Source organism: Rubrivivax gelatinosus, assembly GCF_016583785.1.
In the GTDB taxonomy this organism is placed as follows: domain Bacteria; phylum Pseudomonadota; class Gammaproteobacteria; order Burkholderiales; family Burkholderiaceae_C; genus Rubrivivax; species Rubrivivax gelatinosus_B.
In genome coordinates, this window is record NZ_NRRU01000012.1 from 1 (window position 1) to 57,671 (window position 57,671).

Annotated in this window: 36 protein-coding genes (1 of these 36 running past the window's edge); 24 read left to right on the forward strand and 12 right to left on the reverse strand. The window is 71.1% G+C overall.

All coding sequences use genetic code 11. From position 1 onward, the window contains the following. Window positions 1-463 precede the first annotated feature (463 nt). Window positions 464-2,728 (forward strand): putative Ig domain-containing protein, encoded by a 2,265-nt coding sequence (locus CKO43_RS04830; protein WP_200377989.1) that lies wholly within the window; start codon window positions 464-466, stop codon window positions 2,726-2,728. On the opposite strand, the gene CKO43_RS04835 is transcribed toward CKO43_RS04830, so the two are convergent. Beyond that, a complete protein-coding gene (locus CKO43_RS04835; RefSeq protein ID WP_200230362.1) occupies window positions 2,715-3,203 on the reverse strand; it encodes a hypothetical protein in 489 nt (162 codons plus the stop codon). The genes CKO43_RS04830 and CKO43_RS04835 overlap by 14 nt on opposite strands. A gap of 425 nt (window positions 3,204-3,628) precedes the next feature. Between CKO43_RS04835 and CKO43_RS04840 the strand changes: the two genes are divergently transcribed. After that, the gene (locus CKO43_RS04840) at window positions 3,629-7,297 is read left to right on the forward strand and encodes a response regulator (RefSeq protein WP_200377990.1); all 3,669 of its coding nucleotides are present in this window, start codon (window positions 3,629-3,631) and stop codon (window positions 7,295-7,297) included. Between the two features lie 18 nt (window positions 7,298-7,315). Here CKO43_RS04840 and CKO43_RS04845 read toward each other — a convergent pair whose 3' ends face one another. From CKO43_RS04845 to CKO43_RS04855, 3 genes are all read right to left on the reverse strand, one after another. After that, a complete protein-coding gene (locus tag CKO43_RS04845) occupies window positions 7,316-8,221 on the reverse strand; it encodes a DUF2145 domain-containing protein (RefSeq protein ID WP_200377991.1) in 906 nt (301 codons plus the stop codon). After that, the gene (locus CKO43_RS04850) at window positions 8,221-8,679 is read right to left on the reverse strand and encodes a hypothetical protein (RefSeq protein WP_200377992.1); all 459 of its coding nucleotides are present in this window, start codon (window positions 8,677-8,679) and stop codon (window positions 8,221-8,223) included. The genes CKO43_RS04845 and CKO43_RS04850 overlap by 1 nt, the downstream gene beginning before the upstream one ends. 89 nt (window positions 8,680-8,768) lie before the next feature. Continuing rightward, window positions 8,769-9,377: a TetR/AcrR family transcriptional regulator gene (locus CKO43_RS04855; protein ID WP_200377993.1), complete on the reverse strand. Its 609-nt coding sequence runs from the start codon at window positions 9,375-9,377 to the stop codon at window positions 8,769-8,771. 98 nt (window positions 9,378-9,475) lie between these two features. Between CKO43_RS04855 and CKO43_RS04860 the strand changes: the two genes are divergently transcribed. From CKO43_RS04860 to CKO43_RS04875, 4 genes are read left to right on the forward strand one after another with little or no spacing between them, the layout of a single operon-like run. Then, window positions 9,476-10,936: an efflux transporter outer membrane subunit gene (locus CKO43_RS04860; RefSeq protein WP_242481054.1), complete on the forward strand. Its 1,461-nt coding sequence runs from the start codon at window positions 9,476-9,478 to the stop codon at window positions 10,934-10,936. 33 nt (window positions 10,937-10,969) lie between these two features. Continuing rightward, a complete protein-coding gene (locus CKO43_RS04865; RefSeq protein ID WP_200230370.1) occupies window positions 10,970-12,091 on the forward strand; it encodes an HlyD family secretion protein in 1,122 nt (373 codons plus the stop codon). 7 nt (window positions 12,092-12,098) lie between these two features. Beyond that, on the forward strand, window positions 12,099-13,652 hold the full coding sequence (locus CKO43_RS04870) for a DHA2 family efflux MFS transporter permease subunit (RefSeq protein ID WP_200377994.1): 1,554 nt from the start codon (window positions 12,099-12,101) through the stop codon (window positions 13,650-13,652). 22 nt (window positions 13,653-13,674) lie between these two features. Beyond that, on the forward strand, window positions 13,675-14,118 hold the full coding sequence (locus tag CKO43_RS04875) for a universal stress protein (RefSeq protein ID WP_200230372.1): 444 nt from the start codon (window positions 13,675-13,677) through the stop codon (window positions 14,116-14,118). Between the two features lie 7 nt (window positions 14,119-14,125). Here CKO43_RS04875 and CKO43_RS04880 read toward each other — a convergent pair whose 3' ends face one another. Continuing rightward, window positions 14,126-14,515, reverse strand: coding sequence for a hypothetical protein (locus CKO43_RS04880; protein ID WP_200230373.1), 390 nt, complete (start codon window positions 14,513-14,515; stop codon window positions 14,126-14,128). A gap of 206 nt (window positions 14,516-14,721) precedes the next feature. On the opposite strand from CKO43_RS04880, the gene CKO43_RS04885 reads away from it, so the two are divergent. Then, a complete protein-coding gene (locus tag CKO43_RS04885) occupies window positions 14,722-17,511 on the forward strand; it encodes a penicillin acylase family protein (RefSeq protein WP_200377995.1) in 2,790 nt (929 codons plus the stop codon). A 101-nt stretch (window positions 17,512-17,612) separates the two neighbouring features. Then, on the forward strand, window positions 17,613-18,185 hold the full coding sequence (locus CKO43_RS04890; protein WP_200377996.1) for a peroxiredoxin: 573 nt from the start codon (window positions 17,613-17,615) through the stop codon (window positions 18,183-18,185). On the opposite strand, the gene CKO43_RS04895 is transcribed toward CKO43_RS04890, so the two are convergent. From CKO43_RS04895 to cysD, 5 genes are all read right to left on the reverse strand, one after another. After that, window positions 18,159-19,196 carry a YihY/virulence factor BrkB family protein gene (locus CKO43_RS04895; RefSeq protein WP_200377997.1) on the reverse strand — a complete coding sequence of 346 codons (1,038 nt, stop codon included), beginning with the start codon at window positions 19,194-19,196 and terminating at the stop codon, window positions 18,159-18,161. The genes CKO43_RS04890 and CKO43_RS04895 overlap by 27 nt on opposite strands. 73 nt (window positions 19,197-19,269) lie before the next feature. After that, window positions 19,270-20,838 (reverse strand): alkyl hydroperoxide reductase subunit F, encoded by a 1,569-nt coding sequence (gene ahpF, locus CKO43_RS04900; protein ID WP_200377998.1) that lies wholly within the window; start codon window positions 20,836-20,838, stop codon window positions 19,270-19,272. A gap of 176 nt (window positions 20,839-21,014) precedes the next feature. After that, entirely contained in the window at window positions 21,015-21,578 is a 564-nt protein-coding gene (gene ahpC, locus CKO43_RS04905) for an alkyl hydroperoxide reductase subunit C (RefSeq protein ID WP_200377999.1), read from the reverse strand. 199 nt (window positions 21,579-21,777) lie between these two features. After that, window positions 21,778-23,682 (reverse strand): sulfate adenylyltransferase subunit CysN, encoded by a 1,905-nt coding sequence (gene cysN, locus CKO43_RS04910; RefSeq protein ID WP_200378000.1) that lies wholly within the window; start codon window positions 23,680-23,682, stop codon window positions 21,778-21,780. 150 nt (window positions 23,683-23,832) lie between these two features. Continuing rightward, window positions 23,833-24,744 (reverse strand): sulfate adenylyltransferase subunit CysD, encoded by a 912-nt coding sequence (gene cysD, locus CKO43_RS04915; protein WP_200230384.1) that lies wholly within the window; start codon window positions 24,742-24,744, stop codon window positions 23,833-23,835. Window positions 24,745-24,920: 176 nt separating this feature from the next. Here cysD and cysQ point away from each other — a divergent pair, with 176 nt between their 5' ends. The 8 genes from cysQ to CKO43_RS26200 all read left to right on the forward strand — a co-directional run bounded on the left by cysQ (window position 24,921) and on the right by CKO43_RS26200 (window position 35,197). Beyond that, window positions 24,921-25,697: a 3'(2'),5'-bisphosphate nucleotidase CysQ gene (cysQ, locus tag CKO43_RS04920; protein ID WP_200230385.1), complete on the forward strand. Its 777-nt coding sequence runs from the start codon at window positions 24,921-24,923 to the stop codon at window positions 25,695-25,697. A gap of 185 nt (window positions 25,698-25,882) precedes the next feature. Continuing rightward, window positions 25,883-27,229 (forward strand): hypothetical protein, encoded by a 1,347-nt coding sequence (locus CKO43_RS04925; RefSeq protein ID WP_242481055.1) that lies wholly within the window; start codon window positions 25,883-25,885, stop codon window positions 27,227-27,229. Window positions 27,230-27,261: 32 nt separating this feature from the next. After that, a complete protein-coding gene (locus tag CKO43_RS04930) occupies window positions 27,262-28,080 on the forward strand; it encodes a sulfatase-like hydrolase/transferase (protein WP_200230386.1) in 819 nt (272 codons plus the stop codon). Continuing rightward, window positions 28,081-28,986 carry a sulfotransferase family protein gene (locus CKO43_RS04935; RefSeq protein ID WP_200378001.1) on the forward strand — a complete coding sequence of 302 codons (906 nt, stop codon included), beginning with the start codon at window positions 28,081-28,083 and terminating at the stop codon, window positions 28,984-28,986. A 164-nt stretch (window positions 28,987-29,150) separates the two neighbouring features. Next, entirely contained in the window at window positions 29,151-29,564 is a 414-nt protein-coding gene (locus CKO43_RS04940) for a hypothetical protein (protein ID WP_200230389.1), read from the forward strand. Window positions 29,565-29,576: 12 nt separating this feature from the next. Continuing rightward, window positions 29,577-31,040, forward strand: a complete 1,464-nt coding sequence (locus CKO43_RS04945) for an efflux transporter outer membrane subunit (protein WP_200378002.1) — start codon at window positions 29,577-29,579, stop codon at window positions 31,038-31,040. Next, window positions 31,037-33,523 carry an HlyD family secretion protein gene (locus CKO43_RS04950; RefSeq protein WP_200230393.1) on the forward strand — a complete coding sequence of 829 codons (2,487 nt, stop codon included), beginning with the start codon at window positions 31,037-31,039 and terminating at the stop codon, window positions 33,521-33,523. Before CKO43_RS04945 ends, CKO43_RS04950 begins: the two co-directional genes overlap by 4 nt. A gap of 132 nt (window positions 33,524-33,655) precedes the next feature. Further along, entirely contained in the window at window positions 33,656-35,197 is a 1,542-nt protein-coding gene (locus tag CKO43_RS26200; RefSeq protein WP_200230396.1) for a methyl-accepting chemotaxis protein, read from the forward strand. A 6-nt stretch (window positions 35,198-35,203) separates the two neighbouring features. On the opposite strand, the gene CKO43_RS04960 is transcribed toward CKO43_RS26200, so the two are convergent. Then, window positions 35,204-36,484: a hypothetical protein gene (locus CKO43_RS04960; protein ID WP_242481056.1), complete on the reverse strand. Its 1,281-nt coding sequence runs from the start codon at window positions 36,482-36,484 to the stop codon at window positions 35,204-35,206. Window positions 36,485-36,728: 244 nt separating this feature from the next. Here CKO43_RS04960 and CKO43_RS04965 point away from each other — a divergent pair, with 244 nt between their 5' ends. After that, window positions 36,729-37,943, forward strand: a complete 1,215-nt coding sequence (locus tag CKO43_RS04965; RefSeq protein ID WP_200378003.1) for a hypothetical protein — start codon at window positions 36,729-36,731, stop codon at window positions 37,941-37,943. 36 nt (window positions 37,944-37,979) lie between these two features. On the opposite strand, the gene CKO43_RS04970 is transcribed toward CKO43_RS04965, so the two are convergent. Next, window positions 37,980-39,203: a hypothetical protein gene (locus CKO43_RS04970; RefSeq protein ID WP_200230400.1), complete on the reverse strand. Its 1,224-nt coding sequence runs from the start codon at window positions 39,201-39,203 to the stop codon at window positions 37,980-37,982. A gap of 543 nt (window positions 39,204-39,746) precedes the next feature. Between CKO43_RS04970 and CKO43_RS04975 the strand changes: the two genes are divergently transcribed. The 7 genes in view from CKO43_RS04975 to CKO43_RS05005 are tightly spaced (at most 18 nt apart) and all read left to right on the forward strand, a layout consistent with a single transcriptional unit that may run on beyond the window. Beyond that, a complete protein-coding gene (locus tag CKO43_RS04975; RefSeq protein WP_200378004.1) occupies window positions 39,747-47,966 on the forward strand; it encodes a type I polyketide synthase in 8,220 nt (2,739 codons plus the stop codon). Beyond that, window positions 47,963-52,747 carry a type I polyketide synthase gene (locus tag CKO43_RS04980; RefSeq protein WP_200378005.1) on the forward strand — a complete coding sequence of 1,595 codons (4,785 nt, stop codon included), beginning with the start codon at window positions 47,963-47,965 and terminating at the stop codon, window positions 52,745-52,747. The genes CKO43_RS04975 and CKO43_RS04980 overlap by 4 nt, the downstream gene beginning before the upstream one ends. 18 nt (window positions 52,748-52,765) lie before the next feature. Then, the gene (locus CKO43_RS04985; RefSeq protein ID WP_200231238.1) at window positions 52,766-53,071 is read left to right on the forward strand and encodes an acyl carrier protein; all 306 of its coding nucleotides are present in this window, start codon (window positions 52,766-52,768) and stop codon (window positions 53,069-53,071) included. Continuing rightward, window positions 53,068-54,663 carry an alkaline phosphatase family protein gene (locus tag CKO43_RS04990; RefSeq protein ID WP_200231239.1) on the forward strand — a complete coding sequence of 532 codons (1,596 nt, stop codon included), beginning with the start codon at window positions 53,068-53,070 and terminating at the stop codon, window positions 54,661-54,663. Before CKO43_RS04985 ends, CKO43_RS04990 begins: the two co-directional genes overlap by 4 nt. A 4-nt stretch (window positions 54,664-54,667) precedes the next feature. Then, window positions 54,668-55,738, forward strand: coding sequence for an alpha/beta fold hydrolase (locus CKO43_RS04995; RefSeq protein ID WP_200378006.1), 1,071 nt, complete (start codon window positions 54,668-54,670; stop codon window positions 55,736-55,738). Then, entirely contained in the window at window positions 55,738-57,201 is a 1,464-nt protein-coding gene (locus CKO43_RS05000) for a hypothetical protein (protein ID WP_200231241.1), read from the forward strand. Before CKO43_RS04995 ends, CKO43_RS05000 begins: the two co-directional genes overlap by 1 nt. Further along, window positions 57,198-57,671, forward strand: partial view of an alpha/beta hydrolase gene (locus tag CKO43_RS05005; protein WP_200378007.1) — the 5' portion only. 393 nt of this gene lie beyond the right edge of the window; the window shows 474 of its 867 coding nt (coding positions 1-474); the start codon lies at window positions 57,198-57,200; its stop codon lies beyond the right edge, outside the window. Before CKO43_RS05000 ends, CKO43_RS05005 begins: the two co-directional genes overlap by 4 nt.

Genomic DNA, 57,671 nt, shown 5'->3' on the forward strand with positions numbered 1-57,671 from the left:
ATCGAAGTGTCGTCGGGGAGCGGGCGCATTATCGGCGCAGGCCCATCGGCGGGTCGATATCGCCATGGCCGGTGCGGCTGCCGATCGCGGGGCGGACGCGCGTCACGCGCACGGCCCGGTCGTGCGCCCGAACGCGGCGGAATTCGCCTGACCACCCGAATGGGCACCGCCGCCGCCTCGTCCTCTTTGCAGGCGATGGCTCGACTCAAGCTTTCCCGGGCGCTGCCGTAGGCGGCATCCGCAGCGGCGCCAACAGCCGATGTGGCGGAAGTTTGACGTCCGGCAATTCACTGGCTGCACCGCCCCTGACCTGAGAACCCTTTCACGTTCGGGACTCGGTGACGAACCGCCGGCCTGCGTTTACACCCGGAAACAATGCGACCGAACCTCAACTCATTCGGAAAGGGCTCTTGTGGGAGGACTCAATGGACGCGATCGTGCAGGCCAACGCAGCCTGCTCGCCGTGCTCGCCGCCATCACGGCCGCCGGCCTCGGCGCTTGCGGCGGTGGTGACGAACCGGGTGCCGACGGTGCCCAGGCCACGGCTGCCGCAGCCAGCGGGGCGCAACCGGATGCGGCGCCGGCCACGGCGCAGGTGCGGCCGCTGTTCCACACCTTGCCGGTGCTGCTGCCCGAGCCGCCGCGCATCGCTTCGAGCGCGGGCCAGGCCAGCGCGATGGCGGCGGCAGGGCCGTTCCATGTCGTCGTCGACGGGATCGATGCTCGCATCGACACGACGCGGCTGAGGCCCGACCAGTTCCAGGCCCGCCGCGCCGAGGCCCGGGCCGCGTCTGCAGCGGGCGGCGTGCGCGCGATGGACACCACGGTGGCCACCGTCTACCGCCCCGACGAGATCCGCCAGGCCTACCGCCTGCCGAGCCTGGAAACGGCCGATGCGGCGGCGCAGGGTGCCGGGCAGACCATCTATGTCATCGTCGCCGGCAATCACCCGACGGCGCTGGCCGACCTGAACACCTTCTCCAGCCGCTTCGGCCTGCCCGGCTGCAGCGGCTCCAGCGTCGCGTCGAGCACCTGGCTGCCCTTGAGCACGGCGTCGACGGCCTCCGGGTGTTCGCTGCTGGTGGCCAACGTCGACGCCACCGGTCAGCTGACCGATCAGGCGCCGCCAGCCGACCGCGACTGGGGCGACTGGGGCGTGGAGACCGCACTGGACCTGCAGTGGGCGCATGCGATGGCGCCCAAGGCCCGTCTGGTGCTGATCCAGGTGCCGAGCGTCAACATCGGCGACATGATGCAGGCCATCACGCTGGCCAACCGCATGGGCTCCGGCGTGGTCAGCATGAGCTGGGGCACCGACGAGGGCAGCTGGGGCCCGTCCTACCGCTCGACCTTCGGCGGCGGCGACATGATCTACGTCGCCGCCACCGGCGACTGGGGGACACAGAGCATGTGGCCGGCGGCGAGCCCCGAGGTGCTGGCCGTCGGCGGTACGACCCTGAGCTACGACGGCGTCAACCCGCGCCAGGAGAACGTCTGGTCCAAGAGCGGCGGCGCCGCCAGCACCTACTTCTCGCGGCCCGCCTACCAGATCGCGCTGAAAGCCCAGGGCACGCCGCTGAGCACTCGCGGCACCGCCGACGTCTCGTACAACGCCGACCCCTACACCGGGCATTTCGTCTATCACGACGGCGAGTGGATGTCGTTGGGCGGCACCAGCGCCGGCGCGCCGCAGTGGGCGGGCATCCTGGCGGTGGCCAACGCCCAGCGCCGCCAGCGCGGGCTGAGCACGGTCTGGCAGGCGCACCTGAGCTTCTACCCGCTGATGGGCAGCCGCGCGTTCAGCGACATCACCTCGGGCGCCAACGGCGACTGCGCGGGGTGCACGGCCGGGGTCGGCTACGACTTCCCCACCGGCATCGGCACGCCCAACGTCGACGTGCTGATCGAGCAGATCGCGCCGGTCGACCACACGCCGCCGAACCGCGCCCCGGTCTTCGGCAACCTGGCGGTCCCGGGACGTGCCAAGTCGGCCCTGTCGTTCAAGGTGCCGGTGTCCGACCCGGACGGCGACAGCATCACGCTCACGGTCGGCAGCGGCATGCCCAAGGGCATGAGCTACGACACGAGCAGCAGGACCTTCAGCTGGCCCAAGCCGAAGGCCGGCAGCTATTCGCTGGCGCTGAAGGCGGTCGACAGCAAGGGCAAATCGAGCAGCGGGACGGTGGTGTTCACGATCGGCCCGGCGAACCGGGCGCCGTCGTTGCCGGGCGGGTCGTGGTCGGCGGTGGCGGGGCAGTCGTTCCAGATCACGGTCGGCGGCAGCGACGCGGATGGCGACACGCTGAGCTACACGCTGACCCAGGCGCCTGCCGGGATGAGCATCTCGTCTGCCGGCGTCGTCACCTGGCCGAGCCCGACCGTCGGCAAGTTCAGCGTCGTCGTCAAGGCGAGCGACGCCTACGGGGCGTCGGCGACGAAGAAGATGAGCCTGAAGGTCGTGGCGCCGCCGGTGGCACCGGTGGTGGACTCTGCCGCGCCGCTCGCCACGGCGGGCAAGAAGTGGTCGTTCAAGGTGTCGGCCCGTGACCAGAACGGCGACTCGCTGCGCTACGCGGTCTCGGGCGCACCGGCCGGGGTCGCGATCGACGCCCGCAAGGGCAAGCTGAGCTGGAGCAAGCCGGTGGCCGGCGTCTACGTCTTCACCGTCTCGGCCAGCGACCCCGGGGGCCTGACGGGCTCGGCGACGGTGACGCTCACCGTGCGCTGAAGCGCGGGGCTGCGTCCCCACCCGCCTGCCGCGGTCGTTCGGACCGGCAGGCGGGGCGCGGCCCCGGTGCCGCTAAAGCAGCCTGTTCAGCACGCAGGCCGAGCCCGGCTCGCGCTACCGGGTCGAGACCGACCCGCGTTTCGCCGACTACTGCAACTGGCTGTCCAGCGACTACCTGCTCGAGGCGCTGGCCCTGGACCCGGCGACGACGCAGAAGCGCCTGGGCGACGGCTTCTACGAGCAGCGCCTGGTGCGCGAGCAGATCTCGCAGCTGACGACCGACCTGGGCACGACGCTGAAGGCGGGGCACGAAGTGCTGCTCGACGCCGCGGCGCACACGCTGGAGGGCGGGCAGCGACATCGCCAACCGCAGCCAGTTCAGCGCCAGCGCGGTGACGGTGAGCGCTGGCACGAGCGGGGGCATGGCCGGGGCGTTCAAGGACAGCGGCGACGAGCGCAGCACGACGCGCAGCACGATCAGCGCGGGGCAGACGGTGCTGAGCGCGGCAGACGAAGCCAGCCGAGCGGTGCTGGAAGGCCTGGACCGAGGTGCGACGAACGACGCCACGACCGGCAAGCTGGCGCAAGGCTGGGACGGGCAGAAGCTGCAGCAGCAAAGCCGGCTGAACGCGCAGATCGTGGCGGACTTAGGGGCGCAGGCGTCCAAGGACTTGGGCACCTGCGCCGGCGACCAGGCCGAGGCGCTGAAGATCTCGTGCGGGACGGCGGCTTTGCGGCTCCGATCGGCGTCTCGTACCGGCGCCCGGCCGCGCAGTAGAGTTCGCGGGTCGCATCACTCCGCGCTGGCGGCCTCCCACAGGCCTGCCCGCCGATATCGGGCCGCCGGCGCCGTTCCTGCCGCCGCGTTCGACGGCGACGCATCGAGCAGAAAGGTGGCGCATGTCTCCCAGACGCTGGTTCACGAGTTACGGCGCGGCGGCGCTGGCATCCCTGGTGCTGGTGCTGATCTGCAGCCACCTCGTGTGGAGCCAGCGACGCGAGAGCTACGGCCTGGCCGAGGCCTCGATCCGCAACTCGGCGCGCCTGCTCGCGGTCCACGTCCAGAACTCCTTCGACCAGACGAACGCGCTGCTGGCCTCGGTGGGCCTGCGTTATGCGGCGGCGGCCGGGCCGCGCGACATCGAGCGCCTGACCGAGCAGGTGCGGCAGGAGGTGCCCAACTACCCGCTGGTCAAGCGCGTCGGCATCATCGACCGCGACGGCATCAACTTCTTCAACACCGGCTTCGACCGCCAGTCCAGGCAGCGCCCGAACGCGGCGACGCGGGCCTACTTCCAGCGCGCGCGCGGCGGCGAGAAGCAGCTGATGTTCGAAGGGCCGCTGCAGGCGATGCTGGGCGGCGAGTGGTCGCTGGTGCTGGCCCGGCGCGTCGAGGACGGCAACGGCGCCTTCCTGGGCGTGGTCTACGCGGTGCTGCCGGTGGCCGCGATCGCCGACGGCTTCTCGCGCGTCGACCTCGGCCCCTCGGGCATCGTCAACCTGCGCGCTGCCGACTTCACCCAGATCGCGCGCGCGCCGGTGCTTGCCGGCTCGGCCTCGGCCATCGGCAACCGCAACGTCTCCGCCACCATCCGCGAACTGATGCAGGCGCAGCCCGGCCAGGACCACTACGTCTACACCGCGGTGGCCCCGGTCGACGGCATCGAGCGGCTCTACACCTACCAGCGCTTCGACCGGGCACCGTTCTGGATGACGGTCGGCGCCTCGACCTCCGACATCGGCACCTCCTGGCGCCGCACCGCCGCCTTGCTCGGGCTGATCTGCCTGCCGATCGTGATGCTGCTGTTCTGGAGCGCGCGCCGCGTCGACCGCCAGCGGCTGCTGCTGCAGCAGGGCATCGAGCAGCGCACGCGCCGCCTGGCTGAAAGCGAACGTTTCCTGCGCGGCCTGACCGACACCGTGCCCGGCCGCATCGCCTACTGGGACGCCGAGCCTGCCTGCCGGTTCGCGAACCGGGCCTTCCAGGCGGCGGCGGTGGGCGCGGGCGACAGCGCCATCGGGGCGCGGCCGCCGGAGGTGCTGGGCGCGTCCATCTGGCAGCAGGAGCAGGCCTACTACCGCGAAGCGCTTGCCGGCAGCGCGCAGCGTTTCGAGCGCCGCCTGGAGCAGGCCGACGGCAGCGAACTGGTGCTGCTGGTGAGCCTGACCCCCGACCGGGTGGAGGATGCCGTCGCCGGCGTCTTCGAGCTGAGCACCGACATCACCTCGCTCAAGCGTGCCGAGTCGGAGATCCGGCGCCAGGCCGACGACCTCGACGACCTCTACAACCGCGCGCCCTGCGGCTACCACTCGATGGCCGCCGACGGCACGCTGCTGCGCATCAACGACACCGAGCTGAGCTGGCTCGGCTACCAGCGCGACGAGGTCGTCGGCCGCAAGCGCATCACCGACTTCCTGACGCCGGCCTCGCTGGAGGCCTTCGAACGCAGCATGCCGCCGCTGCTGGCCGGGGGCGCGCCGGCCGAACTCGAGCTGGAGTTCGTGCGCAGCGACGGCACCCTGCTGCCGGTGCTGGTCTCGACGACGGCGATCCGCGACGACGCCGGGCGTTTCGTCGCCAGCCGTTCGGTGCTGACCGACTACAGCCACCTGCGCCTGCAGCAGCAGAACCTGCGCCGCGTGCTCGCGGCCGCGCCGATGGCGGTGCGTGTCGCGCGCCTGAGCGACAACCGCGTGCTGTTCATGAACCGCGCCTTCTGCGAGCTGGTGCAGCGCAGCGAGACCGAGGCGCTGGGGATGGACATCGCTGCCGCCTATGTTGACCCGGCGGTCTTCGCCGAGATCCGGCAGGCGCTGCAGCGCGGCGAGATCGTGCTCAACCGCCTGGTGCAACTGCATCTGCCCGACCGGCCCGAGGCGGCGCCGGTCTGGGCGCTGGGCTCCTACATGGCCATCGACTACGACGGCCAGCCGGCCGTGCTGGCCTGGCTGTTCGACGTCACCGAGCTGCACGACGCGCGTGCCCGGGCCGAGGCCGCGAGCCGCGCCAAGAGTGTCTTCCTGGCCAACATGAGCCACGAGATCCGCACGCCGATGAACGCGATCCTGGGGCTGGTGCACCTGCTGCTGCGCGAGGCGCAGGACCGGCTGCAGCGCGAGCGCCTGGAGAAGGTCGACGGCGCGGCACGGCACCTGCTGGAGATCATCAACAGCGTGCTCGACCTGTCCAAGATCGAAGCCGGACGCATGGCGCTGGAGCGGCGCGAGTTCGTGCTCGACGAACTCCTGCAGCACTCGCTGGAGCTGGTGCGCGCCAAGGCCGACGAGAAGGGGCTGGAGCTGGTCGTCGACATCGAAAGCCTGCCGCGGCGGCTCGTCGGCGACGCGACGCGGCTGTCGCAGATGCTGATCAACCTGCTGGGCAATGCCGTCAAGTTCACCCGCCAGGGCTGGGTGCTGCTGCGCGGGCGGCGCGAGCAGCAGCTCGGCGACAGCTTCCTGCTGCGCTTCGAGGTGCAGGACAGCGGCCCCGGCATCACGCCCGAGGTCCAGGCGCGGCTGTTCGAGGCCTTCGAGCAGGGCGACGGCTCGACCACGCGCCTGCACGGCGGCACCGGGCTGGGCTTGCGCCTGACGCGCCACTTCGCCGAGCTGATGGGCGGTGCGGCCGGCGTGCGCAGCAGCCCCGGTGCCGGCAGCACCTTCTGGTTCACGGTGCTGCTGCAGCCGGCCGCGCACGAGCCCGGCGACGGTGCCGACGCCGCCGCGCCGCTGCGTGGCCTGAGCGTGCTGCTGGCCGACGACCTGGCCGCTGCGCGCGAGCCGGTGGCCGCCTGCCTGCGCCGCTGGGGCCTGGCCGTCGAGACCGCCGCCAGCCTCGGCGACGCACAGGAACGCGTCGCCCGGCAGGCGGCGGCCGGCTCGGGTTTCGAGCTGCTGCTGCTCGACTGGCCGCTGGCCGACGGCGACGAGCTGCAGGTGCTGCTGGCGGCCGCGAGCCGGCCCGGCGCGCCGCGTCCGCGGGTGCTGCTGCTGGCGGCGCGCGAAGACGCGGCGCTGCGGCAGGCGGCGCAGCAGGCCGGCGTCGACGCGGTGCTGCTCAAGCCGGTGACGCCGTCGGCGCTGCTGACGGCGCTGCTCGAATGCGTGGGTGCTGCCGAAGGCCGCGGGCGCGAGCCGGGCGCCGACGCGAGCGCGGAAGCCCGGCTGCGGGCGGCGCACGCCGGGCGCCGCGTGCTGCTGGCCGAAGACAACCCGATCAATCAGGAGGTCGCGATCGCGCTGCTGAACGAAGCCGGCATCGAGGTCGACACCTGCGGCGACGGCCGCCGCGCGGTCGCGATGGTGCGCCAGCACCCCTACGCGCTGGTGCTGATGGACGTGCAGATGCCGGGGCTCGACGGGCTGGAGGCCGCGCGCCGCATCCGCGCCGCGCTCGGCCCGGCGCTGCCGATCATCGCGATGACGGCCAACGCCTTCGACGGCGACGCCCAGGCCTGCCTGGATGCCGGCATGGACGACTATCTCGCCAAGCCGATCGAGCCCGAGCAGCTGTTCTCGACCCTGCTGCGCTGGCTGGAGCGGCCGCTGGGCATGGCCGCGCACTGAGGGCGCTGCCGCCGGGTCTCACTCCAGCGTGATCAGCTCGTCGCCGGGTTCGGGCCGGCAGCCGGCGGCGATCTCGCGCCAGCCGCGGCGCACGAGGACACGCGTGCCGTCGTGGCAGATCTCGAGCCGCCGCACCTGCGGCGCACGCTCGCGCACGAAGGCCTCGATCGAGCTCGGCATGCTGACCTGCATCGTCAGCGCCTGCAGGTCGGCCAGCGGATGGTCCTGCACGTGGATCAGCGGCACGAAGTGGGCGGCGAAGACGAGGGCGTGCGAGTCCAGCGCGATCGCCGCCGGCGCATAGGCCTGCTCGTGCAGCCAGCGCTGCGCCTGTTCGCGTGTCGGCGCCGGCAGGCCCGGCTGCTGCCAGGCGGCGGCCAGCAGCTCGGCGACCCACTGGTTGCAGTTCTGAAAGCGTGTGCTCCAGGCGTAGGCGTTGGCGCTGTAGTCGGCGGCCAGCAGCCGCAGCGCCGTCGGCTTGTCCAGGGCGCTGGCCTGCAGCGCGCGCGCTTCGGCGGCGGGCAGCAGCAGCAGCCAGACGTAGCCGCGCCCGGGTTCGGCCGATCCGAGCAGGAAGCCGGCGAGGCCCTGGTCGAAGAGCCGCGGCCCGGCCTCGTCGCAGGCGTAGTAGAGCTGGCGCACCGACCACGGGCCGGCGGGGTTGTGGGCGAGCGCGATGCCGGCGTGCGAGTAGCGGATGCCGAAGCGGCCGAGTTCGGTGCCCGAACGTGCGATCAGCGCGACCTCGTCGCCGCTGCGCGCCAGCTCCTGGCGGATCAGGCCGGCCAGGCGCAGCGCCCGGTCCTGCTCGGCAGGGCTGACGCTGGCGGGTTGTTCGCACAGGCCGGGCAGCCCGGCGTGTGCGCCGGCGCAGGCGCCGGCGAGCAGCAGCGCGGCCGCGAGGCGCTGTCGCGCCGCCGGCATCAGAGCGCGACGACGCGCGAGTCCAGCTCGTGCTGCCAGTCCGGGCGCAACGCCAGGAAGAAGGGCTGGCGCGTGTCGGCGCGCCTGAACTCGTAGCCGTAGATGCGCTGGCGCGTCTGCACGAGGTCGCCGACGGCGAGCGCGCGCTCGGCCAGCGCCTGCCGGGGCACGTAGAGCACGAACTCGGCGGCGGCGGGGGCGTCGGCGCGCAGCCGCAGGCGCAGCGTGTCCGGGCGGCCGGCGGCGTCGGCGAGCTCGACCACGCGGTAGTCGCCGTCGGCCACTTCCTTGTCGCGGCTGGAGCTGTCGCTCGAGTCTTCGATCGAGTCGGACACGCTGCCCGACGAGGCCGAACCCGCGCTCGATGCGGAGGAGGCGAAGCTCTCGGCGCGGGCGGGCAGGGCGGCGGCCAGCAGCAGTGCGGCGCAGAGGGCGAGCAGGGGAGACGGAGCGGGCATCGGGTTCCTTTGGGCGGGCGGCTGGGCACGCGCTGCGCCGGTGGCTCGGCGGCGCAGGCGTCGACGGGTGCAAGTATCGGTGCTGGGCGTCATGGCTCCGGCGCGTAGGCGCGCAGGAAGACCTCGACCGCACGGCGCACGGTCTCGTTCAGGCTCGCCGGGTCCAGCTCCTCGATGACGTGGAACAGGAAGCGGTCTATCCACTCGGCTTCCAGCAGCCCGGTCAGGTGGCGGGTGGCGACGCGCGGGTCGGCGCGGCGCAGGGTGCCGCGCTCCATCGCGTCGCGCAGGAACTCCGCGACCACGGCTTCGCCGCGTGCCGGCCCGGCCTCGTACAGCCGGCGGCCGAGTTCGGCACGGCCGACGTCGGCCACCACCAGCCGGCGTACCGCCTGCACGTGCGGCGAGTACAGCAGGTTCAGCAGCCCGCGGCCGAATCCTTCGAGCGCGGCGCCGAAGTCCTGCTGCTGCAGGTCCATCGAAGCCATCAGCGCGTCGAACTCGCCCAGCGTGGACTGCAGCACGACCTCGACGAACAGCGCCTCCTTCGACTCGAAGTAGCTGTAGAGCGTGGCCTTGGAGCAGCCCATGTGTTCGCAGATCTGGGCCATCGAGGTGCGCTCGAAACCGGTTTCGCGGAACACGACGGTCGCACTGTCGAGAATGGCCTGGCGGCGGGCCTCGCTTTTGGTACGCATCCGGGCTTTGAAGTCAAGTGAACTAGTTGGTTCAGTTTAGCTTGCGGCGGCACTCGGCGATAGCTAAACTGTACCGACCAGTTTAGTTAAGAACCACGATGCTCCACGCTCTTTCCGCGCCGCCGCCGCAGCCCGGCCGGCGGCCGCGTCTGGCCTGCTTGGGTCTGGCGGCGGCGGCCATGCTCGCCGGCTGCGCCCAGCTGCCGGACCCGGTGCCCATGCCCGACCCGAAGCCGGGCAGCGCCTACGCCACGGCCGAGTCCTTGCGTGCCCCCGCCGCGGCCTGGCCCGAGAACCGCTGGTGGCAGGCCTACGGCGACCGCCAGCTCGACACGCTCGTCGACGAGGCGCTGGCCGGCGCGCCCGACATGGCCGCCGCCGCCGCCCGGCTGCAGCGCGCCGCGTCCTACACGCAGGTGGCCGGTGCGGCGCTGCTGCCCCAGCTCGGCGCCGGGGCGAGCGCGACGCAAAGCCGCTTCAGCAGCAACTACCTGACGCCGGCGAACATGCTGCCCGACGGCTGGAACGACGTCGGCCAGGCGACGCTGGAGCTGCGCTGGGAGCTGGACTTCTGGGGCGCCAACCGCGCCACGCTTGCCGCCGCGACCTCCGAACTCGAAGCCGCAGGCGCCGAATTCGCCCAGGCCCGGCTGCTGCTGGCCGCCGCGGTCTCGGCCCAGTACGCCGAACTCGGCCGGCTGCAGGCCAACCGCGACACCGCGGCGCGTTCGGTCGAGATCCGCGCCCGCAGCGCCGAGCTCGTCGCCGAGCGCCATCACAACGGGCTGGAGACACGCGGCAACCTGCGCCAGGCCGACGCCGGCCGCGCCGCCGCCGAAGGCGTGCTGCTCGCGGTCGACGAACGCATCGCGCTGCAGCGCAACCGCCTGGCGGCGCTGCTCGGCGCCGGCCCGGACCGCGGGCTGGCGATCAGCGCGCCGACGCTGCGCCTGGACCGCGGCTTCGGCCTGCCGGCCGAGATCGGCGCCGAGCTGCTGGGCCGCCGTCCCGACGTCGTCGCCGCACGGCTGCAGGCCCAGGCCCAGGCCAGACGCATCGACGCCGCCGAGGCGGCCTTCTATCCCAACGTCAACCTGAGCGCGATGATCGGCCTGCAGTCGCTGGGCGTGGACAACCTGACGCGCAGCGGCTCGACGATGGGCTCGGTCGGCCCGGCGCTGTCGCTGCCGATCTTCACCGGCGGGCGCCTGCGCGGCCAGCTGCGCGGTGCCCAGGCGGCTTACGCCGAAAGCGTGGCGCGCTACGACCAGACGGTCGCGCACGCGCTGCAGGAAGTGGCCGACGCCGCCGTCAGCCTGAAGGCGCTGGGCCCGCGCCTGGCCAAGGCCGAAGAGGCGCTGCAGGCCGCGACCGAGGCCCACCGCGTCGCGCGCGAACGCTACGACGGCGGCCTCGCCAGCTACCTCGAGGTGCTGTCGGCCGAGGACGTGCTGCTGTCCAGCCTGAACACGCTGACCGACCTGCGCGCCGGCTCGCTGTCGCTGGACGTCGCGCTGCAGCGCGCACTCGGCGGCGGCTACCACGTCGCGACGCGCTGACCCGACATCCGAACGAGCACAGGAATTCCGACCATGGACCAAGAACAGACCGCCGACGCCCAGATCAAGCGCCGTCGCAACCAGCGCCTGGGCGCGCTCGCGCTGGCCGTTGCCGCCGCCGGTGTCGCCGCCGGCGCCTACTGGGTGCTGCACGCCTCGCACTTCGTCTCCACCGACAACGCCTACACCGCGGCCGAGGTGGCGCAGATCACGCCCGCCGTCGGCGGCACCGTCGCCGAGGTCAAGGCCAGCGACACCCTGCAGGTGAAGAAAGGCGACGTGCTGGTCGTCATCGACCCCAGCGACATGCGCCTGGCGCTGGCCTATGCCGAAGCCGAACTCGAGCGTGCGATCCGGCGCGTGCGCAGCTACGAAGCCAACGACCGCGCGCTCGGCGAGCAGGTCGCCGCACGCCACGCCGACGAGAAGCGTGCCGCGGCCCAGCTGGCCTCGGCCCAGGCCGACTTCGAGCGTGCAGCGATCGACCTGAAGCGGCGCGAGGCGCTGGTCGGCTCGGGCTCGGTCTCGGGCGACGAACTGACGCGGGCGCAGAACGCCCACGCCGCGGCGCGCGCCGCGCTCGACGCTGCCATGGCCGCGGCGACGCAGGTGCGCGCCAACACCGCCGCCGCGGTCGCCGCGCAGGAGGCCAACGCGACGCTGATCGCACGCAGCACCGTCGACACCAACCCCGAGGTGCTGGCCGCGCGCGCCCGCGCCGAGCAGGCGCGCATCGACTTCGAGCGCACCGTGATCCGCGCGCCGATGGACGGCGTCGTCGCCAAGCGCACGGTGCAGACCGGCCAGCGCGTGCAGGCCGGCGTGCCGTTGATGGCGGTGGTGCCGGTGGGCAGCATCTACGTCGACGCCAATTTCAAGGAGCGCCAGCTGCAGAAGGTGCGTGTCGGCCAGCCGGTCGTGCTGCACGCCGACCTGTACGGCAGCGGCATCACCTACCACGGCGTGGTCGAAGGGTTCTCCGGCGGCTCGGGCTCGGCGTTCTCGGCGATCCCGGCGCAGAACGCCACCGGCAACTGGATCAAGGTGGTGCAGCGCCTGCCGGTGCGCGTGCGGCTGGACCCGGCCGAACTCGCCGCCAACCCGCTGCGCGTGGGCCTGTCGATGACGGCCGAGATCGACACCCGGGCACCGTGAGGCGGCGATGAGCGCGTCTCCGTCTCCCGTAGCCGCCGGCGGCGAGCTGCAGCCGCTTCAGGGCGGCCAGCTCTGGCTGGCGGCGCTGATGCTGGCGTCGGCGAACTTCATCGCCGTGCTCAACATGACGATCGCCAACGTCGCCGTGCCCAACATCGCCGGCGCGCTCGGTGCCGCGTCCAGCCAGGGCACCTGGGTCATCACCTCCTATGCCGTCGGCGAGGCGATCACGGTGCCGCTCACCGGCTGGCTGGCGGCACGGTTCGGCTCGGTGCGTGTGTTCGCGGCGTCGATGATCCTGTTCGGCGTGTTCTCGGTCGTCTGCGGCCTGTCCAACTCGCTCGGCCTGCTGGTCGTCGCGCGCATCTTCCAGGGGCTGTGCGGCGGGCCGCTGATGCCGCTGTCGCAGACGCTCCTGATGCGCATCTTCCCGCGCGAGAAGGTGGCTGCGGCGATCGGCATCTGGTCGATGACGACGCTGGTGGCGCCGGTCGTCGGGCCCATCCTCGGCGGCTGGCTGTGCGACGACTACAGCTGGTCCTGGGTCTTCCTGATCAACGCCCCGATCGCGATCGGCTTCGGCCTGGGTGCCTGGCAGATGCTCAAGCGCTACCAGGAAGGCGCGCAGCGCAGCCCGATCGACCTCGTCGGCCTGGCGCTGCTGATCGTCTGGGTGGCCGCGCTGCAGCTGGTGCTGGACGAAGGCAAGAACCTGGACTGGTTCGCGTCGACGCAGATCGTCGTGCTGGCCATCGTCGCGGCGGTCAGCTTCGCCGCCTTCCTGATCTGGGAGTTGCACGACCCGCACCCCATCGTCGACCTGCGCGTGTTCCGGCACCGCGGCTTCACGGTCAGTGTGCTGACGATCTGCTTCGCCTTCGCCGCGTTCTTCGGCGTCAACGTGCTGACGCCGCTGTGGCTGCAGAGCTACATGGGCTACACCGCCACCGACGCCGGCCTGGCGACGGCCTGGACCGGCGTCACCGCGCTCTTCGTCGCGCCCTTCGTCGCCCAGGCGGCCAGCCGCCACGACCCGCGGCCGCTGGTCTTCGCCGGCATCGTGGTGCTCGGGGTGACGACCTTGTGGCGCACGGTCGCGACCACCGACATGGGGTTCTGGGACATCGCGATCCCGCTGGCGGTGATGGGCCTGGGCATGCCGCTGTTCTTCATCCCGTCCACCGGCATGGCGCTGGGCAGCGTCGAGCCCTCCGAGATGGATTCGGCCGCCGGGCTGATGAACTTCGTGCGGACCTTGTCCGGCGCGTTTGCGACCTCGCTCGTGACCACCATCTGGAGCGACCAGACGACGCGCAACCACGCCGAACTCGTCGGCCTGGCCGACCGCGACGGCAGCGTGCGCACGCTGCTGACGCAGGGCGGCATGACGGCCGACGCCCAGAATCAGGCCGTCGACCTGATGCTGAGCTCGCAGAGCGTGATGCTGTCGACGAACCAGGTGATGACCGGCATCGGCGTCATCTTCCTGATCGCCGCCGCGATCATCTGGCTGGCGCCCAAGCCCGCGCATGCGGTCGAGCCCGGCGCTGGCGGCCACTGAACCCCCACCCCGACGAGATCCCATGTACCGCCACCTGCTCGTGCCGACCGATGGTTCGGCGCTGTCGCGCCGTGCCGTCGTGCACGCCATCGCCTGGGCGCGCCGCTTCGGCTCGCGCATCACCTTCTTCCACGCGGAGCACGAGGCACCGGTGCCGTTCGACGGTGCCGGTGTCGTCATCAACCCGCACGCGCTGCAGGAAGCGCAGGACCGGCTGGACGCGGCGGCGCACGACAGCCTGGCCGAGGCCGACGCGCTGGCCTACGAGGCCGGTCTGCAGGCCGACAGCGTCGTGACGATCACGAACAAACCCTGGGAAGGCATCATCCGCTGCGCCGAGCGCCTGGGTTGCGACCTGATCGTGATGGCCTCGCACGGCCGCAGCGGTGCCGCCGCGCTGCTGCTGGGCAGCGAGACGCAGAAGGTGCTGACGCACTCGCGCATCCCGGTGCTGGTGCACCGCTGACGCAGACTCAGCTGCCGCTGCGCAGCTGCGGCGCGACCCAGGCGACGTAGCGCGCGGGGTTCAGCTTCGAGCCCTTGGGCTCCTCGCTGCCGGTGCCGATGGCGGCTTCGGCGGCCTGCAGCAGTGCTTCATGCGTCGACACGCGCACCGCGCCGGCGTCGAGCGCGGCGCCGCAGTCCAGGCAGAAGGCGTGGGCGTGCACCACCCCCGGCGGCGGCAGCCCGGGCACGGTTTCGCGTGCCAGGTGGTGGAAGTGCACCGCCTCGGCGAGTTCGCCGACGAATCGGTACCAGCCCGAGGCACGCACCAGGCGGCCGGCATGCGAGGCGACGACGTGGTCGCAGCGGCTGGCCGCGGCGCGGGCGCCGGAGCCGGGGGCAGGGTGCGATCGGTCCATGGCGGCTCTCGGTGGGTCTGGATGCCGGCTCTCCGTCCCGCGGCGCCCGGTCTTGAGCGCCGGGTCGTAAGCAGACGCGTCCGCCGCCCCCGAGGCGCGGGGGATAGGGGGCGGGAGAGCCTTCATGGACCTGGCGCCGACGGCCGCCTAGGCTGGCCCCGCTCCGGCGGCGGCAGCCGCGGGAGCGCCCCGTCCAAGGAGACCCCATGCGCCACCGTCTGCTCGTTGCGGTCCTGCCCGTTGCCGCCGCCGCCTTTCTTGCCGTCGCGCCGGCCGGCGCCGCCGACGCCGGCACCGTGTTCGTCACCGGCCTGCGCGGCCCGGCCAGCGTCGTGCGCGACGCCGACGGCGTCGCCCACGTGCAGGCGCTGACCGAACGCGACGCACTCTTCATGCAGGGCTGGCTGCATGCCGAGGACCGGCTGTTCCAGGCCGACACCCTGCGCCGCACCGCCAGCGGCACGCTGGCCGAACTGGTCGGCGCCTCGGCGCTGGCGCAGGACGTGCAGCTGCGCACGCTGGGCCTGCGCCGCGCGGCCGAGCAGTCGCTGGCGGCCGCTTCGCCCGAGCTGCGCGCCGGCCTCGAGGCCTACGCCGCCGGCATCAACGCCTGGGTGGGCGCGCACACGCTGCCGGCCGACTACGCGCGGCTGCGGCTCAGCGCTTTCGTGCCCTGGACGCCGGTGGACAGCCTGGCCGTCGCCAAGCTGGTCTCGTTCCAGCTGTCCTTCGACTTCGACACCGATCTCAGCAGCGCCTGGCTCGCCTATCGCGCCGCGCTTGGCGACGACCGGCTCGCGCAGGCGCTGTTCTTCGGCGACATCTACCGCGCCGCACCCTTCGACCCGGCGTCGACGCTGCCCGACGCCGGCGCGCCGCTGCCCTGGGTCGGCAGCGCAGCGGCCGCGAGCCCGGCCGCGCTGCCGGCGACGCTGGCGCCGCTGCTGGCGCGCCAGCTCGAGCGCACGAAACGCGTGCCGCTGCTCGAACGCGTGCTCGCGCGCCGCCAGCACCAGATCGGCAGCAACGAGTGGGCGCTGAGTGCACGCCTGACGGCCGACGGCCGGCCGCTGGTGGCCAACGACCCGCACCTGTCGCTGGGCATGCCTTCCAACCTCTACGACCAGCACCTCAAAAGCGCCGACGGGCTGGATGCGATCGGCAGCAGCTTCCCCGGCGTGCCCTGGATCGTGCTCGGCCAGAACCGGCGCGTCGCCTGGGGCTCGACGACCACCGCCTACGACGTCACCGACGCCTACGCCGAGCGCATCGTGCCGGCCGCGACCGCCAGCGGCCTGGCCTCGGTCTACCAGGGCCGCAACGAGGCCGTCGTGCCGATCCCGATCAGCTTCAAGGTCAACGCGCTCGACCCCGCGCGCAGCGACGCGCTCGACCCCGTGCCGCCGAGCGCCGAAGTGCCGCCCTATGTGCTGCTGGTGCCGCGCCACGGCCCGGTGGTGCAGCTGGACACGGCCGCTGGCAGCGCGATCACCGTCCAGTGGGTCGGCGCCGGCGCGACACGTGAACTCGACGCCTACCGCCTGCTCAACCGCGCCGCCAGCCTGGAGGACGTGCACGCCGCGCTGCAGTACTTCGACGTCGGCTCGCAGAACTTCGTCGTCGGCGACGTCGACGGCCGCATGGCCTGGTTCACCAGCGGCGAGATCCCGCTGCGCGAGGACCTGCAGGCCGGCACCGTGGCCGGCGCGCCGCCCTACCTGGTGCGCAACGGCCAGGGCGGCAACGAATGGCTGAAGAAGGCCGTGCCCGGGCCGACCGACGCCAGCGGCTACGAGACGCTGCCCTTTGCCGAGATGCCGCAGGCGACGGACCCGCCGGCCGGCTTCTTCGTCAACGCCAACAACGATCCGGCCGGGCTGACGCTGGACAACGACCCGCTGAACCAGCGCCGCGCCGGCGGCGGCCTCTACTACCTGGCGCCGGGTTTCGACTTCGGCGCGCGTGCCGGCCGCATCACCCAGCGGCTGCAGGCCGCGATTGCCGCCGGGCCGGTGGCGCGGCACGAGATGGCCCGCATCCAGGCCGACACCGTGCTCGTCGACGCCCAGGTCTTCGTGCCGCTGCTGCTGCGTGCCTACGACGCCGCGCGTGCCGCCGAAGCACCGGCCGCGCTGCAGGCGCTGGCCGTCGACGGCCGCGTCGCCGAAGCCGCCGAACGCCTGCGCCGCTGGGGTTTCGACACCCCGACCGGGATCGACACCGGTTACGACGCGGCCGACTTCGACGGCCAGCCGCGCGCGCCGACACGGCGCGAGATCGACGCCAGCGTCGCCGCGACGATCCACGCCGTCTGGCGCGGCCAGGCGATCGCGCTCGGGCTGGACCGCACGCTGGCCCAGCTCGGCCTGCCGCAGCCGGGCAGCCAGGAGGCGATGAAGGCGCTGCGGCACCTGGTCGAACACGACGGCATCGGCCTGTCCGGCGTCGACTTCTTCGCCTGGACCGGCCTGGCCCAGCCCGCCCAGCGCCGCGACTACGTGCTGCTGAAGGCGCTGCAGGACGCGCTCGAGCGGCTCGCCGGCCCGGCATTCGAGCGCGCCTTCGCGCGCTCGACGAACCAGGGCGACTGGCGCTGGGGCAAGCTGCACCGCATCAGCCTGAACGGCGTCTTCGCCGACGAGAGCATCCCGGGCGCGACGCCGGGTTTCGCGCCGTCGGTCGCGGGGCTGCCCGGGCTCGCGGTCGACGGCGGCCTGGGCACGGTCGACGTCGCCAACCACGGCGCGCGTGCCGCCGACGACGGCGCGTTCATGTTCTCGTCGGGCCCGAACCGGCGCTACGTCGGTGCGCCCGGGCCGGGCGGCATCCCGGCGCGGTCCATCCTGCCGGGTGGTGTCAGCGGCGTGCTCGGCGACGCGGCCTATGCCAGCTTCCTCGGCCGCTGGCTGACGAACGAGAGCTATGCCTTCCGCGTCGAGCCCGGGCAGATCCTGCGCGGGGCGACCGGCCGCACGCTGTATCGGCCGCAGCGCTGAGGCCTAAGGCCCGAGCGCGATCTCAGGCCGGCGGGCGGAGCCCCGCCGCCGGCACGGTGTCGCCGTCGCTGGCAGACTGCGGCTGCAGCTGGAGCCGCCCGATGACCCGACACACTTTTCTTTCGTTTGCCGTCGCCGCCACGCTGGCAGCAGCCGCCCCGGCGGCGCTGGCCGCGCTGGACCTCGGCGCCAAGGCGCCCGACTTCAGCACCGACGCCGCGCTCGCCGGCAAGCCCTTCAAGTTCGCGCTCGCCGAGGCGCTGGCGCGCGGGCCCGTGGTGCTGTTCTTCTTCCCCAAGGCCTTCACCTCGGGCTGCACCGTCGAGGCGCACCAGTTCGCCGAGGCAACGCCGCGTTTCCAGCAGTTCGGTGCCACCGTCGTCGGCATCTCCAACGACGACCTGCCAACGCTGCAGCGCTTCTCGGTCGAGGCCTGCCGCGACAAGTTCGCGGTCGCCTCCGACGCCGACGCCCGCATCATCCGCGCCTACGACGCCAAGATCGCCTTCCTGCCCGGCACGGCCAAACGTGTGTCCTACGTCATCGGCCGCGACGGCCGTGTGGCCTACGTCTACGAGAGCATGGACCCCGACCAGCACGTGGCGAACACGCTGAAGGTCGTCGAGCGCCTGGCGGCGCCGCGCGCTTCAACCGCCGCCGCGCCCCAGCGCTGAAGCCGAGGCGCCGACGCGGCCGTCGAAGGGCGGCAGCGCGGCGCCGGGGGCATCGACCCGTGTTTCGGCCGGCACCGCCACCGGCGCCTGCGGGCGTGTCGGGCTCGGGGTGGCCGGCGGCGTCGCCAGCCCGCGCATCGAACCCCAGGTCTTGGCGTAGATCCAGGTGAACTCGGCGCCGAGCAGGAAGACCTGCGCCGCCCAGTAGACCCAGACGAAGACGATGACGATCGAGCCCGCCGCGCCCCAGCCCGAGGCGACGCCGGTCTTGCCGATGTACAGCCCGATCAGCACCTGGCCCAGGCTGAACAGCAGCGCGGTGAAGGCCGCGCCCAGCCAGACGTCGTGCCAGCGCACCTTCACCCGCGGCATCAGCTTGTAGATCAGCGCGAAGACGAAGGTCGTGATGACGAAGCCCAGCAGCAGGTTGATGCCCTGGGCCAGCACTTCCCAGGCGCCGAACCACACGCCCCACCAGGCGCCGAGCGCCGAGACCGCCGCGCTCAGCACCAGCGAGACCATCAGCAGGAAGGCGATGCCCAGGATCATGCCGAAGGACAGAAAGCGCGCGCGCAGCAGCGCCCAGGGGCCGGAGGGCCGGCCGCGTGTCGGCGCGCGCCAGATGCGGTCGAGTGCGTCCTGCAGTTCGGCGAAGACGGTGGTGGCGCCGACCAGCAGCACGACCAGGCCGACCACGGTGCCGGTGCCGGCGCGGCCGCCGCGGAAGGTGGCGAGCACGCCCTGCACGGCCTCGGCGGCATCGCGGCCCATCATGCGCTGCAGTTCGCCGAAGAGCGCGCGCTGCGCCGCCTCCTCGCCGAAGACCAGGCCGGCGATCGAGATCACCAGCAGCATCACCGGCCCGAGCGAGAACACGGTGTAGTAGGCGAGCGCCGCGCCCATGCTGGGCGCGTAGTCCTCGAGCCAGGCGTAGAAGGCGCGGCGCGCGAGCACCAGCCAGTCGCGTGGGCGCGGGCCGGGGAGTTTCGAGTCGGAGTCGGAGTGGGTCATGGCGGCGCCGCCGGCACAGAGCCGGGCAGCGCCGCGATGGCAAGTGATGTTCCCGCGGTGCGGGAACGGGGTCTCAGGCCTGGACGGCCGGGGTGCGGATCAGGTGGTCGAAGGCCGACAACGCCGCCTTCGCACCTTCGCCGGTGGCGATGATGATCTGCTTGTACGGCACCGTCGTCACGTCGCCGGCGGCGAAGATGCCGGGCACGCTGGTGGCGCACTTCGGGTCGATGACGATCTCGCCGAAACGGCTCAGTTCGACCGTGCCCTTCAGGAACTCGGTGTTTGGCACCAGGCCGATCTGCACGAAGACGCCGGCGAGTTCGACGTGGTGCTGCTCGCCGCTGACGCGGTCCTTGAAGCTCAGGCCGTTGACCTTCTGGCCGTCGCCGGTGATCTCGGTCGTCTGCGCGTTGGTGTGGATCGTGACGTTGGGCAGGCTCTTCAGCTTGTTCACCAGCACCGCGTCGGCCTTCAGCTGGTCGAGGAACTCGATCAGCGTGACGTGCGCGACGACGCCGGCGAGGTCGATAGCGGCTTCGACGCCCGAGTTGCCGCCGCCGATGACGGCGACCTTCTTGCCCTTGAACAGCGGGCCGTCGCAGTGCGGGCAGTAGGCCACGCCCTTGGTGCGGTACTCCTGCTCGCCGGGCACGTTGACGTTGCGCCAGCGCGCGCCGGTGGCCAGGATGATCGTGCGGCCCTTCAGCTCGGCGCCGTTGGCGAGCTTGACGGTGGCGTAGGCGCCCGGCTGCGGCGCCGGCTCGACCGCCGTGACCTGCTGGCCGGCGTTGACCTCCACGTCGTAGGCGCGCACATGGGCTTCGAGCGCGGCGGCGAACTTCGGCCCTTCGGTCTCCATCACCGAGACGAAGTTCTCGATCGCCAGCGTGTCCAGCGTCTGGCCGCCGAAACGCTCGGCAACGATGCCGGTGCGGATGCCCTTGCGCGCGGCGTAGATCGCCGCCGCGGCGCCGGCCGGGCCGCCGCCGACGATCAGCACCTCGTAGGGCTCCTTCTTGGCGAGCTTGGCGGCGTCGCGCGCGGCGGCGCCGGTGTCGACCTTGGCCAGGATCTCGGCAATCTCCATGCGGCCCGAGCCGAAGGGCTGGCCGTTCAGGAACACGGTGGGCACGGCCATGATCTGGCGCGCGTCGACCTCGGCCTTGAACAGGCCACCGTCGACCGCGACGTGGCGCACGCGCGGGTTCAGCACCGCCATCAGGTTCAGCGCCTGCACCACGTCGGGGCAGTTGTGGCAGGTCAGGGACATGTAGGTCTCGAAGACGAAGTCGCCTTCGAGGCCCTGGATCTGCGCGATCGTGTCGGCATCGATCTTGGGCGGGTGGCCGCCAGCCTGCAGCAGCGCCAGCACCAGCGAGGTGAACTCGTGGCCCATCGGGATCGCGGCAAAGCGCACGCCCATGTCGGCGCCGGCGCGGCTGATCGAGAACGAAGGCCGGCGCTCGTCTGCGCCGTCGTAGCGCACGCTGATCAGCGGCGACAGCGGCGCGATGTCCGCGAGCAGTTCGCGCATCTCGGTCGAGGCCGGGCGCTCGTCGAGCGAGGCGACGAGTTCGATCGGCTGCTGCAGGCGCTCGAGATAGGTCTTCAGCTGGGTCTTGAGGTTGGCGTCGAGCATGGCGGTCTTCCTGGTGACGATGCGGGGAGGGCGGTGGTCTTGCCCTGTCGTCAGCACCCGTCCCGCGAGGGGGCTGGCGACAGGGGCCCGGGCGGGCCCTGGCGGCAGAACGCCCGGCCGGGCCGGGCGTCCGTGGGGCACGGCCGCGTACGGCGTGCCGGGGTGCCGTGCGGCGCTTAGATCTTGCCGACGAGGTCCAGCGACGGGGTCAGCGTCGCGGCGCCTTCCTGCCACTTGGCGGGGCAGACCTGGCCCGGGTGCGAGGCCACGTACTGGGCCGCCTTGACCTTGCGCAGCAGTTCGCTGGCGTCACGGCCGATGCCGTTGTCGTGGATTTCGCAGAGCTTGATCTGGCCGTCGGGGTTGATGACGAAGGTGCCGCGCAGCGCCAGGCCTTCTTCTTCGATCATGACGTCGAAGTTGCGCGTCAGCGTGCCGGTCGGGTCGCCGATCAGCGGGTACTTGACCTTCTGGATCGCCGGCGAGGTTTCGGCCCAGGCCTTGTGCGCGAAGTGGGTGTCGGTGGACACGCCGTAGACCTCGACGCCCAGCTTCTGGAACTCGGCGTAGTGGTCGGCCAGGTCTTCGAGTTCGGTCGGGCAGACGAAGGTGAAGTCGGCCGGGTAGAAGACCACGACGCTCCACTTGCCCTTCAGCGATTCTTCGGTGACGTCGAAGAACTTGCCGGTCTGGTACGCGGCGGCCTTGAACGGCTTGACTTGGGTGTTGATCAGCGACATGGGCAAAAACTCCTCTGTTTGGTGGTCGGTGAGAGAGACGCGGTGTGAAGGAGAACGCGACCAGGAAACTGTAGCGGCCGGCGGCGATGTTGGCAGTCGATTGATTCAATCAAGGCCATTGAACCCGGCTATTGCGGCCCCGGAATGAAAAAGCCGCGCGGGCCCGGGAGGCGCGCGCGGCTGGCCCCGAAGGGGAACTTCAGCCTATGAGACCGCGCGAACGCAGCAGTTCGATGACACGGTCGGCCGCACGTTCCGCAGTCAGCTCGGTGGTGTCGATGCGAAGTTCGGGATTCTCGGGCGGCTCGTAGGGCGAATCGATGCCGGTGAAGTTGCGCAGCTCGCCGCGGCGCGCCTTCTTGTACAGGCCTTTGACGTCGCGGCCTTCGGCCACGTCCAGCGGCGTGTCGATGTGGACCTCGATGAACTCGCCCTCGGCGACCAGCGAGCGCGCCAGGCGGCGTTCGGCGCGGAACGGCGAGATGAAGGCCGTCAGCACGATCAGGCCGGCGTCGACCATCAGGCGCGCGACCTCGCCGACACGGCGCACGTTCTCGACCCGGTCGGCCTCGGTGAAGCCCAGGTCCTTGTTCAGGCCGTGGCGCACGTTGTCGCCGTCGAGCAGGTAGGAGTGGCGGCCCATCGCGTGCAGGCGCTTCTCGACCAGGTTGGCGATCGTCGACTTGCCCGCGCCCGACAGCCCGGTGAACCACAGCACCGCGGGCTTCTGGCCCTTCTGCAGCGAGCGTGCGGCCTTGTCGATGTCGACATGCTGCAGGTGGATGTTGTGCGCGCGGCGCAGCGCGAAGTGCAGCGTGCCGGCGCCGACGGTGTTGTTCGTCAGCCGGTCGATCAGGATGAAGCCGCCGGTGTCGCGGTTCGCCTGGTAGGCGTCGAAGGGCACGGCGCGGTCGAGCGCGATGTTGCAGACGCCGATCTCGTTCAGCTCCAGCTGCTTGGCAGCCAGATGCTCCATCGTGTTGACGTTGACCTTGTACTTGGGCTCGGTGACGGTGGCGCTGACGGTGCGTGTGCCCAGCTTGAGCAGGTAGGGGCGGCCGGGCAGCAGCGGCTCGTCGGCCATCCAGACGATCGAGCACTCGAACTGGTCGGCGACCTCGGCCGGAGCTTCGGCCGACGAGATCACGTCGCCGCGCGAGATGTCCACCTCGTCGGCCAGCGTCAGCGTCACCGACTGGCCGGCGACGGCGACGGCCAAGTCGCCGCCGTAGGCGACGATGCGTGCGACCGTGCTCTCGCGGCCCGAGGGCTGCACGCGCACGCGGTCGCCGGGGCGCACGCTGCCGCTGGTGACCAGGCCGCAGAAGCCGCGGAAGTCGAGGTTGGGGCGGTTGACCCACTGCACCGGCAGGCGCAGCGGGCCGGCCTGCAGCCGCGTCTCGTCGATCTCGCAGGTCTCGAGGAAACCCATCAGCGTCGGGCCGTGGTACCAGGCGGTCTGCGCGCTGGCCTCGGTCATGTTGTCGCCGCGCAGCGCCGACAGCGGGATCGTCGTGATGTCGGACAGGCCGATCTGCTTGGCGAAGGCGCGGTATTCCTCGTCGATGCGGTTGTAGACCTGCTGCGAGTAGTCCACCAGATCCATCTTGTTGATCGCCAGCACCACCTTGCGGATGCCGATCAGCGAGACCAGGAAGCTGTGGCGGCGCGTCTGCGTCAGCACGCCCTTGCGAGCGTCGATCAGGATCACCGCGACGTCGGCGGTGGACGCGCCGGTGATCATGTTGCGCGTGTACTGCTCGTGCCCCGGCGTGTCGGCGACGATGAACTTGCGCCGGTCGGTGCTGAAGAAGCGGTAGGCGACGTCGATCGTGATGCCTTGTTCACGCTCGGCGGCCAGGCCGTCGACGAGCAGCGCGAAGTCGATGTCGCCGCCTTGCGTGCCCCACTTCTTGGAGTCGGCTTCGATCGCCGCGAGCTGGTCCTCGAACAGCATCTTCGACTCGTACAGCAGGCGGCCGATGACGGTGCTCTTGCCGTCGTCGACCGAGCCGCAGGTGATGAAGCGCAGCAGGCTCTTCTTCTCGTGCAGCGCGAGGTATTGCTCGATGTCGCTGGCGATCAGGTCGGAAACGTGGGCCATCGAAAACTTCCGTTTGAGGCAGTGCGCCCGCAGTCAGCGAGCGCTTGGAAACGTGGCGAGGCGGGCAATCAAGCCGCTGGCGCGGATCCGGCTCTGCCGGGCCGCTGCCAGAGCCCCCTCGGGGGGTGGCGACCGGAGGGAGCCTGGGGGCTAAAAGTACCCCTCTTGCTTCTTCTTTTCCATCGACGCGGCGCTGTCGTGGTCGATCATGCGGCCCTGGCGTTCGCTGGTGCGCGTGAGCAGCATCTCCTGAATGATGTCGACCAGCGTCTCGGCCTCGGACTCGACCGCACCCGACAGCGGGTAGCAGCCCAGCGTGCGAAAGCGCACCTTCTTCATCATCGGCTGCTCGCCGGGCTTCAGGCGCATGCGCTCGTCGTCGACCATGATCAGCGTGCCGTCGCGTTCGACCACCGGGCGCTCCGCGGCGAAGTACAGCGGCACGATCGGGATGTTCTCGAGCTGGATGTACTGCCAGATGTCGAGCTCGGTCCAGTTCGAGATCGGGAACACGCGGATCGACTCGCCCTTGTGCTTGCGGCCGTTGTAGAGGTGCCAGAGTTCGGGGCGCTGGTTCTTCGGGTCCCAGCGGTGCTGCGCGGTGCGGAACGAGAAGATGCGTTCCTTGGCGCGGCTCTTCTCCTCGTCGCGGCGGGCGCCGCCGAACGCGGCGTCGAAGCCGTGCAGGTCCAGCGCCTGCTTCAAACCCTGCGTCTTCCACATGTCGGTGTGGATCTGCGAGCCGTGGTCGAACGGGTTGATGCCGCGCTCCATCGCCTCGGGGTTGTGATAGACGATGAGCTCCATGCCGAGTTCGCGCGCCATGCGTTCGCGCAGCGTGTACATGTCGCGGAACTTCCAGGTCGTGTCCACGTGCAGCAGCGGAAACGGCGGCGGCGCGGGATAAAACGCCTTGCGCGCCAGGTGCAGCATCACCGCGCTGTCCTTGCCGATCGAATACAGCATCACCGGCTTGTCGGCCTCGGCAACGACTTCGCGCAGGATGTGGATGCTCTCGGCCTCCAGGCGCTGCAAATGGGTGAGGCTGATCGGTGCTGGCATAGGCGTCTTCGTGGGTGTTCGCGTGCTGCGTCGCAGCAAGGTATGTGCCGCGGGCCGTGAGTATCCCCCAATGATCCGGGGCCTGCCCGCCCCACCGCTCGCGGGGGGTGTGGGGCCTGCGGCGTCAGCCGTAATCGGTTATTGCAAAGCTAAAGTCGGCGGCAGGAGGACCTGAAATGACCGAAGACCGAGTGGCCGACGACAGCTTTCTGAACGACGTGGTGGCCATTGCGCGCCGTGCTGGTGCATTGATCATGGAGATTTACGCGACCGATTTTTCGGTGCGCGACAAAAGCGATTCGTCGCCTGTGACCGAGGCCGACGAGCGTGCCGAGAAGCTGATCGTGCCGGCGCTGGCCGCGCTTGCGCCCGAGGTGCCGGTGGTCGCCGAGGAGGCCGTCGCCGGTGGCGCGGTGCCCCAGGTCGGTGACTGGTTCTGGCTCGTCGACCCGCTCGACGGCACCAAGGAGTTCATCAGCCGCAACGGCGAGTTCACCGTGAATATCGCCTTGGTGCACCGCGGCGAGCCGGTGCTGGGCGTGGTCTTCGCACCCGCGCTGGACCGCCTGTTCGCCGGTGCCCGCGGGCAGGGCGCGCGCGTCGAGCAGGCCGGCGTGGTGCGCGCCATCCGCTGCCGCGAGGTGCCGACTGAGGGCCTGACCGTCGTCGCCAGCCGCTCGCACGGCGACGCCGCAGCGCTCGACGCCTTCCTCGCCGGGCGCAAGGTCGCGGCGCTGGCCAACGCCGGCTCCTCGCTCAAGCTGTGCCTGGTGGCGGCCGGTGAGGCCGACCTCTATCCGCGCCTCGGACGCACGATGGAGTGGGACATCGCCGCGGGCCATGCGGTGCTGGCCGCTGCCGGGGGTGCCGTCCACACGGTTGCCGGCGCGCCATTGCGTTACGGCAAGCCCGGTTTCGACAACCCGCACTTCTTCGCTTCGGCGCAGGCCTGAAAAACCCCCGTGGTCGCGGGGGATGGTCCCGCACTTGCATGAGGTTTGCGTGCAGTTGGTCTGTTTCCGCAATGCGTGTGGTCGCTAACAATGCGTTCACGGTTGTCATAAGAGTCTTACGAATGCGTATGAGCGTTGGGAAAATCGCGGCCTGGTCCGCGAGAGGGCTGGTCTTTGCCGTCGCCATGGCGCTCGCTGCCTGCGGCGGTGGTCGCAGCGCGAGCGAAACGCGCGAGCAGGCCAACATCACGATCACCCAAACGGTGCAGGCGAGCTCGCCGGCGGGCGAGGCGGTCACATTCACCGTCGTCGTGCTGAACAGCGCGCAGGTCGCATCCAAGGCCTTCACGCTCGCCTGGGCGCTGAGCGGCGCCGAGACCGGCGACCCGACGGTCACCTGCACCACGGCCAGTTCCGCGGTCTGCCCGACGACGCTGGCCGCGACCTCGACGATCGACAGCCTGCCGGCGCAGCGCCAGCTGATCTTCAAGTACACGGTGACGATCCCGGCGGCCACGCGCGGCGCCGTCGTCGCCACGGCCGTCGCGACCAACCCGGACGAAGCCGACTCGAGCGACAACAGCGCCAGCGCGACGACCACCGCGGTCAGCGCCGACACCGCCACCTACCAGGTCTACGCCGCCGACGGCCGTGGCTACGAGATGGTGGTCGACTTCGACGCCGGCAGCTACACGATGACCGGCACCGGTGTCACCGACAGCCGCACGTTCACGCTCGATGCCGACAGCGGCAACTACCTCGTCGGCAGCGGCAGCGAGCGCCTGCGCACCGCCGACGGGATCGTCGTCGGCTCGCACGCCTTCAACGGCACGCTCACGCCCTATATCGCGGCGCGCAGCTTCCTGACCTCGACCACGGGTGCCGCCGGCAACTACAACCTGATGTTCCGCCGCGTCGCCAGCGACGGCAGCGGCGCGACCACGCACCCGGCGACGGCACGCGTGTCCGGCAACACGCTGCAGATCTGCGAGAACGACAACGAGGTGCTGTACGCGACGTCCTGCGGCAGCGGCTACCTGAAGAGCTACACGCTGACGGTCAGCGACGGCGTCTTCACCGCGGTGGCGACGACCGCCGGTGCCCCGGGCTTCGTCTTCCGCATCGCCTATGCGGGCGAATCGAAAGTGCTGCTGTCCGTGGGCGCCAGCACGCTGGCCGACAGCCGGCTGCAGTGGTTGGCCGGCCTGCAGGATGGCCAGGCGAGCTTCATCTCCGGTAGCTACCAGGGCACTGGGCTGCTGTCCGGCAGCACCGACTGGGTGGCGATCACGCTGGACTCCGACGCCGGCACCTACACCGTCAACAGCACCTCGCTCACCGACCAGGGCGTGCTGAGCTCCTCCGCCACGCAGCAGCCCAACGCCTTTTTCTACACCGAACTGACGACCCAGTACGTCGGCTCGCCCGTCTGGGTGCTCCAGAACTACCCGCTGCTGATCGTCGGTGGTGCACCGCTGGTCTCCGGCAGCGTGACCAACCTCAGCGGCCTGCTGCAGATCGCGCTGCCCTGAGCGCGCGCACCAACGCAAGCCAAGGAACCAGGATGAGCCTGAACCACATCGTCTTCATCGTGCTCGACAGCTGCCGCTACGACAGTTTCGTCGCCGCGAAAACGCCCAACGCCGACCGCCTCGGCGCGGCGCAGAAACGTTATTCCTACGCGTCCTGGACGGCGCCCTCGCACCACACCTTCGCGATGGGCATGCTGCCGCACACCAGCCCGAAGGAGATCTTCGCGTCCGAGGTCTACAAGGACGAGTTCGCGCAGTGGCGCGAGCGCACCGGCTGCGCCGACATCGCGTTCAAGGAGTTCCTGCCCGACCTGTCGCTGCCCAAGGTGCTGCGCAAGCTCGGCTACCGCACCGTGGCCAAGGTCTCGATGCCGGTGCTCAACAAGAGCACGCTGCTCAGCCGCGACTTCGACGAGTACAAGCTCATGCCCAATCACAACGACTTCAAGGGCATGGTCGCGGAGATGGAGTTCCCCGAGGACGAGCCGCACTACTACTTCATGAACGTCGGCGAGACGCACTACCCGTACATGCTGTCGGGCGCCGACCTGCCGCATATCTCGGGGCTGCACGGCGCGTTGAAGGGCATGGACGCGGTCGCCGAGGCGACCCAGGGCCAGCGCGGCTTCGAGCCCGGCCAGATGGAGATGCTGCGGCTGCAGCAGATCAAGTGCATCGAGTACTGCGACGCGCTGATCGGCCGCATCATGGACATGGCCCCGGCCAACACCCACTTCATCGTCACCGCCGACCACGGCGAGCTCTTCGGCGAAGACGGCTACTTCGGCCACGGGCCGATCATGCACGAGAAGTGCTTCGAGGTTCCGTTCGTCGAGGGACGGCTGGGCTGAATGGCCGCACCCCTGTTCCTGCTGGCGCCGCCGCGGTCCTACACCTCGCTGATGAACGCGATGCTGGGCCAGCATCCGCAGTGCTTCGGCCTGCCCGAGCTGTGCCTGTTCAACGTCGAGCGGCTCGTCGACCTGTGGGTGCGCACCACCGACGAGATGGGCAGCGAGGCCAAGACACGCCACGGCCTGCTGCGTGCCGTCGCCGAGATCTACGGCGGCGAGCAGACGATGGACAGCGTGCGCATGGCCACCCACTGGTGCGCGGCGCGCCAGAACCTGACCTCGGGCGAGATCTACCGCGAACTGGTCGACAAGATCGACCCGCTGATCGCGGTCGAGAAGAGCCCGGCCTACACGGTGGACATCCAGCGCCTGCTGCGCATCCGCGAAGCCTTCCCCGACGCGCGCTACCTGCACCTGACGCGCCATCCGGTGGGGCAGTGCAAGTCGGTGATGAGCTTGTACGAGGGCACCTTCGCGCTCTTCGTCAACTCGATCGACTTCCTCGAGGACCGCGCCATCGTCGAGCCGCAGTTCGCCTGGTACGACCTGAACATCAACATCCTGAACTTCCTCGACACCATTCCCGCCGAGCGCCAGATGCGCATCCGCGGCGAGGACGTGATGAACGACCCGCCGAAGTTCCTCGGCATGATCTGCCGCTGGCTGGGCATACGCGACGACGCCGATGCGCTGGGCGAGATGATGCATCCCGAGCGCTCGCCCTTCGCCTGCTTCGGGCCGCTGGACGCGATGTTCGGCAACGACCCGAACTTCCTCTCCGGCCCCACCTTCCGCCCGCACAAGGTGAAGGTGCCGCCGCTGGACAAGCCGGTGCCCTGGCGCGAGGACGGCCTGGGCCTCAAGCCCGAGGTGGTCGAGCTCGCCCGCGAGTTCGGTTATTGACATGAGGCCCCCAAGCTCGCTTTCGCTCGCTACCCCCCAAGGGGGCCGTCCGCCGGCGGACCGGCAGAGCCGGATCCGTGGCGGGAAGCTTGATCGCGTCGATTCCAGCGTCGATGGCGGCACGCTGCCCGCGGGCAACCGTGCATCGAATACTTGAACTCGAAATGAGTGATTCCGACAACCCACCGCTGGGCGAGCGCCCCAAGCTCGGGCCTATCGACGGCAGCCCGGTGACGACGCACCCCGACCTGAGCCGGCTGTCGCCGGCGCAGCGTGGCCTGCGCGATGCGCTGCTGCGCGAGTTCAAGGCCCGCAAGGCCAAGAAGTTCGTCGAGAAGCAGGTCCACTACATCAACGGCAACCGCCAGGTCGCCGAGTCCATCAAGATCCTCTTCGACGAGCACGGCCAGCCGCCGGCGAACGCGCCGATCGAAGACATCGTCGAGGAGCGCCGCCAGCTCGAATACCAGGTCCGCTGGTTCGAGGCGATGCTGCTGGAGCTGCAGACGCGGCTGCTGCGCGTGCGCGAGATCGAGGCGCTGGCGCTCGACATCCTCGAGCGCAGCCCGCGCGACTAGAGCCCCCGCCCCATGCATTCCAAACGAACTCCCGTCGCGCTCGCCGCCTTCGTGGCGCTGGCCCTGGCCGGCTGCACCACCGGCCCCGACTACCGCCGCCCGGCGCTCGACCTGCCGCCGGCCTATGCCGTCGCCGCGTCGGCGCCGCAGCCGGCCGAGACCGCGGTGCTCGACACCGCCTGGTGGTCCGCCTTCGGCGACCCGCAGCTCGATGCGCTGGTGCACGACGTGCTGGCGAACAACCCCGACCTGCGCATCGCCGCGCACCGCGTCGAGCAGCTCGACGCCTTCCTGCAGGTGGCGCGCTCCGAGCAGGGCCCGCAGGTCGCCTACGAAGGCCAGCGCACGCGCGACACGCTGAGCGAGAACCGCCAGTCGCCGCTGAACCGCGGCACCCAGCCGGTCGACAACAACTACACGATCTCCGGCGGCATCTCCTGGGAGCTGGACCTGTGGGGCAAGCTGCGCCGCTCCGACGAGTCGGCGTTCGCCAACCTGATGGCCGGCCAGGAAGGGCGGCGCGCGCTCGAGATGGCGACGGTCGCCAAGGCCGCGGCCGGCTATCTGCGGCTGCTGTCGCTGGACATGGAACTGGAGCTGCTCAAGCGTTCGGTCCAGGTCGAGGCCGACACGGTGGCGCTGGCGCAGTCGCGTTTCGACAGCGGCGGCAGCTCCGAGCTGCCGGTGCTGCACGCGCGCTCGGTGTGGCAGCAGCGCGGTGCCGAGATCCCGGCCAAGGAAGCCGAGATCGCGGCGATGGAGAACGCGCTTGGCGCGCTGGCCGGCCGCAACCCGGGGCCCGTGCCCCGCGCCCGGCTCGACGCGCTGCGGCTGCCGGTGGTGCCCGCCGGCCTGCCGGCGGACCTGATCGCGCAGCGGCCCGACCTGCGCGAGCGCGAGCAGGAGCTGGTTTCGGCCAACGCCCGCATCGGCATCGCCAAGGCGCAGTTCTATCCGACGATCTCGCTGACCAGCAGCTCGGGCTTCGCCAGCAACGAACTCGGCAAGCTCGACCAGCTGACCTCCAACTTCGGCAGCTTCGGCCTGCACTTCTTCGGCCCGGTGTTCAGCAGCGGCCGCCTGAGCGGCCAGGTGCGTGAAGCCGAGGCGCTGCAGCGCCAGGCGGCCGTCGAGTTCCTGAAGTCGGTGCAGCTCGCGCTGCACGAGGTGCAGGACGCCCTCGTCAAGCGCCAGAAGACCGAGGGCCAGCTGCTGCTGCGCGACGAGAACATCGCCGTTCTGCAGCGCCAGCGCGACGTCGCGCTGCGGCGCTACGAACTGGGCCGCGACGACTACTTCGACGTGCTCGACGCCGAGCGTTCGCTCGCCTCGGGCCTGCAGCTGCAGAACCAGACGCGCTACGCCCGTGCCGACGCGCTGGTCTCCCTCTACAAGGCCCTGGGCGGTGGCTGGTCGCTGCCGGCCGTCACCGCCACCACCGCCTCCACCGCCCAATCGACGACGAGCCCCCGATGAGTGACCAAACCAAGCTGGTGGCGCTGCCCGCCTACCTGCCGCGCCGCCTCCAGGCCTTCCGCATCGTCCGGGGCGACAAGACGAGCTACGTGCTGCGCGACAAGCTCGCCGACAAGACGCACGACCTGGAGCAGTGGCAGTTCTTCGTGCTCGAGGTGCTGCCCGGCTGCGAGACCGCCGAGAAGCTGCTGTCGGTGTTTGCCGACCGCTTCGGCCGCGAGATCAGCGAACACGAGGTGATGACCTTCTTCGCCCAGCTCGCCGACCAGAAGCTGCTCGACGACGAGGCCGCCAAACACCCGCTGCTCAAGCCGTTCACGCGCCAGGGCTACGCGCTGGAGCAGGGCCTGATCAAGCCCAAGTCCTTCGAGGAGCTGGCCGTCAAGCTGGCGAACCAGGCGCCGCGCCCCGGCGCACCGGCGCCGGCGCCGGCGGGCCCGCCGACACCCGGCGCGCCCGACGAGCTGCCCGAGGACGCGGTGCTGCCGGCCGGCATCAACGAAGCCGACAGCCTGGACCCGCGGCAGACGCGCCAGCTGTTCAAGTTCTTCGCGATGCAGCCGGTCGCCGCGGCGCTGCTGCCCATCGTCGAGCCGCTGAAGTACGCGATCTACCTGCTGCCGCTGCTGGCGCTGGCGGCGCTGTTCCTGGCGCTGAAGAACGCGTCCATCCTCTGGAGCGACATCACCTCGCTGCGCAGCGCGACGACGCTGGCGGTGCACGCGCTGTTCAGCCTGGTGACGATCAACCTGGCGGTGGTCGTGACGCAGTCGCTGGTGGCGCAGAAGTTCCGCGCCAGCCTGGGCGACTTCGGCCTGGGCCTGCGCTTCGGCTTCTTCCCGCGTTTCATGGTGCCGATCCGGCACACGATGCAGCTCGCACGGCGCGAGCGCATGTGGATGCACGCCGGCCCGCTGCTCACGCGCGTGCTGCTGTTCAGCATCGGCGTGCTCGTCTGGTACAACGCCCGCGGCCGTTTCGAGGGCCTGGCCAACATCGGCCTGGGCCTGACCTTCCTGTGCGCGGTGAACCTGCTCGTCGAAGGCGGCAACCCGCTGGTCAAGGGCAACGGCTACCACCTGCTGGCCGCCTTCGTCGACGAACCGCAGCTGCGCGGCAAGGCCTACCGCGCCTTCCTCGACCGCGTGCGCGGCGGCGCCAGCACCGAACGCGGCCAGGCGCTGCTGGCGACCTTCGCGCTCGCCAGCTTCATCTATGCCTACCTGGTGGTGCTGCTGATCGTCTACGTCAGCGGCCACTTCCTGCTCAAGGAGATGCGCCTGGGCGGTGCGGCGCTGATCGTCGTCGTCGGCCTGGGCGTGTTCCTGACGGTGCGCACGACGCGGCGCTTCAAGATGATCACGCGCGCCTACGAACGCTCGCAGCAGTTCGAACGCTGGCGCAAGCGGGCGCTGCCGGCCGAGGCCGGCGAGGCGGTGCAGAGTGCCGAGGCGCCGCAGAGCCGCACCTGGTACTACATGAAGCGGGCGCTGATCGTCACCTTCATCCTGATGCTGTTCCTGCCCTATCCGTACGACGCGGGCGGCGACTTCGAGATCTTCCCGGCCGAGCGCCAGGTCATCACCACCGACGTCGGCGGCGTCATCGAGCAGATCAACTACGACGGCGGCGAACGCGTGGCCAAGGGCGCCGTCATCGCGCGTGTCGCCAGCACCGACCTGAAGGCCCAGATCAGCGTCTTCGACGCCCGCATCTCGGCGCAGAAGGCCGTCATCGCCGACCTGAAGTCGCGGCCGCGCAAGGAAGAGGTCGCGGTCGCGCAGAGCGACCTGGAGACCGCGCGCCAGCGTGCCCGCTTCAGCGGCGAACGGGTGCCGCGCCTGGAGCGCATGTTCAAGGAACGCACGATCTCGTTCGAGGAACTGGACACCGCGCGCAAGGAAGCCGAGGTCGACCGCGGCGAGGTCGCGCAGCGTGAAGCCGCGCTCGCGCTGGTCAAGTCCGGCACGCCGCCGGACCGTGTCGCGGCCGAGGAGGCGACGCTCGCCGCCCTGGTGCAGCAGCGCGCCGAGGTCGAGGGCCGCGCCGGCCGCACCGTGATGACCATGCCCTTCGACGGCACCATCCTGTCGCTGCACCTGAAGGACCGCCTGAACAGCGTGCTCGACAAGGGGGCGCCGTTTGCCACCGTCGAGAGCAGCGGCCGCATGACGGTCGAGGTCGACGTGCCCGAAGGCGAGATCGGCTACGTCAAGGTCGGGGCACGCGTGCGCGTGCGGCCCAACGCCTTCAACGACCGCACCTTCGAAGGCAAGGTCGACCGCATCGACACCAAGGTGACGACGCAGCCGATCGGCCGTGTCGTCAAGGTCACCGCCGTCGTCGACAACACCAGCGGCGAGCTGAAGTCGGGCATGACGGGTTATTCCAAGGTCGACGCCGGCACGATGCCGGTGTGGCAGGCCTTCAGCCAGGCCGTGATCCGCTTCGTCAACGTCCAGGTCTGGTCGTGGCTGCCTTGATCGGCTGAAGCCGGCGCTCCCGCGGGAGCGTCGGCCACGGGCGGCCGGCGGCCGCCCGTGCGTTTGTTCGCGGACCGGTGGACAGTGTCATGGGTATCATTTTTGATGTCTGGAGCTGCCATCGGTTTTCGCATGTCATTGCTGACCCGCCTTCGTATCGGTGCCCGCATGGCGCTGGCTTTCGGCCTCATCGTCGCCCTGATGCTGGTCGTGCTCGCCGCGGTGCTGCTGCAGGTCGGGCGCGTCGAGCGCCTGAACCAGGAACTGGTCGAGGCCCAGGCCGAGCGCCTGTCTCTGGCCAACGAGTGGTACCAGAACATCGCCGTCAACTCGCAGCGGGCGCTGGCGATCGGCCTGTCCACCGACGAAGCGCTGGAGGCGGTCTTCCGCGACAAGATCAAGTCGGTGTCGGCGCGCACCAGCGAGATCCAGAAGCGCTACATCGAGCTCGAGACGACCGAGGAAGGGCTGCGCGGCATCGAGGCCATGGGCCAGGTGCGCCAGCGCTACCTCGACCAGCGCAAGGCCTTGCTGGCCGCGCGGGGCGACGCCGCCAAGGTGGCCGCCGAGGGCCAGTTGTTCCAGAAGCTGACGGCCGAGTACATCGACCAGGCGGGCAAGGTGCTGGACTACCAGCGCCAGCGCCAGCGCGAGCTCGGCGCCGGCGTCCAGGCGGCGACGAACGCGCTGCGCTGGACGACCGCCGTGATCTCGCTGCTCGCGATCGTGGCGGCCGCCATCATGGGCTGGACGCTGTCGCGCGGCATCACGGCGCCGCTGGCGGCGTTGCAGAACACCGCCCGCCGCATCGCCGGCGGTGACCTGGCCGAGGCCATCGAGATGCAGCCGGGCAAGGTCGAGACGGTCGAGCTCGGCAACGAGATCGTGCGCATGCAGCAGGCGCTGCGTGCGCTGGTCGGCCAGGTGCACGAGGTCGCCGAGTCGATCGAGGTCGCCAGCAGCGAGGTCGCCGCCGGCAACGCCGACCTGAGTGCGCGCACCGAGAGCACCGCCTCCAGCCTGGAGGAAACGTCCAGCACGATGCAGTCGCTCACCGGCACGGTGCGCCAGACGGCCGAGTCGGCGCGCAGCGCCGACGGCCTGGCGCGCTCGGCGGGCACGGTCGCCAGCAACGGCGGCACCGTGGTCCGGGACCTGGTGCGTTCGATGGAAGCGATCAACAGCAGCAGCCGGCGTGTCGCCGAGATCATCGGCACGATAGACGGCATCGCCTTCCAGACCAACATCCTGGCGCTCAATGCTGCGGTCGAAGCGGCGCGCGCGGGCGAGCAGGGCCGTGGGTTCGCCGTCGTCGCCGGCGAGGTGCGTTCGCTGGCTCAGCGTTCGGCCGAAGCCGCGCGCGAGATCAAGGCGCTGATCGACGACTCGGTGCGCGAGGTCGACTCGGGCACGCGCAGCGTCGGCGATGCCGGGCGCTCGATGGACGAGATCGTCGCCGCGGTGCAGCGTGTCGGCGAGGTCGTCGACGGCATCAGCGCGACCACCGCCGAGCAGAGCGACAGCATCGCCGGCGTCAACGCGGCCATCGTGCAGATCGAGCAGTCGACGCAGCAGAACGCCGCGCTCGTCGAGCAGTCGACCGCGGCCGCAGCCAGCCTGCGCGAGCAGGCGCGGCGGCTGACCGGGCTCGTCGGGGGTTTTCGCCTGCGCTGAAGACGGCTACTTGGACAGCGGCGCGCCCAGCCCGGTGTCCACGTACCAGACGCCGTCGTTGACGCCGTCCGGATAGGTGTCCGTCACCGGCACCATCCGGTTGTAGTAGATGAACGGGCCCTTGGCGGTGATGAAGTACTCCGGATCCAGACGCACACGCGGCTTGGTCGTGTCGTTCGTCAGCATCTTGAAGTTCTGCTTCAGCGGGTCGATGCCGCTGATCGCCAGGTGCGTCGGGTAGCTCTTGTCCCAGAACTTGTTGGACGGGCTGACGACGGTGAAGATGTACGAGCGGCCGTTGTGGCTGAAGACCTCGGGCGACCAGAAGTAGGGCAGCTGGGTCGGCGGCGTGATCGTCTTGATGACGGTCCAGCGCTTGACGCCGTCGGTGCCTGCGATCTTGCGGTAGACGAGGATCTTGCGGCGGAAGTCCGCCATCGTGAAGAACAGGTACTCGTTGTTGTACTCGGGCGCCTTCCACATGAACGCGCCGTACTTGCCGACGGTGTCGAAGGTCAGCTGCTCGACGGCGCCGCTGTCGGTGTCGTAGGTGTAGACCTGGTCGACGAGCTGCGGGTCGGCGGGGTTGTGGCCCTGGAAGATGATCGTGCGCGTGCCCGGCACCCAGCGGCGCGAGTTGCCGCCGGTCAGGTCCGAGATCGGCATCGCGACCTCGGTGCCGGCGTTCGACATCCGGCGCCAGAACAGCGCGCTCTTGTCGGCGCTGATGTAGTTGACGCGCGGGTCGGTGTCGCTGTCGTCCTTGGAGCCGTCCGGCGTTGCGCGGCCGGCCGAGTTCGGCAGCACCGCCGCGCTCCAGCTGCCGTTGACCAGCGTGGCGATGCCGATCTGCGCCGTCGCTTCGCTGTGCGCGACGCCGCTCTGGTAACGCGTGTAGACGATGCGCGAACCCGCGGCGCCCGACATCCATTCGGGGCCGTTGCCGAAGTCGGCCACCGGCGCCGTGTCGGTGTCGACGAGCACACCGTGGCCGTCGGGCGGGTAGAACGCGCCGGTCTGGAAGTCGATGTTGCCCAGCCAGAGCTGGCCGTCGGCCGCGGTGAAGGCGAACAGCGCGTTGCCCAGGCCGCCGTTGCAGCTCGAGCACAGCTTGCCGTTGCGCGCGGAATCGAACTCGTAGTCGGGGATCGCCGACTTCGTCACCTGGACCTCGGGCAGCGTGGTCGTGGCGGCCGGGCTGGCACCGGCGAAGGCGAGCAGGGCGGCGGCGCAGGCGGACGTGAAGCCGCCCCTGCGCAAGAGGCGTGAAGAGCGTGCGGCGGGCATTCGTGGAACTCCAGGTGTTCGGGGCATCGTAGCAAGCGCTGGGCAGCGTCCAAGGGGGCGCGGGGCCATCAACTCACGGGGGGAGGAATGCAATTGGCGCGCCGCAGGCCCCCCGTGTTCGTGTGTCCGGACCAGCGGCGTGCGTTGCCCTCGAACCGGGGGCTCGTTAAGGTTCGGTTACACCCGCGGCGGCCCCGGGATTGCTTCGTATGCCGCCTTCACCACCGAATCGTCCCGAGGTTTCATGCCCCACCGTTCCGTCCTGACACACGTGCTGCGCGCGTGCCGGCCGTCGCTGGCCGCCCTCTCGCTCGCGGCCCTTGCGGTGCAAGCGCCGGCTCAGACCTGGTCGCCCAACGAGAGCCAGGCTTCGGCCGAGGCCGAGCTGATCGACTACGAGTTCAGCCAGACGCGGGCCCAGATCGCCTGGAACGACACGCTCGGCAATCTCTGGGTCGCCAACGTCGACCGCGCGACCGGCAAGTTCATCCCGGCTGACGGCCGCGGCCTCGTCGTCGATCCCGACTCGATGACATTCCAGGACGCGCAGAAGACCAAGAACGGCCCCGAGTGGGTGCCGACGGCTGCGGGCGACATCCTCGTGCACACCAAGTACGTCGGCCGCCACACCGACGGCAACTCGCGCATCGGCGTGGCCGTGCCCCGGACCGACGGCACCTGGACGAGCACCGTGCTGTCCGATGCGGTGCGCAAGGCACCGTACGGGAGCAACGTCGTCGGCGACCCGGCCTCGCGCATCAGCTACGTCGACAACCGCGAGGTCCACTACTGGGCCGAGACCGCGAGCCCGGCCAGCGAACGCCGCATCGCCGACTTCCCCGACTCCAACTACCCGGTGCGCCATGTGATCTGCTCGCGCCCGGACATCCCCGGCACGCGCGCCGTCGTCTACCCGGTGACGGTGAACGGTGTCGACCAGGTCTTCTATCGCGACTTCGACAGCAACAGCTCGCAGCAGCTGACCTTCGACGCCGGCCAGAAGTACGAGGTCTGGATGTGGTGCGCGCCGGAGTACGGCCACGAACTCGTGTTCTTCACGCTCGTCGACCAGACCGAGCTGCGCGTCTACCGCAAGGTCTCGGGCCAGTGGACGGCGGTCTACAGCCAGCCGGCGCCCAAGGGCAACCAGATCTTCTCGCCCGAGCCCTTCACCTGGAACGGCCGGTCCTTCATCTTCATGGCGCAGTCGGTGCGGCCGAACAAGTTCCGCTCCGAAGTCTGGATCTCCAGCATCGACGCCACGGCGCCGGTGTTCAAGCGCATCACGCCGACCGAGCCGCTGCGCACGCGCACCGACCCCGAGGTCTTCATCACCGACGCCGGCCCGCGCATCTACTTCAACAAGCTGACGCCGGACGTCTCGGACTCGGGCCGCTACAAGCCCTGCCGCAAGCCGAACTGCTCCGAAGGCGTCTGGTTCGCCGACCCGGGCTTGTGACCCCGGGTCGCGCGCCCCGGCAGCTGCCGGGGCGCGTCAAGGCGCCGGCACGCTGAACAGCATCAGCCGCTGCACGCCCGAGATGTCGTACTGCTGCAGCACCGGCATCGTGCCGCTGGCCTTGGCCGGCAGCTCGATGCGCGCGGTGTTGTAGTTGATGCCGGGCACGGCGGGCACCAGTGCCAGGTCGTAGCTCGGGTCCCAGTTCTCGCCCAGCGCGTCGCCGACCTCGAGGCTGCCCTTGCCGCGCTGCACGCTGTAGCCCACGACCGGCCGGCCGTCGAACAGGCCGAGTTGCGCGTACGCGACCTTGCGCGCGTCGTCGACCAGGCGCGGGCCGCTCCAGGCCAGCGTCGCCGGGTCCCAGCGGAAGTGCAGCACGTCGTAGTTCTCGACGGTGATCAGGTGCACGCCGCCGCCGGCGTCGGTGACGACGTTGAAGTGGCTGGCATAGGGATCGGAGACGGTGCTGTCGACGCTGCCGACGAAGAGCGTCTCGGTCTGCCAGGGCGTGGTCGGCGCCTCGGTCAGCGCGTGGCGCGAGAAGTAGGTGAACTCGCGCACGGTCCAGACCATGCCGATGCCGCCGGGCACCGCCACCGGCCGCGCGCTGCGCTCGACGGCGCGGTTGTCGACGGGGCCGAAGCCGAGCCCGGGGTCGGTCCAGCCGCCGCCGGCGGGCCGGAACACGACGCGCAGCTGGCCCTGGTTGCTGAGCTTGTTGCGCGCCAGGAAGCCGACCCACAGCCCGCCCTGTTCGTCGACGGCGAGCGCCGGGTTCAGCGCCGCCAGGCGCCCCGAGGCGAAGGCGGTCTCGCTCGCCAGCAGCGTCCAGGCGCGGGCCACGGCGTCGTAGCGCAGCTGCTCGTGCATCACGGCGTTCGCCGCGGTGTGATAGACGATGTGGGCCTCGTCGCCCGCGGGCTGCACGTCGCCGGTCGACTTGTCGTCGGTACCGGCGAAGGCATGGGACAGCTGCCAGCTGATGCCGCCGTCGTGGCTGCTGTAGAGCGCCAGGCCGCCGGGCGCGTAGTGGCCGCGGTTCATCACCAGGTGCAGCGCGCCGTCTGCGGTGAGCCACAGGTGCTGCTGGTGGCGGTAGGAGATGACGCGCTCGTTGTCGCTGGCGAGGTCGGTCTCGACGGCACGGATCTGGGTGCCGGCCCAGGCCGACGCCGTGAACAGGCAGGCCGCGGCAAGCGCGGCGGCGGCCAATCGGCCGTGACGGCGGCGCGCGCGCCGCGATGCGGTGATGGACATCGTGTTCCCTCCGGATCTGGTTTTGCGCGGCCGACGGTGGCCCGCGCGACCGGGCGCGAGCACGCTCCGGGCCGGTTGCGGCGGCCCGCTCCCCCCGGTTCCCGGGATCGCACGCGCCGAGCGGCGCAAACGGCATCGGACTTGCACGGGACGTTTTGTGTCGCGCTTGTTTCCCGCCATTGCCGAGTTCTTCGCACCGTATTTGCACGTCGGGCGTTCACGTTCGGCCGTGCACCGTGCGGTAGTGCTCGGCGCCTCGTGCGCGAGCCCCCTCGGGTGGGTGACGCACGCCTTGCGAGTGCCGGTCTTCACTCGTTCTCGTGATAACTTCAGTACGAAATTGGTGCACGGGAAGACGAGGTCGGAGCGCGGCCCCACCGAACCGGGGTTACCAGGCCTCACGATGTTTCCAGTTCCCGTCGTCCGCCCCTTTCTTCACATCGCCTCACGCCCCCGACGCGTGCCGTCACGCCATGTGACGCATTGCGCGCGGCGTGGAGCCGTCCCGGCCGCATGCGGCCAGCATGTCGTCCAGCCTCCAAGATGAGCCTCTTCCAGACTTTCGTCTTCACCCCGGCCGGACATGACGGCGTCGCGCTGGCGATCGCCGCCTGCCGTGCCGGTGCCGTCGGTGTCGTCAACCACGAGATCGACGCCGAGCCGGCGCGCTGGACCCAGGCGCTGGCCACGGTCGCGGCCGCGACCGACGGCGGCCATGCGCTCAAGCTGCCGGCACTGGCCGACGGCGACGCCGAGCGCCTGGTTGCCGCGCGTGCCGCAGGCCTGGCCTGGCTGCTGATCGACGCCGCCGCGGTGCCGGCCGCGCGCGAGACGCTGGCCGCGCTGCGCGCCGCCGGCCTGCGCGTGATGGCCGAGCTGACGACGCCGGCCTGGCCGGGCGAGGCGCTGGACGCCGAGGTCGACGCGTTGCTGCTCAAGGGCAACGAGGCCGGCGGCTTCGTCGGCGAAGACGCCAGCTTCATCCTGCTGCAGAAGTGGCGCGGCCGCACGGCGCTGCCGCTGTTCGTGCGCGGCGGCCTGACGCCCGCGGTGGCCGCAGGCTGCTCGGCGCTTGGCGTGGCCGGCGGCGTGCTCGACTCGCAGCTGCTGCTGCTCGACGAGGCGCGCCTGGGCGAAGCCGGCCAGGCGGTGATCGCCGGGCTGTCGGGCAACGAGACGGTCGCCGTCGGCGACGGCGAACACGGCGAATACGTGCGCATCCTCAGCCGCCCCGGTCACGCCGTGGCCAAGGCGCTGATCACCGACGGCGACGGCTGCGGCTTCGCCGCGCTGCGCGCCAAGGTCGCCGGACGCATCAACTGGGACGACCCGCGTGCCGGCCTGCTGCCGGTGGGCCACGACGTCTGCTTCGCCGCCGACTGGCGCAAGCGCTACGGCCAGGTGGCTGCGGTGCTGAAGGCTTTCGACAGCGCGGTCGCGACCCAGCTCGCCCAGGTCGCGGCGCAGCCGCCGGTGGCCGAAGGCGCGCCGCTGGCCCAGGCGCTGGGCCTTCGCTACCCCATCGTGCAGGGGCCGATGACACGCGTCTCCGACGTCGCCGACTTCGCCCAGGCTATCGCCGACGGCGGCGGCCTGCCGATGGTCGCGTTCGCGCTGCTCAAGGGCGCGCCGCTGGACAAGCTGCTCGCGCGCACCCAGCAGTTGCTGGGCGACCGGCCCTGGGGCATCGGCCTGCTGGGCTTCGCGCCGCAGGCCCTGCTCGACGAGCAGCTGGCGCTGGCGACGCAGTACAAGCCTGCCTACGCGCTGATCGCCGGCGGCCGCCCCGACCAGGCGGTCAAGCTCGAAGCCGCGGGCGTGCCGACTTTTCTGCACGTGCCCTCGGCCAACCTGATCCCGCTGTTCGTGCAGGAAGGTGCGCGCCGCTTCATCTTCGAAGGGCGCGAGTGCGGCGGCCACATCGGGCCGCTGTCGAGCTTCGTGCTCTGGTCGACGATGGTCGACAAAATCGCCGACGAGATCGACGCGCGCCGTGTCGCGCCGGCCGAGCTGCAGCTGCTGTTCGCCGGCGGCATCCACGACGCCGCTTCGTCGGCTTTCGTGCAGGTGCTGGCCGCGCCGCTGGTCGCGCGCGGCGTCAAGGTCGGCGTGCTGATGGGCAGTGCCTACCTGTTCACCGAGGAGATCGTGGCCTCGGGCGCGGTGGTGCGCAAGTTCCAGCAGGAAGTCATCGACTGCCGCCACACGGTCAGCCTGGAGTCCGGCCCCGGCCACGCCAGCCGCTGCGCCTACACGCCGTTCGCGCAGGAGTTCTTCAAGAAACGCGCCGAGCTGCGCGAGCAGAAGGTGGCCGGGGAAGAGAGCCGGCGCGTGCTCGACGACCTGATCATGGGCCGGCTGCGCATCGCCTCCAAGGGCACGACGCGCATCGGCGAAGAAGGCCGGCTGACGACGCTGGACGAAGCGCAGCAGCACGCTGACGGCATGTACATGCTGGGCCAGGTGGCGACGCTGCGCGACGGCGTCACCACGGTCGCGGCGCTGCACGAAGAGGTCAGCGCCGGTGCTGCCGCGCTGCTGGCCGCCGCCGTCGACGCGCGCCAGGCGGCGCCGGTCGCCGAGGGCCGGCCGGTGGACATCGCCATCGTCGGCCTGTCCACGCTGCTGCCCAAGGCCGATTCGAGCCAGGCCTACTGGGACAACATCCTGGCCAAGGTCGACGCCATCACCGAGATCCCGGCGCACCGCTGGGACTGGCGCCTGTACTACGACAGCGACCGCCACGCGCCGGACAAGATCTATTCGAAGTGGGGCGGCTTCATCGACGACCTCGTCTTCGACCCGACACGCTACGGCATGCCGCCGAAGTCGATCGAGGCCGTCGACCCGATGCAGCTGATGGCGCTCGAAGTCGCGCGCCGCACGCTCGCCGACGCCGGCTACGACCGCAAGCCTTTCGACCGCGAACGCGCCTCGGTGATCGTCGGCGCCAGCGGCGGCACCGGCGACGTCGGCTCGCAGTACGGGCTGCGCTCGGAGCTGCCGCGTTTCTCGGGTCAGCTGCCGGCCGAAGTCGCCGCGCGCCTGCCCGAGTGGACCGAGGACTCCTTCGCCGGCATCCTGCTGAACGTCATCGCCGGGCGCATCGCCAACCGGCTGAACTTCGGCGGCGTCAACTTCACGACCGACGCCGCCTGCGCCTCGTCGCTGGCCGCGGTCTACCAGGGCGTCACCGAACTCGCCGCCGGGCGCAGCGACATCGTCATCGCCGGCGGTGTCGACACCGTGCAGGGCCCGTTCGGCTACCTGTGTTTCAGCAAGACGCAGGCGCTGTCGCCGCGCGGCCGCTGCAACACCTTCGACGCCTCGGGCGACGGCATCGTCATCAGCGAAGGCATCGCGATGATCGCGCTCAAGCGCCTGGCCGACGCCGAACGCGACGGCGACCGCATCTACGCCGTCATCAAGGGTGTCGGCGGCTCCAGCGACGGCAACGCCAAGGGCCTGACCGCACCGCTGCCCGCGGGCCAGCTGCGCGCGATGCGCCGCGCCTACCAGATGGCCGGCTTCGGCCCGTCGACCGTCGGCCTGTTCGAGGCCCACGGCACCGGCACCGTGGCCGGCGACACCGCCGAGCTCGAGAGCACGACGCGGCTGATGCTGGAGGAGGGCGCACGCCCGCACGGCGCCGTCGTCGGCTCGGTGAAGACGATGATCGGCCACACCAAGGCCACCGCCGGCGTCGCCGGCCTGGTCAAGGCCGCGCTGGCGCTGCACCACAAGGTGCTGCCGCCGCATCTGGGCGTCACCAACCCCAATGCGACGCTCAAGCGCGCCGACGCGCCGCTGCACGTCATCGACGAAGCGCTGCCCTGGCTGCCGGCCGAGCAGCCGCGGCGCGCCGCCTGCAGCGCTTTCGGTTTCGGCGGCACCAACTTCCACGTCGTGATGGAGGAGTACCAGCGCGAGTACCGCCCCTGGCTGCGCAGCGCGACGGCGCAGCGCTGGCCGGCCGAGCTGCTGCTGTTCGCCGCCGACGACCGTGCCGCGCTGGCCGCACGCCTGGCTGCGCTGCAGACGGCGCTGGCGGCGACGCCGGTGGAACTGCGCGACCTGGGCGCGAGCCTGGCGCAGCGCTGGCATCTGGCGCCCGAGCGCCTGGCCGTCGTCGCGCGCAGCGCCGAGGACCTGGGCACCAAGCTGGCCGCCGCCGCCGCCTTCCTGCGCGGCGAGGCCAAGGCGCTGCCGCCGGGTGTCTTCCACCGCTCGGGCACGCCGCTGGACGGCCGCGTCGCGGTGCTGTTCCCGGGCCAGGGTTCGCAATACCCCGGCATGGGGCGCGAAGCGGCGCTGTACCTGCCGCCGGTGGCCGACGCGCTGGCCGAAGCCGAGAGCGCGCTGCGGGCGCCGTTCACGCAGCGTTTCGGCAAGACGCTGGGCGAGTTCCTGTTCCCGCGGGCCGCTTACGACGACGCGGCCAAGGATGCGGCGCGCCGGGCCCTCACCAGCACCGACGTCGCCCAGCCGGCACTCGGTGCGCTCGAGGTCGGCCTGTGGCGGCTGATGCAGGCGCTCGGGCTGAAGGCCGACATGGCCGCCGGCCACAGCTACGGCGAGTTCGTCGCCCAGCACGCCGCCGGCGCGATCGACTTCGGCGCGCTGATGACGCTGTCGGCCGCACGCGGCCGCTTCATCGTCGACGAGGCCCGCGCCGCCGGTGCCGAACTCGGCACGATGGCGGCGGTGCCGGCCGAACGCGAAGTCGTCGAGCAGCTGATCGCCGACCTGCCCGACGTCGTCGTCGCCAACCACAACGCGCCGCTGCAGAGCATCGTCTCGGGCACACGCTCCGGTGTCGAGGCGGCCATCGCCAAGTGCGCCGCCGCCGGCATCGAGGCGCAGCCGATTCCGGTTGCTGCCGCCTTCCACTCGGTGCTGGTGAAGCCGGCGCAGGCGCAGCTGGCGGCGCTGATCGACGCCACGCCGTGGGCGCCGACCGCCATTCCCGTCTATGCCAACGCCACCGCGCGGCCGCACCCGGCCGAGCCGGCGCGCAGCCGCCAGCTGATGGCCGAGCACCTGGTCAAGCCGGTCGAGTTCGTCGCCCAGGTGCGCCAGATGCACGCCGACGGCGCGCGTTTCTTCGTCGAGATCGGCCCGAAGGCGGTGCTGTCGCGCCTGGTCGGCCGCATCCTGCCGGACGAGCCGCACGTCGCGCTGGCGCTCGACGACGGCAGCGGCCTGGCCGGGCTGCTGGCCGGCATCGGCCAGCTGATGATCGCCGGCGTCGCGCTCGACACCGAGCCGCTGTTCGCCGGCCGCGGCTGCCGCGTCGGCGACCCGGATCAGATCACGACGCTGGACCGGCGCGAAACCCCGGCGCGCACCGCCTGGGTCATCAACGGCGCCGGCGTGCGCCGGCTGGCCGACCCGGTGGCGCCGGTCGGCGTCACGCTCGAACAGGTGCAGGCGGCGCAGGCCGCCGCCGCGCTGCCGCCGGCTGCCGCGCCGGCTCCGGTGGCCGCCGCGCTGCCGCCGCAACCGGTGTTGCCGGCCGCCGCCGCGCCGCGCAGCGCCGCTATCACATCCCAGTTTTCCAGGAGGGTTCGAACGATGGATGAACGACGACCACTGCCCGCGACGGCCGACGCCGCCGTGCTGGCCGAATACTTCGAGACCATGCGCCAGTTCCTGGAGTCCCAGGAACGTGTGATGGCCGCGTTCCTCGGCCAGCCGGGCGGCGCGGCACGCACGACGCTGCGGGCCCGTCCGGCCGCGACGATGGTGCTGCCGCGTTTCGCCGAAGCGGTGCCGGCGATGCCGGCCGCGCCGGTGGTGCCGGTGGCTCCTGCTGCACCGGTCGCCCCGGTGGCGCTGGCGCCGGCTCCGGTGGCTCCCGCGCCGGTCGCGCCGGTGGCTCCGGCCCCGGTTGCCGCGGCTGCGGCTCCGGTGGTGGCAGCCGCTGCCGCTCCGGCGGCCGCGCTGTCGCGCGACAAGATGGCCGAGATGCTGCTCGCGATCGTCGAGGACAAGACCGGCTACCCGAAGGACATGGTCGGCCTCGACCAGAACCTCGAGTCCGACCTCGGCATCGACAGCATCAAGCGCATCGAGGTCGTCGGCGCGATGCTGCAGGCCCTGCCCGAGGCCTACCGGGCCGCGCTGGTCGAAAGCCGCAGCAAGCTCAACACCCAGCCGACGCTCGCCGGCATGCTGGACCTGATCGGTTCGGCCAAGCTGGAAGGGGTGGCCGTCCCTTTTGATCGTGCCGAGGCGGGAACCCCGGTGGTCGGCGTCGTCGTCGCCGACCAGCCCCCGTCTCGGCATCTGATCGAACCGACACCCGAACCCGTGCCCGCGACGGCGGCCCGCCGTCTCGCGGCCGGGCGTTTCATCGTCGTGCCCGACCGCGGCACGCTCGCCGACGGCCTGGCGGCACGCCTGGCCGAACGTGGCGCCACCGTCGAGGTGCTCGACAGCGCGCTGCTGGCCGACGAGGCGGCGCTGGTCGCCTGGTGCGGCGCGCGCCGCGCCGCGCCGATCGCCGGCCTCGTCTTCCTGCGCCCGGTCGACGCGCCGGCGCCCGCGGCCGACGCCGGCCCGGCCGAATGGCGCGCGGCACTCGCCGCTGGCGACCAGGCGCTGTTCGTGCTGCTGCGCGAACTGGGCCCGGCCTTCATCGAACAAGCCCATGTGCTCGCCGCGACCGCGCTCGGCGGCCTGTTCGGCCGCGGCCGTGCCCCCGAGGCGCTGCCGCTGGCCGGCGGCGCGCCGGGGCTCTTGAAGTCGCTGCGCGAGGAGCGGCCGGCGCTGCGCATCAAGGCCGTCGACCTGGACCCGACGCAGACCGCGCTCGCCAACGCCCAGGCGCTGTTCGACGAGCTCGAGCTCGACGGCGGGCGCCAGGAAGTCGGCTACCCCGGCGGCCAGCGCACGGTGTTCCGCAGCGTCGTGGCCGTTCTGCCGGCCGACGCGCCGCGCGTCGCGCTGGCCGGTGTCGTTGTGCTCGCCACCGGCGGCGCCCGCGGCATCACGGCCGAGCTGCTGCGGGAACTGGCGCGGCCCGGCAACACGCTGGTGCTGACCGGCCGCAGTGCGCTGCCCGACGCCGAGCCGGCCGAACTGTCGGCCTGCGCCGACGCCGCCGCACTGCGCGCCCACTTCATCGCCGAGGTGCGCCGCGGCGCGCTGGCGCTCAAACCCGGCGAGATCAACCGCCACGTGCAGGCGCTGCTGGGCCTGCGCGAGATGCGCGCCAACATCGCCGACTTCCGCGCCGCCGGCGCCGCGGTCGAATACCACGCCGTCGACGTCACCGACGAAGCCGCCATGCGCGCGCTGCTCGACGGCCTCTACGCCCGCCACGGCCGCATCGACGGCGTCGTGCACGGCGCCGGCGTCATCGAGGACAAGCTGATCGCCGAGAAGACGACGGCGAGCTGGCAGCGTGTCGTCGCCACCAAGCTGATCGGCCTGCTGCTGCTGCAGAAGTGGCTGCGCGCCGAGAGCCTGAAGTTCCTCACCGTCTTCAGCTCGGTCGCCGGCCGCTACGGCAACAGCGGGCAGGGCGACTACGCGACGGCCAACGAGCTGATGAACCGGGTCTGCGAACACCTGCGTGGGCGCTGGGACGGCCGCGTCGCCGTCAGCGCGCTGTGCTGGGGCCCGTGGGGGCCGACGACCTACGGCGCCGGCATGGTGACCGCCGAGACCGAGGCCAAGTTCGCTGCCAAGGGCGTGACGCTGGTCAGTGCGGCGGTCGGCCGCAAGCTCTTCGCCGACGAGATCTCGCGCCCGGCCGGCGGCCCGGTCGAGGTCGTCTGCGGCGCCGGCCCCTGGGAGCGCCACGAAGCCGAAGTCGGCGCCTGGCGCGAAGCGGCGCCGGTGGCCGAAGGCCCCGCGCTCGGTGCGCTGCTCGGCGCGGCGCGGGTGCTTGACCCCGGCCGCGGCGAGCAGATCGTCGCGCTGCGCCTGGACGGCCGCCACCTCTACCTGCAGGAACACGTGATCGACTCGACGCCGGTGCTGCCGGCGGCGGCCGCGCTGGAGATCGTCGCCGAAGCCGCGGCCTCGCTGTGGCCGGGCTGGAAGGTGGTCGAGGTGCGCGAGTTCCGGCTGATGAAGGGCGTGGAGCTGAAGGAGCCGGTGCGCTCGCTGCAGGTGCTGGTGAGCCCGCCGCCCTACGGCAGCAGCGAAGGTTTCGAGGTCGTCGCGGCGCTGCAGAGCGAGCTCGGCAACGGCCGCGCGATCACGCACTACAAGGGCGTCGTGCGCCTGGAGCAGCAACTGCCGGCCGGCGAACGTGTCGTGCCGCGCCCGCACCGCGAGAAGAGCCTGACGGTCGAACGGGCCTACGGCGAGTGGCTGTTCCACGGCCCGCGCTTCCAGGTCATCGAACGTTTTTCGGGGCTGTCGCAGCAGGGCGCGGGTGCGATGGTGCGCTCGACGCACCCGTCGAGCTGGCTGCGCGCCATGCCGGCCGACGCGCCGGGCTGGGTGTTCGACCCGGCGCTGCTGGACGCCGCCGCGCAGATGGCCTGGCTGTGGGCACGCGCCTTCCGCGACGAGTCGGCGCTGCCGGCCAAGTTCGGCCGCGTCGTGCGCTACCGCGAACGTTTCCCGGCGCGGCTGCAGATGGAATACGAACGCATCCCCACCGACGACCCGCTGCTGATCCGCGGCAACGTGATCTTCAGCGACGAACACGGAGAGCCGGTGATGCTGATCGAGGAACTGGAGAGCATCGCCAGTGCCGCACTGAACCGCCTGGGCGGCACGGCGCGCACGGCGATCGACGCATGACCCGCAATCCCCCGAACCCCGCGCCCGAGTCGATCGCGCTGATCGGCATGGCCTGCATCTTCCCGGACGCGCCGGACCTGCAGGCCTTCTGGAACAACATCCTCGACGGTGTCGACGCCGTCGGCGACCCGGTGCCCGAATGGGGCGCCGAGCGTTACCTGGCCGACGGCCGCATCAAGACGCCGCGCGGCGGCTGGCTGAAGGACCTGTACCGCTTCGACCCGCGCGAGTTCGGGATCATGCCGAACTCGGTCGACGGCGGTGAGCCCGACCAGTACCTGGCGCTGCGCATCGCGCGCGACGCGCTCGCCGACGCCGGCTACCTGGGCGCCCAGGTCGACCACCGCGACACCGGCATCATCCTCGGCCACAGCACCTATCTGCACCGCGGCCAGGTCACCGTCATCCAGCACAACATCGTGCTCGACCAGACGATGGAACTGCTGAAGGCCGCGCTGCCGGGGCTGGACGCCGCCGCCGAAGCCGAACTGCGGCGCTCGCTGCTGGCCAAGCTGCCGCCGCACGGCGCCGACACCGCGCCCGGCCTGGTGCCCAACGTGATGACCGGGCGCATCGCCAACCGGCTGAACCTGAAGGGCCCGAACTACCTCGTCGACGCCGCGTGTTCGTCTTCGCTGCTGGCGGTCAGCGCCGCGGTCGACGAACTGCGTGCCGGGCGCAGCCGCATGATGCTGGCGGGTGGCGTCAACGCCTCGCTGCCGGCCGACGTGTCGACGATCTTCACCCAGCTCGGCGCGCTCAGTGCCCGCGGCCGCGTGCGCCCCTTCGAAACCGGCAGCGACGGCACCCTGCTCGGCGAAGGCCTGGGCATGGTGGTGCTCAAGCGCCTGTCGGACGCACTCGCCGACGGCGACCGCATCTACGCGGTGCTGCGTGGCATCGGCCAGGCCAGCGACGGCCGCGGCACCGGCCTCTTGGCGCCCAGCGTCGACGGCGAGACGCTGTCGATCCGCCGCGCCTACGAACACAGCGGCGTCGACCCGGCGACCGTCGGCCTGATCGAGGCCCACGGCACCGGCATCCCGCTGGGCGACAAGACCGAGATCGCGGCGCTCGCCAACGTCTTCGGTCCGCGCCGCGGCGCCGGCGGCAGCATCGCGATCGGCTCGGTCAAGTCGATGATCAGCCACTGCATCCCGGCCGCCGGCGTCGCCGGCCTGATCAAGACCGCGCTCGCGCTGCACCACCGCGTGCTGCCGCCGACGCTGTGCGAACAGGTCAACCCCGATCTCGGGCTGGAACGCACGCCGCTGTTCGTCAACACCGAGGCCCGGCCCTGGATCGCGCCGCTGGGCCAGCCGCGCCGCGCCGGCGTCGACAGCTTCGGCTTCGGCGGCATCAACACCCACGCCATCGTCGAGCAGGCGCCGGCCTCGGCCGCACGCCCGCTGCTGCTGGCGCGCTGGCCTTTCGAACTCTGCGTGCTGTCGGCGGCCGATGCGCCGTCGCTGGCCGCGGCCGCTGAGACGCTGGCGGCCGCGCTGGCGCGTGAACCGCGCTGGGCGCTGGACGAGGTCGCCGCGGCACTGGCCGCCGCCGACCGCGGCGGCCCGGCCCGGCTGGCCATCGTCGCCAAGAGCCGCGAGGCGCTGGCCAAGGGCCTGGCGCAGGCGCTGCCCAAGCTGCGCAGCGCCGGCGACAAGGCTTTCGCGACGCGCGGCGGCGTCTGCTATTCGCCGCGGCCGCTGGACGGCAAGCTCGCCTTCCTGTTCCCTGGCGAAGGCTCGCAGTACCTGGGCATGTTCGCCGACCTGGCGCCGTGTTTCGACGAGCTGCGCGAGTGGCTGGACTTCTGGCGCGGCCTGTACGACGACCTGCCCGGCGACACGCGCACCGACATCGTCTACCCGCCGGCCAGCGAGCTGACGCCCGAACGCCGCAAGCAGCTCGAAGCGCGGCTGCACGACATGGACGTCGGCAGCGAGGCGGTGATGATCGGCGGCCAGGCGATGTACTCGCTGCTGCGTGCGCTCGGTGTCGAGCCCGACGTGATGCTGGGCCACAGCTCGGGCGAATCGTCGGCGCTGGCCGCCAGCGGCGCGCTCGCCACCGACGACCGCGGGCTGCTCGCCAGCTTCATCCGCGACCTGAACGCCGTCTACGCCCAGGTGATGGCCGAGGGCAAGATCCCGACCGGCGCGCTGTTGGCCGTCGGCGCGCTGCCGGCGGCGATGGTGCATGAGACCGTGGCCGCCACTGGCCTGGCGATCGACGTCGCGATGGACAACTGCGCCAACCAGTTGGTGCTCTACGGCACGCGCGACGCGATCGACACGGTGCAGGCGCGGCTGACGGCGATCGGTGCGATCTGTATGCCGCTGCCCTTCGACCGCGGCTACCACACGCCGTCCTTCGGCGCGATGAGCGCGGCGTTTGCCGAACACTACAAAGCGATCAAGCTGGCCGCGCCGCGTGTGCCGCTGTATTCGTGCGCGTCGGCCGGGCTGTTCCCGCAGACGCCGGCGGCGGTGCGCAAGCTGGCTGCTGCGCAGTGGTCGCAGACCGTGCGTTTCCGCGAGACGGTGCAGAACATGGTCGCCGACGGCGTGCGCTGCTTCGTCGAGGTCGGGCCCTCGGGCAATCTGACCGCTTTCGTCGACGACATCCTCGCCGACCAGCCGCACCTGGCGCTGGCCTCCAACCAGCGCCGCAAACACGGGCTGGAGCAGCTGCTGGCGACGCTGGCGCAGCTCTGGGTGCACGGCAGGCCGATGTCGCTGCAGGCGCTGTACACGCGCCGGCGCATCGCCGTCGTCGACCTCACGCAGCCGGCCCCGGCGCTGCGTGTTGCGCCGCTGCTGGCGAACACGATGCCGGTGCTGCATCTCGACGATGCCGACCGGGCACTGCTGCGGCGTGTCGGTGGCGGCGCGCCCGCCGCACCCGCGCCGACCGCGGTCGAAGCCGCGCCGCAGCCCATGCCGGCAGCAGCCACCGAAGCGGCATCCGATGCCGCAGACGACGGCGAAGCCGCCGCGCGGGCCGCCGTCATGGCCGATTACTTCGCGACGATGCGCGCCTTCCTCGCGCAGCAGCAGACGCTGCTCGAAGGCTGGCAATCGGGCGCCGCGGCCGAAGCAGCGCCGGCTGAAGCCGGCGATCCGTCAGCCTGGGCGCCGTTCCTGGACGAGATCGTCGAGTCCAGCGCCACGCGCCTGGTCGCACGTTGCCGGCTCGGTCTGCACCAGGACGCCTTCCTGCGCGACCACGTGCTGTCGGGGCGTGGCTCCGACACCGACCCCGAACTCTCGGGCCTGGCCTGCGTGCCGCTGATGGTGAGCCTGGAGATCATGGCCGAGGCCGCCGCGTTGCTCGCCGGCACGACGGCTTTTGCCAGCATCGAGCAGGTGCGTGCCTTCGACTGGATCGCGCTCGACGACGAGGCGCTGGAGCTGGACGTCGTCGCCGAAGCCGTCGCCGGCGAGCCCGGGCTGTGGCGCGCGACGCTGTCGCAGCACGGCGCGACCGCTGTGACGGCGCTGCTGCGCCAGGCGTCGCAGCCGCGGCTGGCGGCGCTGCCGGCGCTGGCCGCACCGCGTGCCGCACGCTGGGACGGCCAGGCGATCTACGACGTCGGCATGTTCCACGGCCCCATCTTCCAGAGCCTGGCGCACGTGCGCGGCTGGGACGAGGGCGGCATCGACTGCGAACTCACCGACTGCAGCCTGGCCGGCTTCTTCGACGGCCAGACCCTGCCGGCCATGGTGCTGAACCCGGTGCTGCTGGACGCGATGGGCCAGCTCGCCGCCTGCTGGGTGGCCGAACACGTCGGCACCGACTTCAACTGCTTTCCGTCGACGATAGAGCGCATCGAGCTGCTGGCCGAACAGCCGGCGGCCGAGGCCGGCCTGGTGCTGCGCGGCCGCCAGCAGCCGGTGGATGCGGCCCAGGCCGGCGACATCGCCGCCGCACGCCGCTGGCAGTTCGAGGCCTGCACGGCAGACGGCCGGCCGCTGGTGCGTGTCGACGGCCTGGTCAACGTCTTCTTCCACGTGCCGCACCGCTTCTACCAGCTGCGCCGCGACCCGCTGGGCGGCTGGCTCGGTGCGCCGCTGGCGCCGGCCGGCGGCACGCGGCTGTGGCAGCTGGAGAACCTGCCCGAGGCCTTCTGCGCCCAGTCGAACGCGATCTTCCTGCGCATGCTGGCGCACGCGACGCTGGCCTGGGAAGAGCGTGAGACCTGGCGCGCGCTGCCCGAGAACCCGCGCCAGCGCCGCCAGTGGCTGCTCGGCCGGCTGGCGCTGAAGGAACTGGTGCGCCACTGGCTGCACGAACGCAGCGGCCGGCTGGTCTACCCGTCCGACGTCGTCGTCGGCCACGACGCGCAGGGCGCGCCCTTCGTCGACGGCTGGTGGGTTGATGAACTGGCGCCGCGGCCGGCGGTGTCGCTGACACACGGCGCGCGCTGGAATGTCGCAGCGCTGCGCGAGGATGGTGCGGCGGTCGGTGTCGACGCTGAAGAAATCGGCCGGGTGCAGCGCCCGGACCTGCTCGAAGCCGCTTTCACGCCGGCCGAACGCGCCTGGCTGCAGGCGCAGCCGGTGGCCAGCCACGGCGACGCGCTGCTGCGCCTGTGGTGCGCCAAGGAGGCCGCGGCAAAATGTCTCGGAACCGGCCTGCAGGGAGCTCCGGAGGCCTTTGCCGTCACCTTCGAATCGGGGGTCGCGGACCGGGCCCGGGTGACCCGCGGTGATATCATGGTCCCGGTTTTGCTTCAGTTCGTCGGGAATTCGGTGGTCGCGGTCGCCGAATATCAATAAGAGTATCAGGATAACAGGATGAGCAGTCTGCTGAAGGCTTCGACCGAGGCCACCGTGATCGCGGTGATCGAGGATCTGATCCAGGACTGGGGGCTCGAGCTCGATGGCGGTGTGGGCCCCACGACGCAGCTCGTGGCGAATCTCGAGTTCGCCTCTGTCGACATCATCCAGCTCTGCGTCGCGCTCGAGGAAGCCTATTCCCGGAAACTCGGTTTCCAGAATCTCCTGATGCGTGACGGTAGTTATGTCGGCGATTTGTCCGTGAGTCAGATCGCCGGTTTCATCGAAACCCGTATCGCCGCCGGCGGGGGAACTCCGACGTGACCGTCAAGACGCTTTTCATCGGCATGGATGGTGCCACCTTCACCGTCCTCGACCAGCTCACCTCGGCCGCCGACGGCGCGCCGGTGATGCCGTTTCTCGGCGGCCTGTTCAAGAGCGGCACACGCGCCAAGCTGCGTTCGACGCCGAACCCGCTGACGCCGCCGGCCTGGGTGTCGCTGATGACCGGGCGCAGCCCCGGCCACCACGGCGTCTTCGACTTCATCCGCGCCGAGGAGCGTGGCGAAGACGTGTTCTTCACGCTCTACGACTCGCGTGACTGCCGCGTCGAGACGATCTGGTCGATCGCCAGCCGCCAGGGCAAGAAGGTCGCGGCGCTGAACTTCCCGTTCACCGCGCCGCCGCCCAAGGACCTGAACGGCTTCATGGTCCCGGGCTTCGTGCCCTGGCGCCACCTGCGCCGCAACACGACGCCGGCCGACCTGTACGACCGGCTGAAGGCGATTCCCGAGTTCAGCGCGCAGGAGCTGGCCTGGGACTTCGAGCAGGAAAAGCAGGCGATGGAAAGCCTGTCCGACCACGACCGCGAGAACTGGGTGCGCTACCACCTGCCGCGCGAGAAGCAGTGGTTCCGCATCGCCGAGTACCTGATGCGCGAGGAAGCGCCCGACCTGATGGCGGTGATGTTCGACGGCGTCGACAAGCTGCAGCACCAGGCCTGGCAGTACCTCGACCCCTCGCTGCAAAGCCCGGACGCGAGCGACTTCCACCGCCGCATGCGCGTGCTCTGCCTGGACTACTTCCGCCAGCTCGACAGCTTCATCGAGGCCCTGGTGACCGCCGCCGGCCCCGAGGTGCAGGTCTTCCTGGCCTCGGACCACGGCTTCACCGCGACGACCGAGGTCGTGCGCATCAACACCTACCTCGGCGAGAAGGGCTGGCTGGCGTGGAAGCCGGTGCCCGACACCGAAGAGGGCCGCCGGCGCGAGGACAGCATGTTTGCCCACCTCGACTGGAGCAAGACGGTGGCCTACTGCCGCACGCCGTCGAGCAACGGCATCAACATCCGCGTCGCACGCGAGCCCGGCCAGCCGGGCATCCCGCTGGCCGAGTACGAAGCCACGCGTGAACGCCTGATCCGCGACCTGGAAGCGTTCTGCGACCCCGAGACCGGCGAGCGCATCGTCGCCGAGATCCACAAGCGCGAAGACGTGTTCCCCGGCTCGGCGATGGGCGACGCGCCCGACCTGCAGCTGGTGCTGCGCGACTTCGGCTTCGTCTCGATCAAGAACAAGCTGCCGGCCGTCGAGAAGCGCCCCGAGCCCGCCGGCACGCACCACCCCGACGGCGTCTTCATCGCCTGCGGCCCCGGCATCGCCGGCGGCAAGCAGATCGGCCGCCGCCGCATCATGGACGTCGGCGCGACGCTGCTCTACAGCCTGGGGCTGCCGGTGCCCAGCGACTTCGAAGGCCAGGTGCCCGAGGCGATGTTCAGCGCCGAGCACAAGGCCGCGAACCCGGTCGTCATCGGTGCCGCGACCGCAGGCGCCAAACGCGGCGACGGCGAGGCGATGGCCGACGACGAGAAGGCGCAGATCATGGCCCAGCTGCAGCTGCTGGGCTACATGGAGTAAGCGGATGCCGGTCGCGCTGGTCCGCGGCGCGCGCCTTAACGTGCTGCAGGTCGACGAGCCCCAGCACGGCCACTCGACTGCGCCGCGCGAGGACCTGATCATGGTCCACGGCCTGGCCGCGAACCTGGCGTTCTGGTACATGCCGTACGCCCAGGCCTTCGCCAAGCGGTTCCGCGTCACGCTGTTCGACCTGCGCGGTCACGGCCGCTCCGAAGCCACGCCCGACGGTTACACGCCGCAGGAGCTGGGCCAGGACCTGCTGGGCCTGATGGACGAACTGGGCATCCGGCGCGCGCATCTGGTGGCGCACAGCTTCGGCGGCGTCGTCGCGCTCAATGCCGCCTGCCGCGAGCCCGCGCGCGTGGCCAGCCTGGTGCTGTGCGACACCCACATCTCGGCTGCGCGCCGGCATTCGGTGCCGCGCGACTGGAGCAACCGCGCGCACGTCCAGGCGGTGCTCGACCGCCACGGCCTGGTGCTGGACACGCACGACCCGTATTTCGGCTACCGCCTGCTGACCGAGGTCGCGCACCTGCAGATCCGGCACGAGCCGGTAGGCGAGGACCTGCTCGCGCTCGTCGGCCCCATGCTCGGCCGCAACGGCAAACGCACCGCGGCGCAGTGGGTCAAGCTGATGGACGAAACCGCCGCCGGCACGCAGCTGATGGGCGACGACGGCCTGGACGTGCAGGCGCTGCACCGGCTGCTGTTCCCCATCCTCGCGCTCTACGGCGACCACTCGCAGGCGCGGCTGACCGGCGGCGAGCTGCTGCAGGTCTGGCCGCACGGCGAGTTCCGCCGCGTGCGCGACGCCGGCCACTTCTTCCCGGTGTCCCGGCCCGCCGACGTGATGCACGAATGCGAGCGCTTCTGGCGCGGCGACTACGTGCGCCGGCCGGTCGTGCGTTCGGGCGAAGAACAACGCCGCCACTTCCGCAGCGACCGCGTCTTCAAGGTCGACGGCGCCTGGCATTTCAGCACCCGCGAGCGCGGCCACATCGGCCCCTACGACACGCCCGACGAGGCGCACGAGGCGCTCGCGCGCTACATATCCGACATGGCGGTGACGGTCTGATGGTTCAAGCCAACCGGCTCGGGATCTGGCCCGGGCTCAACCGGCGCGACTTCCGCTGCGTCGCACGCGGCGGCTTCGGCGACGGCAACAACGCCTACGCGCATTCGATGGCCTGGTTCAACGGCCATCTCTACGTCGGCACGACACGCGGCAACTTCCCGTTCATGAAGTCGCGCCTGCCGATCGCGATGGACGTCTGGCCGGTCGAGTGCCCGGAGAACCCCTTCGACCTGGACATGCACGCCGAGATCTGGCGCTACGACCCGCTCACCGACGAGTGGGAACGTGTGTTCAAGGCGCCGACCATCATCGGCACCCACGGCAAGCCGATCCCGCGCGAACTGGGCTTGCGCGGCATGCTGGTGTACTCGGGCCGCGGCGTCGAGGCGCCGGCGCTGTTCGTCAGCACCTGGTCGCCGGCGCGCGGGCCGGGGCCGAATCTGCTGCGCTCGGAAGACGGGCGCAACTTCGAGCCCACCTGCGAACCGGGCCTCACCGGCCTGCCGGTGACGACGATCCGCACGATCACCGAGTTCAAGGGGCGCTTGTTCACGACGCCGGCGGGCTCGCGCGGCGGCAATCCCAACATCTCCGCGCACTCGGTGGTCTACGAGAGCGCCGACCCGACGCACGGCGGCTGGGAGCCGGTCAGCGACTTCGGCTTCGGCGACCCGGGCAACAAGACCATCTTCGAGATGTGCGGCTTCGGCGACCATCTCTACGTCGGCACCTTCAACCTCGAGGGTTACCAGGTCTGGCGCAGCAGCTGCGAGGGCGAGAAGCCCTACGCCTGGGAAAAGGTGCTCGAGCGTGGCGCCGGCCGCGGCAAGTTCAACCAGTGCACGCTGTCCATGCTGCCGTTCAAGGGCGCGCTCTACATCGGCAGCGGCATCCAGGGCGGCGGCATCGACACCGCGAACAAGGTCGGCCCGGCGCCGCCGGAGCTGGTGCGGGTCTGGCCCGACGGCTCCTGGGACCTGCTGATCGGCGACGAACGCGACACGCCGCAGGGCCGCAAGATCCCGCTGTCGGGCTACATGCCCGGCTTCAACAACTTCTTCAACGGCTACTTCTGGCGCATGGTGGAGCACGACGGCTGGCTCTATCTCAGCACCTTCGAGTGGAGCACGCTCGTCGGCTACGCCAACCGCAGCCGCTGGCCCGAGGCTTTCGCCAACGTCATCAACCACGTCGGCGCCCAGGCGATCTTCGAGCACCACTCGGGCTTCGACCTGTTCCGCAGCTTCGACGGCGAGAACTGGGTGCCGGTGACGAACAACGGCTTCGACAACCCGTACAACATGGGGCTGCGCACGCTGGTGTCCTCGCCTTACGGGCTGTTCTGCGGCACAGCCAACCCCTTCGGCCCGAAGATCATGCCGCTGGGCGGCGACCGCTACGTGCCCAACCCGCGCGGCGGCTGCGAGATCCACTTCGCCGCCAACGAGGCCTTGACGCGATGAACCGCGACGCCGGTGGCTGGCTGCGGCGGCGCGAAGCCGCCGAGCCGCCGCCGCATCCGGCGGGCACCCGCGTCGATGCCGACCTCGCCTACGGCCGCTGGCCGGCGCAGCGCCTGGACGTCTATCGCCCGGCGCAGGCGCAGGCGCAGGCGCAGTCGGCGCCGGTGCTGGTGGTCGTGCACGGCGGTGCCTGGATCACCGGCGACAAGCAGCAGCCGCAGGTCGTCGGCCACAAGCTGGCGCACTGGGGCCCCAAGGGCTGGATCGTGGTCGCGATCAACTACCGCCGCCTGCCCTGGGCCGACCCGCGCGAGCAGGCGATCGACGTCGCGCGCGCGCTGGCCTACGTGCAGCGCGAGGCGGCCGGCTGGGGCGGCGACACCGGCCGCATCGTCGTGCTCGGGCATTCGACCGGCGCCCACCTGGCGGCGCTGGTGCTGGCCGACACGGCGCTGGCCGCCGCGGCCGGC

Coding starts and splice junctions, on each gene's coding strand:
- CKO43_RS04840 (WP_200377990.1), top strand. CDS start 3,629: ATGTCTCCCAGACGCTGGTTCACGAGTTACGGCGCGGCGGCGCTGGCA.
- CKO43_RS04845 (WP_200377991.1), bottom strand. CDS start 8,221: ATGCCGGCGGCGCGACAGCGCCTCGCGGCCGCGCTGCTGCTCGCCGGC.
- CKO43_RS04850 (WP_200377992.1), bottom strand. CDS start 8,679: ATGCCCGCTCCGTCTCCCCTGCTCGCCCTCTGCGCCGCACTGCTGCTG.
- CKO43_RS04855 (WP_200377993.1), bottom strand. CDS start 9,377: ATGCGTACCAAAAGCGAGGCCCGCCGCCAGGCCATTCTCGACAGTGCG.
- CKO43_RS04860 (WP_242481054.1), top strand. CDS start 9,476: ATGCTCCACGCTCTTTCCGCGCCGCCGCCGCAGCCCGGCCGGCGGCCG.
- CKO43_RS04865 (WP_200230370.1), top strand. CDS start 10,970: ATGGACCAAGAACAGACCGCCGACGCCCAGATCAAGCGCCGTCGCAAC.
- CKO43_RS04870 (WP_200377994.1), top strand. CDS start 12,099: ATGAGCGCGTCTCCGTCTCCCGTAGCCGCCGGCGGCGAGCTGCAGCCG.
- CKO43_RS04875 (WP_200230372.1), top strand. CDS start 13,675: ATGTACCGCCACCTGCTCGTGCCGACCGATGGTTCGGCGCTGTCGCGC.
- CKO43_RS04880 (WP_200230373.1), bottom strand. CDS start 14,515: ATGGACCGATCGCACCCTGCCCCCGGCTCCGGCGCCCGCGCCGCGGCC.
- CKO43_RS04885 (WP_200377995.1), top strand. CDS start 14,722: ATGCGCCACCGTCTGCTCGTTGCGGTCCTGCCCGTTGCCGCCGCCGCC.
- CKO43_RS04890 (WP_200377996.1), top strand. CDS start 17,613: ATGACCCGACACACTTTTCTTTCGTTTGCCGTCGCCGCCACGCTGGCA.
- CKO43_RS04895 (WP_200377997.1), bottom strand. CDS start 19,196: ATGACCCACTCCGACTCCGACTCGAAACTCCCCGGCCCGCGCCCACGC.
- ahpF (WP_200377998.1), bottom strand. CDS start 20,838: ATGCTCGACGCCAACCTCAAGACCCAGCTGAAGACCTATCTCGAGCGC.
- ahpC (WP_200377999.1), bottom strand. CDS start 21,578: ATGTCGCTGATCAACACCCAAGTCAAGCCGTTCAAGGCCGCCGCGTAC.
- cysN (WP_200378000.1), bottom strand. CDS start 23,682: ATGGCCCACGTTTCCGACCTGATCGCCAGCGACATCGAGCAATACCTC.
- cysD (WP_200230384.1), bottom strand. CDS start 24,744: ATGCCAGCACCGATCAGCCTCACCCATTTGCAGCGCCTGGAGGCCGAG.
- cysQ (WP_200230385.1), top strand. CDS start 24,921: ATGACCGAAGACCGAGTGGCCGACGACAGCTTTCTGAACGACGTGGTG.
- CKO43_RS04925 (WP_242481055.1), top strand. CDS start 25,883: ATGGCGCTCGCTGCCTGCGGCGGTGGTCGCAGCGCGAGCGAAACGCGC.
- CKO43_RS04930 (WP_200230386.1), top strand. CDS start 27,262: ATGAGCCTGAACCACATCGTCTTCATCGTGCTCGACAGCTGCCGCTAC.
- CKO43_RS04935 (WP_200378001.1), top strand. CDS start 28,081: ATGGCCGCACCCCTGTTCCTGCTGGCGCCGCCGCGGTCCTACACCTCG.
- CKO43_RS04940 (WP_200230389.1), top strand. CDS start 29,151: ATGAGTGATTCCGACAACCCACCGCTGGGCGAGCGCCCCAAGCTCGGG.
- CKO43_RS04945 (WP_200378002.1), top strand. CDS start 29,577: ATGCATTCCAAACGAACTCCCGTCGCGCTCGCCGCCTTCGTGGCGCTG.
- CKO43_RS04950 (WP_200230393.1), top strand. CDS start 31,037: ATGAGTGACCAAACCAAGCTGGTGGCGCTGCCCGCCTACCTGCCGCGC.
- CKO43_RS26200 (WP_200230396.1), top strand. CDS start 33,656: ATGTCATTGCTGACCCGCCTTCGTATCGGTGCCCGCATGGCGCTGGCT.
- CKO43_RS04960 (WP_242481056.1), bottom strand. CDS start 36,484: ATGCCCGCCGCACGCTCTTCACGCCTCTTGCGCAGGGGCGGCTTCACG.
- CKO43_RS04965 (WP_200378003.1), top strand. CDS start 36,729: ATGCCCCACCGTTCCGTCCTGACACACGTGCTGCGCGCGTGCCGGCCG.
- CKO43_RS04970 (WP_200230400.1), bottom strand. CDS start 39,203: ATGTCCATCACCGCATCGCGGCGCGCGCGCCGCCGTCACGGCCGATTG.
- CKO43_RS04975 (WP_200378004.1), top strand. CDS start 39,747: ATGAGCCTCTTCCAGACTTTCGTCTTCACCCCGGCCGGACATGACGGC.
- CKO43_RS04980 (WP_200378005.1), top strand. CDS start 47,963: ATGACCCGCAATCCCCCGAACCCCGCGCCCGAGTCGATCGCGCTGATC.
- CKO43_RS04985 (WP_200231238.1), top strand. CDS start 52,766: ATGAGCAGTCTGCTGAAGGCTTCGACCGAGGCCACCGTGATCGCGGTG.
- CKO43_RS04995 (WP_200378006.1), top strand. CDS start 54,668: ATGCCGGTCGCGCTGGTCCGCGGCGCGCGCCTTAACGTGCTGCAGGTC.
- CKO43_RS05000 (WP_200231241.1), top strand. CDS start 55,738: ATGGTTCAAGCCAACCGGCTCGGGATCTGGCCCGGGCTCAACCGGCGC.